At 70.7% G+C, this 57,671-nt stretch carries 49 protein-coding genes (2 of these 49 cut by a window edge); 21 read left to right on the top strand and 28 right to left on the bottom strand.

Features of this window, described 5'->3' with window-relative positions; translation table 11 throughout:
• Together FHS29_RS25220 and FHS29_RS25215 are read right to left on the bottom strand one after the other, a co-directional pair.
• Positions 1-263: the 5' portion of a FixH family protein gene (locus tag FHS29_RS25220; protein WP_184694537.1), read on the bottom strand. The gene continues 247 nt to the left of window position 1, outside the view; the window shows 263 of its 510 coding nt (coding positions 1-263); it begins with the start codon at positions 261-263; its stop codon lies beyond the left edge, outside the window.
• Positions 260-4,852 (bottom strand): hypothetical protein, encoded by a 4,593-nt coding sequence (locus tag FHS29_RS25215; RefSeq protein ID WP_184694535.1) that lies wholly within the window; start codon positions 4,850-4,852, stop codon positions 260-262. The genes FHS29_RS25220 and FHS29_RS25215 overlap by 4 nt, the downstream gene beginning before the upstream one ends.
• Positions 4,853-5,754: 902 nt before the next feature.
• On the opposite strand from FHS29_RS25215, the gene FHS29_RS25210 reads away from it, so the two are divergent.
• Positions 5,755-6,978 (top strand): PP2C family protein-serine/threonine phosphatase, encoded by a 1,224-nt coding sequence (locus FHS29_RS25210; RefSeq protein WP_184694533.1) that lies wholly within the window; start codon positions 5,755-5,757, stop codon positions 6,976-6,978.
• A gap of 351 nt (positions 6,979-7,329) precedes the next feature.
• On the opposite strand, the gene FHS29_RS25205 is transcribed toward FHS29_RS25210, so the two are convergent.
• The gene (locus tag FHS29_RS25205; RefSeq protein ID WP_184694531.1) at positions 7,330-7,845 is read right to left on the bottom strand and encodes a TetR/AcrR family transcriptional regulator; all 516 of its coding nucleotides are present in this window, start codon (positions 7,843-7,845) and stop codon (positions 7,330-7,332) included.
• Between the two features lie 53 nt (positions 7,846-7,898).
• Here FHS29_RS25205 and FHS29_RS25200 point away from each other — a divergent pair, with 53 nt between their 5' ends.
• Positions 7,899-8,249 (top strand): VOC family protein, encoded by a 351-nt coding sequence (locus tag FHS29_RS25200; protein ID WP_184694529.1) that lies wholly within the window; start codon positions 7,899-7,901, stop codon positions 8,247-8,249.
• Between the two features lie 310 nt (positions 8,250-8,559).
• Here the strand turns inward: FHS29_RS25200 and FHS29_RS25195 are convergent, their stop codons facing one another.
• The 7 genes from FHS29_RS25195 to FHS29_RS25165 form a co-directional block, all read right to left on the bottom strand.
• Positions 8,560-8,922 carry a MafI2 family immunity protein gene (locus FHS29_RS25195; RefSeq protein ID WP_184694527.1) on the bottom strand — a complete coding sequence of 121 codons (363 nt, stop codon included), beginning with the start codon at positions 8,920-8,922 and terminating at the stop codon, positions 8,560-8,562.
• Positions 8,923-9,510: 588 nt separating this feature from the next.
• A complete protein-coding gene (locus tag FHS29_RS25190) occupies positions 9,511-12,129 on the bottom strand; it encodes a winged helix-turn-helix domain-containing protein (RefSeq protein ID WP_184694525.1) in 2,619 nt (872 codons plus the stop codon).
• A 315-nt stretch (positions 12,130-12,444) separates the two neighbouring features.
• The gene (locus FHS29_RS25185; protein WP_184694523.1) at positions 12,445-13,134 is read right to left on the bottom strand and encodes a MalT transcriptional regulator family protein; all 690 of its coding nucleotides are present in this window, start codon (positions 13,132-13,134) and stop codon (positions 12,445-12,447) included.
• Positions 13,125-13,346: a hypothetical protein gene (locus tag FHS29_RS25180; RefSeq protein WP_184694521.1), complete on the bottom strand. Its 222-nt coding sequence runs from the start codon at positions 13,344-13,346 to the stop codon at positions 13,125-13,127. The genes FHS29_RS25185 and FHS29_RS25180 overlap by 10 nt, the downstream gene beginning before the upstream one ends.
• A 46-nt stretch (positions 13,347-13,392) precedes the next feature.
• Positions 13,393-13,884, bottom strand: coding sequence for a DUF1269 domain-containing protein (locus FHS29_RS25175; protein ID WP_184694519.1), 492 nt, complete (start codon positions 13,882-13,884; stop codon positions 13,393-13,395).
• A gap of 58 nt (positions 13,885-13,942) precedes the next feature.
• A complete protein-coding gene (locus FHS29_RS25170) occupies positions 13,943-14,926 on the bottom strand; it encodes a hypothetical protein (RefSeq protein ID WP_184694517.1) in 984 nt (327 codons plus the stop codon).
• A complete protein-coding gene (locus FHS29_RS25165; RefSeq protein WP_184694515.1) occupies positions 14,923-15,906 on the bottom strand; it encodes a hypothetical protein in 984 nt (327 codons plus the stop codon). The genes FHS29_RS25170 and FHS29_RS25165 overlap by 4 nt, the downstream gene beginning before the upstream one ends.
• 450 nt (positions 15,907-16,356) lie before the next feature.
• On the opposite strand from FHS29_RS25165, the gene FHS29_RS25160 reads away from it, so the two are divergent.
• Positions 16,357-17,619 (top strand): MFS transporter, encoded by a 1,263-nt coding sequence (locus FHS29_RS25160; protein WP_246440836.1) that lies wholly within the window; start codon positions 16,357-16,359, stop codon positions 17,617-17,619.
• On the opposite strand, the gene FHS29_RS38285 is transcribed toward FHS29_RS25160, so the two are convergent.
• Genes FHS29_RS38285 through FHS29_RS25145 form a run of 3 tightly spaced genes read right to left on the bottom strand, consistent with a single transcriptional unit; the run spans position 17,595 to position 20,241 of the window.
• Positions 17,595-17,999 carry a potassium channel family protein gene (locus FHS29_RS38285; RefSeq protein WP_184694511.1) on the bottom strand — a complete coding sequence of 135 codons (405 nt, stop codon included), beginning with the start codon at positions 17,997-17,999 and terminating at the stop codon, positions 17,595-17,597. The genes FHS29_RS25160 and FHS29_RS38285 overlap by 25 nt on opposite strands.
• Positions 17,996-18,406 carry a DUF1269 domain-containing protein gene (locus tag FHS29_RS25150; RefSeq protein ID WP_184694509.1) on the bottom strand — a complete coding sequence of 137 codons (411 nt, stop codon included), beginning with the start codon at positions 18,404-18,406 and terminating at the stop codon, positions 17,996-17,998. The genes FHS29_RS38285 and FHS29_RS25150 overlap by 4 nt, the downstream gene beginning before the upstream one ends.
• Positions 18,394-20,241: a glycoside hydrolase family 15 protein gene (locus tag FHS29_RS25145; RefSeq protein WP_184694507.1), complete on the bottom strand. Its 1,848-nt coding sequence runs from the start codon at positions 20,239-20,241 to the stop codon at positions 18,394-18,396. Before FHS29_RS25145 ends, FHS29_RS25150 begins: the two co-directional genes overlap by 13 nt.
• A gap of 141 nt (positions 20,242-20,382) precedes the next feature.
• On the opposite strand from FHS29_RS25145, the gene FHS29_RS25140 reads away from it, so the two are divergent.
• The 4 genes from FHS29_RS25140 to FHS29_RS25125 are packed head-to-tail and all read left to right on the top strand — an operon-like array spanning position 20,383 to position 26,033.
• Positions 20,383-21,468 (top strand): AI-2E family transporter, encoded by a 1,086-nt coding sequence (locus FHS29_RS25140; RefSeq protein WP_184694505.1) that lies wholly within the window; start codon positions 20,383-20,385, stop codon positions 21,466-21,468.
• Positions 21,469-21,520: 52 nt separating this feature from the next.
• Positions 21,521-21,958, top strand: a complete 438-nt coding sequence (locus tag FHS29_RS25135; RefSeq protein ID WP_184694503.1) for a DUF7144 family membrane protein — start codon at positions 21,521-21,523, stop codon at positions 21,956-21,958.
• The gene (locus FHS29_RS25130; RefSeq protein ID WP_184694501.1) at positions 21,955-24,576 is read left to right on the top strand and encodes an MGH1-like glycoside hydrolase domain-containing protein; all 2,622 of its coding nucleotides are present in this window, start codon (positions 21,955-21,957) and stop codon (positions 24,574-24,576) included. Before FHS29_RS25135 ends, FHS29_RS25130 begins: the two co-directional genes overlap by 4 nt.
• Positions 24,573-26,033, top strand: a complete 1,461-nt coding sequence (locus FHS29_RS25125; protein ID WP_184694499.1) for an alpha-amylase family protein — start codon at positions 24,573-24,575, stop codon at positions 26,031-26,033. The genes FHS29_RS25130 and FHS29_RS25125 overlap by 4 nt, the downstream gene beginning before the upstream one ends.
• A gap of 14 nt (positions 26,034-26,047) precedes the next feature.
• Here FHS29_RS25125 and FHS29_RS25120 read toward each other — a convergent pair whose 3' ends face one another.
• Complete coding sequence (locus FHS29_RS25120) at positions 26,048-26,926, bottom strand: LysR family transcriptional regulator (protein WP_184694497.1); 879 nt, start codon at positions 26,924-26,926, stop codon at positions 26,048-26,050.
• Positions 26,927-27,036: 110 nt separating this feature from the next.
• Between FHS29_RS25120 and FHS29_RS25115 the strand changes: the two genes are divergently transcribed.
• Together FHS29_RS25115 and FHS29_RS25110 are read left to right on the top strand one after the other, a co-directional pair.
• Entirely contained in the window at positions 27,037-27,450 is a 414-nt protein-coding gene (locus FHS29_RS25115) for a hypothetical protein (RefSeq protein WP_184694495.1), read from the top strand.
• On the top strand, positions 27,447-29,021 hold the full coding sequence (locus FHS29_RS25110) for a multicopper oxidase family protein (RefSeq protein WP_184694494.1): 1,575 nt from the start codon (positions 27,447-27,449) through the stop codon (positions 29,019-29,021). The genes FHS29_RS25115 and FHS29_RS25110 overlap by 4 nt, the downstream gene beginning before the upstream one ends.
• A gap of 129 nt (positions 29,022-29,150) precedes the next feature.
• Here the strand turns inward: FHS29_RS25110 and FHS29_RS25105 are convergent, their stop codons facing one another.
• On the bottom strand, positions 29,151-29,591 hold the full coding sequence (locus FHS29_RS25105) for a YybH family protein (protein WP_184694492.1): 441 nt from the start codon (positions 29,589-29,591) through the stop codon (positions 29,151-29,153).
• Positions 29,592-29,916: 325 nt separating this feature from the next.
• Between FHS29_RS25105 and sigJ the strand changes: the two genes are divergently transcribed.
• Both sigJ and FHS29_RS25095 read left to right on the top strand, forming a co-directional pair.
• Positions 29,917-30,849: an RNA polymerase sigma factor SigJ gene (gene sigJ / locus FHS29_RS25100; RefSeq protein WP_184694490.1), complete on the top strand. Its 933-nt coding sequence runs from the start codon at positions 29,917-29,919 to the stop codon at positions 30,847-30,849.
• 316 nt (positions 30,850-31,165) lie between these two features.
• Entirely contained in the window at positions 31,166-31,432 is a 267-nt protein-coding gene (locus FHS29_RS25095; protein WP_184694488.1) for a hypothetical protein, read from the top strand.
• A gap of 119 nt (positions 31,433-31,551) precedes the next feature.
• On the opposite strand, the gene FHS29_RS25090 is transcribed toward FHS29_RS25095, so the two are convergent.
• From FHS29_RS25090 to FHS29_RS25065, 6 genes are all read right to left on the bottom strand, one after another.
• Positions 31,552-32,313, bottom strand: coding sequence for an ABC transporter permease (locus FHS29_RS25090; protein WP_184694486.1), 762 nt, complete (start codon positions 32,311-32,313; stop codon positions 31,552-31,554).
• Positions 32,310-33,128, bottom strand: a complete 819-nt coding sequence (locus FHS29_RS25085) for an ABC transporter ATP-binding protein (RefSeq protein ID WP_184694484.1) — start codon at positions 33,126-33,128, stop codon at positions 32,310-32,312. The genes FHS29_RS25090 and FHS29_RS25085 overlap by 4 nt, the downstream gene beginning before the upstream one ends.
• The gene (locus FHS29_RS25080) at positions 33,125-33,493 is read right to left on the bottom strand and encodes a DUF1048 domain-containing protein (protein ID WP_184694482.1); all 369 of its coding nucleotides are present in this window, start codon (positions 33,491-33,493) and stop codon (positions 33,125-33,127) included. The genes FHS29_RS25085 and FHS29_RS25080 overlap by 4 nt, the downstream gene beginning before the upstream one ends.
• Before the next feature lie 2 nt (positions 33,494-33,495).
• Complete coding sequence (locus FHS29_RS25075) at positions 33,496-33,825, bottom strand: PadR family transcriptional regulator (protein ID WP_184694849.1); 330 nt, start codon at positions 33,823-33,825, stop codon at positions 33,496-33,498.
• A gap of 197 nt (positions 33,826-34,022) precedes the next feature.
• Entirely contained in the window at positions 34,023-34,646 is a 624-nt protein-coding gene (locus FHS29_RS25070) for a hypothetical protein (RefSeq protein ID WP_184694480.1), read from the bottom strand.
• A gap of 71 nt (positions 34,647-34,717) precedes the next feature.
• The gene (locus FHS29_RS25065) at positions 34,718-35,014 is read right to left on the bottom strand and encodes a hypothetical protein (RefSeq protein ID WP_184694479.1); all 297 of its coding nucleotides are present in this window, start codon (positions 35,012-35,014) and stop codon (positions 34,718-34,720) included.
• 1,137 nt (positions 35,015-36,151) lie between these two features.
• On the opposite strand from FHS29_RS25065, the gene FHS29_RS25060 reads away from it, so the two are divergent.
• A complete protein-coding gene (locus FHS29_RS25060; RefSeq protein WP_184694477.1) occupies positions 36,152-37,378 on the top strand; it encodes a Fic family protein in 1,227 nt (408 codons plus the stop codon).
• Between the two features lie 196 nt (positions 37,379-37,574).
• Here the strand turns inward: FHS29_RS25060 and FHS29_RS25055 are convergent, their stop codons facing one another.
• From FHS29_RS25055 to FHS29_RS25030, 6 genes are all read right to left on the bottom strand, one after another.
• A complete protein-coding gene (locus FHS29_RS25055; RefSeq protein ID WP_184694475.1) occupies positions 37,575-38,624 on the bottom strand; it encodes a hypothetical protein in 1,050 nt (349 codons plus the stop codon).
• A 978-nt stretch (positions 38,625-39,602) separates the two neighbouring features.
• Entirely contained in the window at positions 39,603-40,085 is a 483-nt protein-coding gene (locus FHS29_RS25050; RefSeq protein WP_184694473.1) for a hypothetical protein, read from the bottom strand.
• Between the two features lie 128 nt (positions 40,086-40,213).
• Positions 40,214-41,551 carry an erythromycin esterase family protein gene (locus FHS29_RS25045; protein WP_184694471.1) on the bottom strand — a complete coding sequence of 446 codons (1,338 nt, stop codon included), beginning with the start codon at positions 41,549-41,551 and terminating at the stop codon, positions 40,214-40,216.
• Positions 41,552-41,570: 19 nt separating this feature from the next.
• Positions 41,571-43,415: an ABC transporter ATP-binding protein gene (locus FHS29_RS25040; protein ID WP_184694468.1), complete on the bottom strand. Its 1,845-nt coding sequence runs from the start codon at positions 43,413-43,415 to the stop codon at positions 41,571-41,573.
• Entirely contained in the window at positions 43,396-46,710 is a 3,315-nt protein-coding gene (locus FHS29_RS25035) for a lantibiotic dehydratase (RefSeq protein ID WP_184694466.1), read from the bottom strand. The genes FHS29_RS25040 and FHS29_RS25035 overlap by 20 nt, the downstream gene beginning before the upstream one ends.
• Positions 46,711-46,740: 30 nt before the next feature.
• Complete coding sequence (locus FHS29_RS25030; RefSeq protein WP_221456582.1) at positions 46,741-48,087, bottom strand: lanthionine synthetase C family protein; 1,347 nt, start codon at positions 48,085-48,087, stop codon at positions 46,741-46,743.
• A 28-nt stretch (positions 48,088-48,115) separates the two neighbouring features.
• On the opposite strand from FHS29_RS25030, the gene FHS29_RS25025 reads away from it, so the two are divergent.
• The 7 genes from FHS29_RS25025 (at position 48,116) to FHS29_RS24995 (ending at position 55,693) form a co-directional block, all read left to right on the top strand.
• Entirely contained in the window at positions 48,116-48,397 is a 282-nt protein-coding gene (locus tag FHS29_RS25025; RefSeq protein WP_184694463.1) for a hypothetical protein, read from the top strand.
• A 259-nt stretch (positions 48,398-48,656) separates the two neighbouring features.
• On the top strand, positions 48,657-48,947 hold the full coding sequence (locus FHS29_RS25020; protein ID WP_184694461.1) for a LuxR C-terminal-related transcriptional regulator: 291 nt from the start codon (positions 48,657-48,659) through the stop codon (positions 48,945-48,947).
• 335 nt (positions 48,948-49,282) lie between these two features.
• Positions 49,283-49,837, top strand: coding sequence for a hypothetical protein (locus FHS29_RS25015; RefSeq protein WP_184694459.1), 555 nt, complete (start codon positions 49,283-49,285; stop codon positions 49,835-49,837).
• Positions 49,838-49,952: 115 nt separating this feature from the next.
• Positions 49,953-50,396, top strand: coding sequence for a YbaB/EbfC family nucleoid-associated protein (locus FHS29_RS25010; protein ID WP_184694457.1), 444 nt, complete (start codon positions 49,953-49,955; stop codon positions 50,394-50,396).
• A 4-nt stretch (positions 50,397-50,400) separates the two neighbouring features.
• Entirely contained in the window at positions 50,401-50,706 is a 306-nt protein-coding gene (locus FHS29_RS25005) for a type VII secretion target (protein WP_184694455.1), read from the top strand.
• Positions 50,703-55,259 carry a DUF6531 domain-containing protein gene (locus FHS29_RS25000; RefSeq protein ID WP_184694453.1) on the top strand — a complete coding sequence of 1,519 codons (4,557 nt, stop codon included), beginning with the start codon at positions 50,703-50,705 and terminating at the stop codon, positions 55,257-55,259. The genes FHS29_RS25005 and FHS29_RS25000 overlap by 4 nt, the downstream gene beginning before the upstream one ends.
• Positions 55,260-55,261: 2 nt before the next feature.
• The gene (locus FHS29_RS24995; RefSeq protein WP_184694451.1) at positions 55,262-55,693 is read left to right on the top strand and encodes an SUKH-3 domain-containing protein; all 432 of its coding nucleotides are present in this window, start codon (positions 55,262-55,264) and stop codon (positions 55,691-55,693) included.
• A gap of 87 nt (positions 55,694-55,780) precedes the next feature.
• Here FHS29_RS24995 and FHS29_RS24990 read toward each other — a convergent pair whose 3' ends face one another.
• A complete protein-coding gene (locus FHS29_RS24990; protein ID WP_184694449.1) occupies positions 55,781-56,254 on the bottom strand; it encodes an ATP-binding protein in 474 nt (157 codons plus the stop codon).
• A 407-nt stretch (positions 56,255-56,661) separates the two neighbouring features.
• Between FHS29_RS24990 and FHS29_RS24985 the strand changes: the two genes are divergently transcribed.
• A complete protein-coding gene (locus FHS29_RS24985; RefSeq protein WP_184694447.1) occupies positions 56,662-57,375 on the top strand; it encodes an adenine nucleotide alpha hydrolase family protein in 714 nt (237 codons plus the stop codon).
• 125 nt (positions 57,376-57,500) lie between these two features.
• A protein-coding gene (locus tag FHS29_RS24980; RefSeq protein WP_246440797.1) for a S1 family peptidase crosses the window boundary here: on the top strand, positions 57,501-57,671 show its beginning. It continues 720 nt past the right edge of the window; only the first 171 of its 891 coding nucleotides appear in the window; its start codon is at positions 57,501-57,503; the stop codon falls past the right edge of the window.

Here is a 57,671-nt window from a genome sequence, read left to right as displayed (position 1 = left end):
CTCACCTGCGCCTCGATCGCCACCTTGAGGTTGCCCAGGTGCTCGGCGGTGATGTCGATCGACGCCTGGACCGGGCCGCCGGCCTGCTGCGTGGGCGTGGGTGTGCCCGCCGCCGCGAGCGGGGCCGTGGGCCGGGTCGCGACGAACGCCACCATGCCCAGCACCAAGGCCAGCGTGACCCCGATGCACAGTCCCAGCACCGCGCCCCGCCAGAACTGGCTCCGGTCCGTGCCGGCGGGCCGGCTGCCCCTGCCGCCGGTCACCGCGACCTCCGCCGCTCGACCACGGCCGACCGGTTGGGCATCCGGGCGTCGGGCAGCCTCGCCGGACCGCCCGGCACCGACGCGGGCCCCACCGGGTGGTCCGGCAGCGGGATCAGCCCGGCCTGCCGGGCCCCGTGCACCCGGAACAGGCCCCACTGCCCACCCGTCAGGTGTCGGGACAGGGTGTTGGACCGGTAGAGGTAGTCGCCCGGCACCGCACGACGTCCGCCCGCGCCGCCGATCACCGCCGGGTCGAGCACGACGTCGTAGACCACGCCGGGGTTGAACTGCCCCTGGTTGGCCGCCAGCTGGGACTGCGGGTCCAGGGGCGCGCGGCGCCAGAGGTGGCCGTGCAGGGCGAAACTCGTCGACCGGGAGTCGCCCACGGCCTGCGCCACCCGGAACACCGTCTTGTCGCCCGCGTACGCCTGGAACAGCGGCGTGGACGGGTCTCCGTGCACCGCGGAACTGAAGATCTCGGTGATGTTCCGGTTGTGGGCGAAGCGGTGCGACCACGGCTCGTTGCGGTAGTTGACGGAGAACTCCCCTTGGTCCTCCGGGTCGTCGGCCTCCCGGCCGGGTGTCGTGACCAGGTCGAAGTTGTCCGGCACCGGTTGCCCGTCGGACCGGAACAGCGACAGGTCGCTGTTGAGCAGCACGATGTTCTCCCGGAAGTCCGGCTGGGTCGGGTGCGTGATCACCGCCTGCGCGCCGCTGGTCAGCGGCTGCCCGGTGGCCGGGTGGAGGTAGGAGGACCCGGCCGGTTCGATGACCAGCGCCCCGTACAGCCCGTGGTGCAGGTGGTTCTGCACGTCCCCGCGGTCCTCCAGCAGCGCCATTCCGGTGAGGTCCTGCGGCAGGTACCACCGGTAGGTGAGCTGACCGCCGGGCGCCACCGTGCTGTCCGGGTTGCCGCCGATGTTGGACCCCGCCGACGCCTCGGCGTGGTCGACCAGCTGCGGACGCAGCGACACCCTGGCGCCCACCGGGAACGGCTGGAAGCCCGGCACGTTCGCCTCGTTGCGCGGCGGCTGGTCCAGGCACGCCGGGTAGGTCAGCACACCCTGCTTGAAGCCGAGCTGCCCCGGTTCGATCGCCTCGTGGCAGTGCGGTTGCATCTTCGCCGGGTCGAGCTGGTTCTTCAGCGTCACCTCGACGCAGTCGCCCGAGTTGCCGCGGATCACCAGCGGCTCGGCCGCCTTCGTGCCCGCGCGGATCGCGGGGACGTCCGCTTCGAGCGCGTACATCAGGCCGTTCGGGTCGTGGTCGCCCGCCTGGTTGTAGCGGATGTCGTGGTTGATCGCCGCCACCGTGAACTGCTTCACCGGCGCGGTCGACGGACAGGGGTCCGGGAAGTCGGCGAGAGCGGGCTTCGGTTGCTCGGCGGCGAGGCGTTGCGGGCACTCACCGCCCGGGTTGTCCGCCAGGGCGCGCAGGTTCCAGCCCGACTTGGGCGGTTTGCGGCAGCCGGACGCCTCCAGCGTGCCCCACGTGCCCAGGAACCAGTCGTCCGCTCCCGTGTAGTGGTACATGTACTCCCGGAACAGCGAGGGGTGCTGGTAGTCGGCGAGCACGTCGTTCAGCGGCACCTCCGCCTCGAACGACTCCAGCATCCCTATGTGCTGTGCCTGGACGACGTTCGACTCGGCGTCGCGCGGTTCGTGCTTCCACCGGAACCGGTCGAGGGTGAACCCGTGCGATTCCTCCTGGGAGAGCTGGAAGAGCCGGAACTTGACCAGGTCGCCCGCGTTCGCCCGCAGCCGTGGTGTGTAGGGCACCTGGTGCGCGCCGATGTCGAACAGGTTGGCCGGGTCGGAGCCGCGCCGGTGCTCGAACGGCTCCAGCCGGTAGTTGATGCCCATCACCCCCTGGTCGTCGGTGCTGGACGGGAACTTCGCCGGGAAGATCGGCACGCCCTCGGGGGTGACGAACTGGTCGTCGTTGGTCGAGTTCGGGTCGTTCGGCCGGAACATCGGCACGTGGTCCTCGACGAACATCGAGAAGTTGCGGTAGTCCCGGCCGTCGGTGGGGTTGCCCCGGTAGTCCGTGGTCGGTTGGCACTCCAGGTCGAAGACGGTACCCACCTTGGGCACGCCGATGGGGTCGGACGTCCTGGGGTAGCCCGCCGTGCAGCCGGGCGGGTGGATGCTCGCCCCGCCGAACAGGCCGTTGTCCTGGTGCACGTTGGGGAAGAAGTGGTCGTGGAACGAGTTGGTCGACGTGTTCTCGTGCACGAAGTTGCGGTAGGTGATGGTCTGGCCGGTGTCGGCGCCCTGGTCGTAGTTCCACCCGTTGGCCGCGCCGTCCGAGGACAGCACGTCGAACTGGACCATGTGCTGGTGCAGGCCGACCTCGTTGGTCACCTGCGCCCGGTCGAACACCGTGCCGCCGAACTGCTCCGGCAGCTCGTTGGTCAGGTTGTACACGACGCAGTCGCCGACGTTCAGGATGGGTGCGAACGGCTCGGGTTTCAGCCCGCTCAGCACCGCCTGTTTGTCCTCTTGCAACACGTACACCCGTGACTGCGGGTTCCGCCAGCCGAGGTCGGGGTGGTAGGGCTGGCTGATCTCCACGGCCGCGACGTCGAAGGTCTTCGTCGGCCGCCCGGCCGGGCACGGGTCCTGGAAGAACCCGCCGGCGACCTGTGCGTTCGGGTCGGCCGCCGCCTTCTCCAGCGCGGTGGGCGGGAACGTGCCCGCGGCGGACCGGCTGGACACGCCCAGCGGTGGCTTGGGGGCCTTGTAGCCGAACGCGCCCGGCACGAAGTGCGGGTAGCCCGGCGCGGCCGCGGCCGGGTTCGGCGGGTCCTGCCTGCCCGCCGCCGCGGGCTGGTAGTCGAAGTCCTCCAGCGGCAGCAGCGCCGGGATCGGCGTGCCGTCGGGGTTGGTGCGGGTGCCCGTCTCCCGCTTGTCCAGGGTGCGGTTGAGCCCCCACATGCCGGTGGCGAAGTGCGGGTACAGGTGGCAGTGGAAGATGATGTCGCCGAAGGTGGCCGGCTTGTCCAGGTGTCCCGAGCCGGCGCCGCCCTGGGCCACCAGCCCGTAGTGCGCGCCCGGCGAAACGGCCTGCACGTCCAGCAGGTTGGTGGTCGTGGTGCGGTGGGCCGGGTTGCTGACCGCGGCCAGGCCGCCCTCGTCCTTCGGGTCGAACGGCCAGCGGTTGACGTGCCAGTGGAAGGTGTGGGTCTCGAACTCGGCCGGGTGCAGCAGCCGGATCTGCATCGGCTCACCCCGGTAGTTGGCGAACACCAGGTCACCGCCGCCGGGATCGCCGTAGGCCCACGAGGACAGCGAGGTCTCCTCGCCGATGCAGGCCGCCGCGTCGAAGCCCTGCCCGCCGCGCACCGCGGCCGGGCAGTCGACCTCCTCGCGGTTGAACCCCGGCTCGGAGCGGTAGTTGAACGCGAACCACTCCAGCTTCACCGGCACCTCGTCGTTGACCAGCGCGTCGGCGTCCCCGCCGCCCAGCCCGGGCAGCGTGCCCTCGGTGAGCTTGGCCAGCTGCGCCGCGGTGGGCTCGACGCACTCGTTGCCGCCTTCGTCGTCCTCGGACCCGTTGCGGCACAAGCGGGTCAGGATGCCCGGCTCGGCCTCCACCTCGTCGTGCATGAACAGCACGTGCTCGCGGAAGTCGGGCAGGTTCGGCTGCTTGACGACCGCGCGGGTGCCGGACGACAGCGGACCGCCGGTGCGCTGGTCCACCCAGGTGGCGCCGGGCGGCTCGACCACGATGGCGCCGAACGCGCCGAACGAGTGCGAGCCGATGAAGCGCACCGAGCCGTCGTTGTCGACCGGGCGGGTCTGCTGGGACGAGAAGTCCGCGCCGTCCTTGAACTGGAACTCGCCCTCGGCCTGCGCGAACAGCCGGTAGGTCGTGCTCTGGCCGGGAGCGGCGGTGGAGTCGGGGTTGTTGCCGACCACCGTGCCGTCCGAACCGGTCACGTCGTAGTCCAGGCCGTCGAAGTGCATGGACGCGTGCGGCGCGGTGGCGGGGTCGAAGTCGTTGTCCGGCCGGGTCGCGGCGGGCGCGAACTCGCGCGGGTTCGGGGTGTGCGCGCCGGGTGCGCGCAGCGTCTCGCCCGGCAGCGTGAAGATCGAGGCGTCGCGGTTGAACGAGGGCGCCGGTTCGTTGAGCCGGTTGGTGAATCGGACCTCGACGCAGTCGCCCTGGTTCACCCGCACCGCCAGCGGTTCGATCAGGTCGTTCTCGTCGGCCCGTGACGGGTCGGCGGCGTTGGCGAAGTTCGCGCGGACGGTGGCGATGTTCTCGTCCAGCACGTACATGCGCCCCTCGGGCACCACGTCGCCGAAGCGGTTGAGGAAGATCGGGACGTTGATCAGCGACACGGCGAACGCCTTCGGCGTCTGGCCGGTCGCGCACGGGTTCCCGGGAGCCGCGGGCAACCGTTCCGCGGTCGCCTCACCCACCAGCCACATGGACACGCCGGCGGCGGCGACCCAGAGACCGACGGCCACGCCCAGCAGCGCTTTCAGCAGCGGGCGTGGCCGTCGTCTGACCCGGACGAGCATGACCAGCACGACGGCCAGTGTCACGACCACCGTGCTGAGATCCGTGAACGCAGCGTTCATCGAAGCCCCCTCATCATCCGTCAGCTCGCGGCATGGGTGATGGCCGGCACGACCGCCCGTCTATTCCTCGTGACGGGTAATTGCTTGGCGCGCCTGGTGATTCGGCTCGATCCCCCACGGATTGACGCTGACCCCCTAAGCCATGCTGGCCAGAATGTGAGGGATGTGTCAAGAACCAGGCGAGTGCGGAAGATCGGCGTGATCACGGCGCGCTCGACCGGCGGCGCGGGCGTCGAAACGCCCGTCTCGCACGAGGTCGCACGCGGACTCCTTCGGCCGGCGCAACACGCGATCACCGAGTTGGCCTATCGGCGCGGACTCCTCCCGCCCCGGTCCGCGCGATCTTACCGTCTACATTGGATTTATCCCGGTGAATGTATACTGATCGTGACAACTCTGCCTGTATTGGCCCTGCATCAAAGCCGACACGACACAGACGAAATGCGGGGCAACCGAATGGACCACGGACATCAGATCTGCAGGGACCACCCCTCGGCACCGCGCTCGAAGAACGGCTCCGCGCTTTGACCGTTCCTTGAAGAGGACAGACATACCGCTCGGCGGACCAGTGCCCCATTTCGGTGTGGCCCGACGTCGACGAGGCGGTAGCCGAAAGCGTGCCGCCGAGGTAGCAGCCCTGCTCCACCGTATGCACGCATGGTGTGAACGACCCGGCCTACCGCCCGAACTCCACCGGTACCTCGACCGACTTCCCGCGAGCACCGCCGTCTTCGCCCGAACAGGACAAAATCGGCGATGTTGCCGTGTTGCGGGACCTGGCCGACTCGACCCACCCTCGTTCGAGGTACCGTGGTTCGCTCGACGCCGGCTCACATGGCATCCGTCACGCGCTCGTGCTGTCCGCTCGGTGGAGATGATCAGGACGTGGACGGGGTTGGCGGATGAGTGATCCGGAGGGTTCGGGGATGCGGCTGCGGGTTCTGGAGGCGGTCACCGACAGCGCGCTGCGCGAACTCGACTTGGACAAGCTCTTCCAAGTGCTGCTGTGGCAGGTGCGCGACCTGTTCGCGGTGGACACGGCCACCGTCCTGCTGACCGACGCGGGCGGCGAGCACCTGGTCGCCAGGGCGGCTTCCGGCCTGGAGGAAGAGGTCTTCCAGGGCGTCCGGATACCGGTGGGCACCGGCTTCGCCGGGCGGGTGGCGCAACGCCGCGAACCGGTGCGGCTCTCCCACGTCGACGAGTCCACCGTGATCAACCCCCTGCTGTGGCAACGGGGCCTGCGAACCATGCTGGGCGTCCCGATGGTGGCCCAGGGCGAGCTGACCGGCGTGCTGCACGTCGGCAGCACCACGGCCCGCCGGTTCACCGACGAAGAGGCCGACCTGCTGCAACTGGTGGCCGACCGGCTGGCGATGGCGGCGCACGTGTACCGGTCGCGTGCCGAGCGGGCCGCCGCCGCCATGTTGCAGGACAGCCTCCTGCCCGGCCACCTGCCCACCGCCGAGGGCTGGGAGATGGCCGCCCGCTACGTCCCCGGCACCGACAGCGGTGTCGGCGGCGACTGGTACGACGTCCTCACCCTCCCCGACCACCGCATCGGCCTGGTCATCGGCGACGTGGTCGGCAACGGGCTGCCGGCCGCGATCGTCATGGGGCGCCTGCGCAGCGCGCTGCGCGCCTACGCCCTGGAGTTCCACGACCCGGCGGTGGTCCTCGGCAAGCTCGACCGCAAGGCCAGCCACTTCGAGAACAACACCATGGCCACCGTCGCCTACGCGGTCATCGACACGGCGACCTCCCGGATGGATCTCGCCCTGGCCGGCCACCTGCCACCCGTCCTCGCCGTGCCGGGGCGGGCGACCGTCTTCGTCGACGCCCCGGTCGGCCCGCCCATCGGCTACCACCTCGCCGAGACCGGCCGCCGGAGCGCCGGTGTCGACGTGCCACCCGGTGCGCTGGTCGCCCTGTACACCGACGGCCTGGTCGAACGCCGCACAGCGGACTTGGACAGCGGTCTGGAGATGCTCCGACAGGCGGCGGTCCCGGCGTCCCCGGAGGCGGCCTGCGCCCTGATCATGGCCGCCCTCGTCGGCCACGAACCCGCCGACGACGACATCGCCCTGCTGACCATCCGGCACAGCCCCGCACCCGACGGACCCTGACCCGACATCCACCGGCCCGCTTACTCGGTCGGGGAAGCAGTCGTCGAACAAAGACCTATTCGAAATTCGTCAAGTGGCGTACCTGAAGATGGAACTGCCTCAAAGAAGCATGAATGGTGACGGCGCATAAAAATCATCGGGGCCCGCGTCGCTGCCGTGGTCCTCGCCGTGGCGGCCAATTGCGGACCGGCACGCATTGCGTACCTTCATGCACGGCGTGGCCCGACGACTGTGACGAGTGGCAGACCGGCTACGCCTGAACGGCTCGCCATCTGATCGGACAGACGCCACGGCCACCTCCGCCGCTCCGACTGCCGCCGCGTATGTGGAAGCCCGCCCGTCGGCACGGGTCTATCTACCGGGATCGAGGACGTACACGAGGGACGCCCGGGCCGCCGACGAGGAAGTGCCTGTGGCGACGGCCAAGAGCGCGGCTCGCCAGGCCGCGGCCATGATGTCCGCGGCGGGCGCCTTGTGCTTCGTCAGCAACGGGCGCAGTGCGGCGGCAACCGGGTCCTCGCGCTCCACCGGCGGCTGCTCGCCCAGGATCCGGCACACCGTGAACCGGACGGCGGCGTCGAACGCCACCAGCAGGGCGGCGCGCACCGCGGGGTGCCCTCGGTCCCCGGCCGCCGCGGCGGCCCCCTCGATCCGCTCGACGATCCGCTTCTCCATGTCTTCGCGGACGGTCAGGTACAGGCCGAGCTTCGAGCCGAAGTGGTGGTACAGCGCACCGGTGGTGACGCTCGCCTTGCCGGCCAGGTCGACGACGTTGACGGCGTCGTAGCCGGTGAGTTCGAACTGGTGGACGGCCGCCTCGACGAGCCGGGCCTTGGCCGAGCCCGGGACGGGAACCCAATCGCGCATGGACCGATCATAACGGGTTGACGCTCAGGCGTAATCGCTTTACGGTCGTCCACATGAAACTGACGTTCCTGTACCAGCCAGTGAAGGACCTCAAGGAGTCGGTCGCCTTCTACCGCGACACGCTCGGGTTCGACGAGTCCTGGCGGGAGGGCGAGTCGACCGCCGCGTTCAAGATCCCGGGCTCGGAGGTCGAGCTGATGCTCGACGTGCCGCCGGCCACCGGGCCGCGATGGGGGGCCGGCGGCTTCTACGCCGTCGACAGCGTGGACGCCTTCCGGCAGGCGCACCCGGAACTCGACTGGCAGGGCGAGATCGAGATGCCGGGCGGCAAGGGGGCGACCTTCCTGGACCCGACCGGCAACCCCGTCCACCTGTTCGACCAGAGCACCGCCGGACCCGAATAGCGGGAGCCACCGACCGACTGCTCGTCCTCAGCGAGCACGACCTCAGGTCAGTGCTGGAACCGCTACAACCACCGCCGGATCCGAACTCGACGGTCCAGCTCGCTACAGCCCGGCCACCCAGTCCCATAGCCGAGCCATGACTCGGTACGCCACCAACCCATCCCCGGTGGCCTGATCAACGAGTACGAACCCCAGCGGCGCAACGCAAGTAGGAGCCTGTGTATCGGCTTCTGGCATCCACAGGGGCACGTGAGCTACCACCGGTTCCCGCGCGAACTCCTGAACGGGCACCGATGCCCCGCCGGATGGCTCAACCGACGGGGCACTGGTTCGACCGCGGCTCTGTCGGCCCGGCCACTGTCTGACACTTCGACCAGTAGATCATCCGTCCGTAGGAAGCAAGCCTCTTCGGATCCGGTCTGCCCAGGCGGACACGGTACTCGATCAAGGGGTGGTCGTAGTCGTCGAGAAGGGCATCGAGTTCGAAGGTGGCGTCGTCTGCGTCTTCGTCGATCTCGTCCGTGAGGCGGTCGGCCCAGAACGTCAGCTCCACGCGCTGCGCCTCGACCAGAACCGCCACAGCGGTCACATCCGAGGAAATCCGACGCATCAACACCTGAACCGTACTCAGGACGATGTCGTTCTCCCGCTTCAGAGCCTCCGGATCGAGCATCTCACGTCCCTACCGCGTTGGAGTCCAACGAAAGCACGCTCACCCTGAGCCTACCTTGATCACAAGACGTGGGTGTGAGCATCGAGCGATGCGACTCGAGTAGCCGTCACCCTTCAAGCTCCGGGTGGTCAGCGCCACGCACCCCAGGTTCGAACCATGTACCCTTGGAGGCTCCACGGGGTGTGGTCCCGCAAGCCTCACACCAAGGGAACTTGGCCACGGACACTCGCCATCGATCCTGGCGAGGTGGGCGCAAGTCAGTGCAGCGCCTCGCAAGACCCCGAGCCGCGCAGCCGGATCGTCACACCCGCCACGACCTGTGACCACTACAGCTCGAACTGGGCGACCTCGGGGTCGGTCGTCGACGACGAACAGGAGCGTCGCGTCTTGAGCACGCGGCCGGCGGGTCAAGTCGACCACCGCGGCGGCATCCGTTCACCCGGGAGTCGGCTCGGCCATCGACGGTTCGTGCTCTGCCTGGACCCCTCGCCGGGAACGCCGTCACGGGCGGCGGCCCGCCGGGGTCCGGGGCGAACACGTCGCGCAAAGCTTCCTCCGATCGGGATCGGTCACGCACATCGTGAACGATCAGATGAGGCCGCGTTGGCGGGCCACGACCACGGCGTCCCTGCGTTGGCTCACGCCGAGTTTGCGGTAGATGCCGCGTAAGTGAGTCTTCACCGTGTTGACGGACACGAACATCGAGTCGGCGATCTCCTCGGCCGTGCGCATCGACGGCAGTTCCACCAGCAGTGCGCGTTCGCGGGTGGTCAGGCCCTCGGGTTGGCCGGTGGACGCGGTCGGGACGGTGGTCATCACCGCGGTGGCGAAGCGGTCCAGCCTGCCGAAGCGGCCGGCGCCCCGGGCCAGGAGGTCACGGACCGGTTTGCCCGCGTTGTAGAACGGGCGCAACGCGCGCAGCGGTTCGGCCGCCGCCAGGGCCTTGCGCAGGGCGTCGTGTGCCTGCTGGGCGTTGCCCTCGCGGGCCAGCAGGGTCGACTCCAGGACCCAGGCGTCCACCATGGTGCCGGGCACCACGGCGTCGGAACGCCCGCGCAGCAACGGCTCCAGCAGTTTGCGCACCTGCGCCCCGCGCCCGCGATGGGCCAGCAGGACGGCTTGGACCAGGGCGTGTTCGGCGGACGGACCGATCAGCGACTCGACGTACCCGGCCAGATCCGCCGCCCACTGCTCCTCCCCCACCCGCAACGCCATGCGCTGCGCCGTGGGCGCGACCTCGGCGACCACGTGCGGGGCGACGTGGCAGTCGGCGAACCCCCGCCACTGCTTCCACAGCGTCGCCACCACCGCGTGCGGGTCGTCCGCCCGGTCGAACGAGGTGATCGCGTGGACCGCGGCCACGGTCAGCTCCAGCGTCCGGTCCGCCGCGTCGGGCAGGGCGGCCATGGCGCGGGCGGCCATGGCGCGGGCCGTGGCGTCGTCCAGGCACCGGTGCGCCTGGACGGCGAGCACGGCGTAGACGACCGCGCACGCCGGCCGGTCTTCCCAGCCGTGCGCGGCGACCACGTCGAGCGCCCGGTCGGTCCGGTGGACCACCCCCTGCGCGTCGCCCCGCGCCGAGGCCACGGCGGCCAGGTGGGCCAGGCACTCCAGGGTGGCGTGGTCGAAGCCGCCGCGCACAGCGGCGTCCAGCGCGTGCCCCAGGTCCTGTTCGGCCTCGTCGAGCCGGCCCGACCACAGGTGCGCGATGCCGCGTTCCCGCCGCGCCAGCACGTCGACGGCGGCATCGCCGGTGCGGCCCGCCTGGGTCGCGGACAGCGCCCGCACCGCCCCCGCCAGGTCGCCGTGGAAACGCGCGCGGTGCAGTCGCACGGCGGCGTGCAGCGCGCGGCTGCGATCCGAGGTCAACGCACCCTCGCCGACGTGCCCGAGCAGCCAGTCCGCAGCGGTCACGTCACCCGCGTCCAGCGCGGCCACCGCGCCCACCAGCGCGACGAGGGGCCGCTCGGCCAGCGGCTGCTCCGCCGCGGTCAGCAGTTCGTGCAGTCGGGGACCGTTGCCGCACAGCACTTCCACCAGGCCGTGCCGGCCCACCAGGTCCGCGGTCAGGTCGGGCCGCTCCCCGTGCACCGCGTGCCCGAGCGCGACCAGCGGACGGCCGTGGTCGCGGTGCCACGTCGCCGCCGCCAGGTGCAGGCGGGGGCGGTCACGGGGCCGGGTGCGGTCGAGTTCGGCGGACAGGTGGTCGCGCAGCAGCGGGTGGTACCGGAACCAGCCCTCAGCGCTGTCCACAGTGGACACCAGGGCGTGGGTGCGGCGCAACTCCTGGAGCAGTCGGCCCGCCTCGGGCTCCTCGGCCACGGCGGCGGCCAGGTCCGCCGACACCTCCTCGCACACGCTGGTCGCCACGAGCAGTCGCCGCACCCGCTCGCCGTGCGCGGCCAGCACCTCCTCGGTGAGGTATTCGGCGACGGCCGGCAGCGCGCCGCTGAAGGCGCTCGGGCAACCCGTCAGCGCCGCCAGCCGGAGCCCTGCCGTCCAACCCTCGGTGCGACGCAGGACGTGGTCGACGTCCCGCGCGTCGAGTCTCATGTCGTGGTGGGCGAAGAGCTCCTCGGCCTCCTCGCGGGTGAACGCGAGGTCCCGCTCCCCCACCACTCGCAGCCTGCCCTCCAGACGCAGCCGCGACAGCCTCAGCGGCGGTACGTGTTGCCCCGCCAGCACCAGCCGCAGCGGACCGGGCGTGTGCCGCACGAGCAGTTCCAAGCCCTGCAACGCGGTCCGGTCGTCCAGCAGTTGCACGTCGTCCACGACCAGGTGCACCGGGGAGGGCAGGTGGTCCAGCGCGGCGATGAACAGGGCGGGGAAGTCCGGTTCGGTCGGCGGCGGGAGGTCGGGCAGCTCGTCCGGCCCGATCGCGTCCACCAGCGCCTCCCGCACCGCCGACCACAGGTAGGGGGAGGTGTTGTCGTGGGCGTCGAGGGTCAACCACGCCACGCGCGCGGTCTCGTGCCGTCGCGCCCACATGGCCAGCGCGGTCGTCTTGCCCGCGCCGGCCGGGCCCGTCACCACGGTGACCGGCGGCGCGGCGGTGGTCGCGGCGGTGTGCCGGTCGAGCAGTGCGGCGAGCCGGTGCCGGTGCACCATCGGCGCCTCGGCGAGCGGGACGCGCAGCTTCGGCGGCGGCACCGGGTGCCCGGGATCTCGCTCCGGGCCGGTCTCCGCTGGATCGTGCCGCTCCAACATTCTCTTTCGCCCTTCTGTTCTTCCGGCGGTTGCTCCGGTGCGCCCGGGTCGCCGGGCCGCTTCGTGGGCGGGCCACCGGTTGGTCGGGCGGCGGTGGTACGAATGATCATCGGCGCTGCGACACCAGGCGCTCCTCACCCTCAGCGGGTGACGAACGCGGTTCCGGCACTGGCGATACCCCGAAGTGGCGAATGGGGTCACGCGTCGCACGCGATCGCCCGCACGGCGGCGTCCGAACGGGTTCCTCCGCCGGCGGAGTGCACCGCGCGGCGGTCCGAAGCGGACTGCCGCATCGACCGAATCTTGTGATGCACATCACGCCACTGTGGTCGGTCGCGCGGCCGGTGCGCCCCGACCGGTCAGCGACGTGGCGGCCAGGCGCAGCCCGGCGGCGAGCCCGGAGGTCCGGTGCCGCAGCACGGCGAGGTCCTCGGGGGACAGCGCCACGCCGTGCGCCCGCAGCAACTCCGCCGCCTCGTCCTCGGTGAAGGCGAGGTCGGCCACGTCGATCTCGTGGGACCTGCCGCGGGCCCGCAACCACGGGCGCAGCGGCTGCGGCGTGCGCCCGGCGAGGACCAGCCGCAGCGACGGGTGGCGCGCCAGCGTCGCCAGCAGCCGCGCAGCCGGCCGTCCGGCCAGGACGTCGGCGTTGTCCAGCACCAGGCACAGCGGCGACACCGGCGCGGCGGTCCGCCGGGGCCGCGGCACCAATCGCGCCAGCGGCGACCCGTCGACGGCGACCACCGCGTCGTGGACGGCCTCGCTCAGCGCCGCGGGCCGGCCGTGCCGCTCGGTGAGCGGGATGACGACGACCAGCGGCGCGGTCCGGTCGCCGCGGGCCGCGCGGTCGGCGCACCGCGCGGCCCAGCTCGACACCAGGGTGGTCTTGCCCGCCCCGGTCGGCGCGTGCACGAGCGCCACCGGGGCGGGCCGGTCGCCATGGCCCGACACCCGGTCCAGGACGGCGAACAGCCGCTCCCGCGCGAGCACACCGGTCAGGGACATGACTCCCCCGACACCGGGACGGCCGGTTCCGCGAACGCGGCGGCCAGCCGCACCACCGCGCGCGGCACGGCGGCGAGCAGCACCGCCGCCACCACCACGACGCTCTCCGCGCTACAGGGCAGCCGACCCGCGCGCCGCTCCAGTACGAGCGGCACCAATGCGATCACGACGCACAACAGGGCGAGGCGGCGGCCTTTCTGCCGACGTCCCATCCGGACACCTCCACGGAAAGCCGACGTGGTCACGCCGGGACGGGCGTCAGTCGTCGGCGAAGACCTCGCGCAGCGCCTGTTCCTGCGCGGGCGAGAGGTTGGTGAACAGCAGCTCGGGCTGGTCGGGACCGGCGAACGCTTCCTTCACCTTGTCCAGCACGGCGTCGGAGGTGAGCACGAACAGCGCCGACGTGCCGGGTGTGACCCGCTCGCGGATCTCGCGGATGAGGTCGTCGTCGATGCCGATGTCGGCCAGCCCGCCGCCCGCCGCGCCCGCGGCGGCGCCGACCGCCGCGCCGACCATGGGCGCCAGGAACAGCAGGCCCACGAGCATGCCCCAGAACGCGCCGGTCAACGCGCCGCGCCCGACGAGGCTGTGCAGCTGGCGCAGCTTCGGCTTCTTCCGGTTCTCCGGCCAGGACACGACGGCCGCGTCGTGCACGGAGATCAGCCGGCCCTTAGCCAGCGTCTCCAGGGTTCGCGCGGCCTGGTCGGCCCCGTCCGCGGAGTGGAACTTCCAGATGGTCAGAGTGGCCATGTCAGCATCCGTTCTCTTGTGGGACTGCCAGTTCAGCGGCAGCGAGTGGTCCGGCGCCTCACCCGGCGGAGGCGATCGGCGCGCGGGGCGCTGGGCGGGTGGACGGGCCGGGTCCGGACAGATCAGGGGCAGGCAGATCAAGGGTGGACAGATCGGACTCGGACAGATCGGACTCCGGCAGATCGCGCGCCGACGGGTCGGACACGGACAGGTCGTGCGCCGGCAGATCGGACACGGACAGATGAGGTGCGGGCAGCTCAGGTGCGGGCGGGACCTGCGCCGGAGCGAGCGTCAGCACCGAGTCGACCCGGGTGAGCACCTCGGCGGCGGCGCGCAGTCCGGCGGCGACCCGGTCGCGGTGTCCGGTCAGGACGGCGACCCGCCGCCGCGCCTCGCGCACGATCCGCTCGGCCTCGGCGCGGGCCGCGTCCTCCTGCCGGGCCAGCGCCCGCAGCGCTTCGGCCCGCCGGACCGACATGGCCAGCTCGAAGTCCTCCACGACCCGACGCCGGGTGCGGGCCGCGCGGTCGTCCAGCTCCCGCCGACGGCGTTCGGCCTCACGGCTGAGCGCGGCGACCTCGGCCCGTGCCCGGTCCAGCAGCGCGCGGTGCTCGGTCTCGGCGTGCCGGCGATGCGCTTCCAGTTGCGCGATCAGCGCCTCGTGCCGGCGGCGGCGGGACGCCTCGGCGCGGCGCTCGACGACCCACGCCCGCTCGGCCGCCGCACGGGCGCGCGCGGCGATTTCGCCCGCCTCCTCCTGCGCCAGCCGCACGACGTCCCACGCGCGTTCCTCCGCGCCGCCGATGTCCAGCGGTGACCGGCAGACCCGGTCCAGCCGCGCGCGCAGCACGCGGTTCTCGCGCCGCTGGGCCTCCAGCCGGGCCGCCAGCAGGCCCGCGCAGCGCAGCGCGGCGTCCCGGTCCGCGGTCAGCAGCCGGACGTCGGCCTCCGCCTCGTCCACGTACCGGCGCACCTGGTCGCGGCGGTACCCGCGCCAGGACACGTCGAACGCGATCCTCAACGGCACCAGCTCGTCGGTCACGACCGCACCACCGCGAGCGGGAACCGGCACAGGGCGCCGATGCCGCCCGCCGGCACGCCGGGCACACCGGGACGCAGCACGCGCACCGGCACGTCGCCCAGGAGAGCGGCGCGCACGGCCACGTCGATGGCCGGCCCCGACCGCCGCGCCCACGGCGCGGAGCGCTTCCCGTCCAGCACGTGCCGGGTCGTCGCGCCGAACCAGGCGGTGGCCGGGTCCGGGGACGCGATGTCCACCAGCAGTTCCCGCACCCGCCCGCGCGCCAGGGCGTCGAGGGTCGCCTCGACCCCTTCCACGGCGTGACCGGGCTTCCCGGACCGCTCGTCGAAGTCGGCGAGGCTCTGCGCCGCCCACAGCCGCGCCGTGGACCGCGCCACCTCCGCGAGCCGGTCACGGCCCGTGTCCCGGACCCGGCGCACCGTGGCGACGGGGGCGAACTCCGCGCGCAGCGACTCGGCCACCCGCTCCTCGCCGTAGACCACGACCAGCCGCGCCGGGAAGCGGGCGAGGGACTCCCGGCACACCTCGACCACGGCCCGCGGCCGGCACCACACGGACTCCCGCACGCCGGTCTCCAGCCCACCTGGCGTGGTGGCTACCTCGACACTGGCGTGCCGCGCGTCGACCACCACGCAGGACGGCCGTTCCTGCGCCCACGCCATGAGGGGCAGCACGTGGGCGGGCGCGCCGAACCGGACGGCGTCCGGGCCGCGACGGCCGGGCGTGGCGTACGCCGCCGGCACGTGGCCGCCGTCGGCGAACACCACCGTGGGCGTCTCCGGCTCATCGGAGGCGGCCACCAGGAAGTCCAGGACGGTCGCTTCGTCCGCGCCGTCGGCCAGCAGCGCGTCGACCAGCCGCTCCAGGCGGGCCGGCCAGCTCGAGCCCGTTGGACTGCCGATGTAGACGGAGGCGATCGGGTGCAGCGGCCTGACTACGTCGACCAGGCGGTGCGGGCCGAGCAGGACGGGTGTGCGCACAGGCTTCTCCTCGCTCCGGAGGGGGTGTGGGGATCCGGTGGCGCCGGACCGTCGCGCGCGGTGTCGCGGACAGCGCCCCGACCGCTGAGTCCGCCACCGCGCGTTCCGCGACGACCGGACCGGCGCCACCGGCACGGGACGAGGTCGGGGACCGCGAAAACCCCCGAGGTCCTCATCCCGCGACACCAGCGTCACGGCGGGGTGCGTGGTGCGGCGACACCCGTCGCGGGTGAACGGCCACGCAGCCCCACCCCTGGCGGGTGAGCCGGCGGGAACCGTCCCGGTGCGACCGTCGGTCCCGGCCGGGCGCTCACCGCGGCCGGCGACGGATCACGGGTGGGCGGACGCGTGCCGCCACATCACCCGGAGAGGGTGAACGTGCGACAGAAAAAGGGAATGGTGGCGCCGTTGGCGCTCGCGCAGTTCATCGCGAGCTTCGCCGCGACGACCATGACGGTGTCGATCAGCGCCATCGCCGACGACCTTCACACTTCTGTGTCCGATGTTCAAGCGATGATCACGTTGTTCACACTCACGATGGCGGCCCTTATGGTGCCCGGCAGCAAGCTGACCGACGTGTGGGGGCGCAAGAGGTGCTTCGTCGCGGGCCTGGTGGTCTACGGGACGGGCGCGCTGCTGGCCTCCCTCGCGCCCACGCCGTGGCTGCTGCTGGCGGGCTACTCCGTGCTGGAGGGCGTGGGGTCGGCGCTGATGATCCCGCCCATCTACATCATGGTGACGGTCGCGTTCGCCGACGTGGCCGACCGGGCCCGGTCCTTCGCCGCCGTCAGCGCGGCGGGCGGGTTGGGCGCGGCGGCCGGGCCGCTCCTGGGCGGGTTGCTGACCAGTGCGTTCGGGTGGCGGGCGGCGTTCCTGCTGCAGGTCGTGGTGGTGGCGGCGATCCTGGTGGCCGCCCGCCGGCTGCCCGATCCCGGCCCACCGCCGCGGTCGGGCCGGTTCGACGTGCCGGGCGCGGTCCTGTCGGCGGTGGCGATGTTCCTGGTGGTGCTGGGCGTGTTGCGCTCGGCGTGGGCGGTGGTCGGGCTCGGCGTCCTGGTGCTGGGGTGGTTCGGGTGGCACATCAGCCGCCGCGCGGACCCGCTGTGCCCGCCCGCGCTGTTCCGGGACCGCGGCACGGTCCTCGGGCTGGCCACGCAGCTGGTGCAGTGGCTGGTGCTGCAGGGCGCGTTCATCGTCCTGTCGGTCTACGCCCAGCAGGTGCGCGGCCTGGACGCGGTGCGCAGCGGCCTGGTGCTGGCGCCCGCCACCGCCGGGGTGCTCGCCGCCGCGGCGGTCGCGGAACGCTTGGCGCGCAGGCACCCCCAGCGGTGGATCGTCCGCGCCGGGTTCGCGGTGACGGTCGTGGGCGTGGCCCTGCTGGTGTGGCCGGTGCACCACGGCTCCGGGTTCCTCGCGTTCCTGCCCGGGATGCTGCTGCTCGGGGCCGGCGTCGGCACGATGCTCACCGCGTCGGTGACGCTGGTGCAGTCGGCGTGGCCGGCCCCGGCGCAGGGCGCGGTGTCCGGGGTGTCCCGGTCCGTGTCGAACCTCGGGTCCTCGCTGGGCACGGCGCTGGCCGGGTCGGCGGTCGCGTCGACCGCCGCCGGTGGCGGGCCGTTCGCCGCGGCCCTGGCCGTGCTCGGCGGGTTCGCGGTGGTCGGGTTCGGCGTCGCGGTCCTGCTGCCCCGTCAGTCCGCGCCGCCGCCGACCTGACGGCGACGGGTCCGCACCGCGTGCACCACCAGCCGGGCCACGCCACCGACCAGCAGGACGTCCCCGCACATCTGCGCCGTGACCACCATCCTCGCGGAGGTGGTCACGGGCGCGATGTCGCCGAACCCGACCGTGGCGAACACGGTGACGGCGAGGTAGACCGCATCGGCGAAGTCCAACGGCTCGGTGAACGCCGAACGGTCCACTGTGGACATGAGGTGGTAGCAGCCGGCGAACACCAGCACGAACACGCCCGCCACGAGCACCAGCGCCTGGATGCCCCGCCGCACCGGGTGGTCGGACCGGCCGATCCCGCGCAGCTGCCAGACGATCACCAGCAGGACCACCGCGACGCCCGCCGCCACGACCACCCCGGTCACGGGTACCGGGCCCCCGCCGCGGACAGCACGTCGAGCACGTCCGCCCCGTCGCTCAGCAGCGCCAGCACCGAGGAGCCCCGCGTGACGTGCCGCCGGCACCCCACGACGGTGTCGTCGGCCAGACCCGGCCGGGTCAGGCACGCGACGAGCAGCCCGACTCCCGCGCCCACCGCCGCGCCCAGCACGGGCGACGACAACGGCAACCCGCTGACCAGGCCCCAGAACGCGCCGCCGAGCACCGCGTCGCCGACGACCCGGCCGGGTCGCCGCACCTCCGGCAGGGCGCGGTCCTCGGGCCACGACACGACCGCCGCGTCCCACATCGGCACCTGGCGGTCGTGCAGCAGGTGCAACGCGTCCTCCGCCCCGTCCGGCGAGGCGAACCACCACACCGTCACCACGGCCACGTCGGCCCACCTCCCGCGATCAGCGCCCGGTCCAGCGCCACCGCGGCTTCCACCAGCGCCAGGTGCGTGAACGCCTGCGGGAAGTTGCCCAGTTGCGCCCCGTCGGGGCCCAACTCCTCCGCGTACAGGCCCACCTCGTTGGCGTGGGTGAGCGCCTTCTCGAACACCAGCCGGGCCTTGCCCGACTGTCCCGCGCGGGCCAGTTCGGCCACGTGGTCGAAGGTGCACAGGGAGAACGTGCCCTCGACCCCGGCCAGCCCGTCCGGTGACGCGGCCGGGTCGTAGCGCAGGACCTGGTCGTCCACCACGAGGTCGCGTTCGACGGCGGCGAGGGTGTCCAGCCACGCCGGGTCGTGCGGCGCGACGAACCCGACCCGGCCCAGGCGCAGCACCGAGGCGTCCAGCACGTCGGAGTCGTAGCGCTGCACGAACGCCCGCCGGCCCGGGTGCCAGCCCTCGCTCCACACCTGGTCGTGGATCGCGTCGCGGGCCGCGCGCCAGCGGTCCACGGGCGCGGGCAGCCCCTGCTCGTGCGCGATGCGCAGGCCCCGGTCGAAGGCCGCCCAGCTCATCACGCGGCCGTAGGTGGAGTCGTGCCGTCCGCCGCGGGTCTCCCAGATGCCCTCGTCGGGCTGGTCCCAGTTGCCCTCCAGCCAGTCCAGGACCCCGGACAGCGCCCGCCAACCCCGTCGGCTCACCCGCAGGCCGTGCCCGTGCGCGCGGTACAGGGCGTCGAACAGCTCGCCGTAGATGTCGAGTTGGAGTTGGTCGCCGGCGGCGTTGCCGATGCGCACCGGTCCAGAGCCCCGGTAGCCCTCCCAGTGGTCGAGCACCTGTTCGGGCACGTCCGGCGAACCGTCCACCCGGTACAGCACTTTCAGCGGCCCGTCGCCCTGCTCGTACCGGTCGGCCAGCCACCGCGCGAACGCACCCGCCTCCTCGGTGAAACCCAGGTCCAGCAAGGCCGACACGGCGAAGGAGGCGTCGCGGACCCACGTGTAGCGGTAGTCCCAGTTGCGTTCGCCGCCGATGCGCTCGGGCAGCGCGGCCGTGGGTGCGGCGACGATCGCGCCGGTCGGGGCGTAGGTCAGCAGCTTCAGCGTGATCGCCGACCGGTCCACGGCCTCGCGCCAACGGCCGCGGTAGGTCGAGTGGGACAGCCAGGTCTGCCAGAACCGGACCGTGTCCGCGAACGCCTGCTCCACCTCCGCCACCCGCACCGCCCTCGGGGGCCCGCCGAGGTTGGTCTCCAGCACGATCCCGCGCACCTGCCCCTCGGACAGGCGGATCACCCCGTGCAGGTCCTGCTCGACTAGTCGCACGTCGGCCCGGGGCTCTCCGGGTTCGCGCACGACGTGCATGACCAACGAGGTGTCGCGGTTCTCGAAGACCGCGCCGTCGCCGGTGACGATCGTCCGATGTGGACCGGTGCCGTACTCGAAGCGCGGTGCGACCTCCAGGGCGAAGTCGACCTGGCCGCGCACGCAGCGGACCATGCGCACCAGCCGCCGCCGGGTCGTCGCCATCGTCCCGGCGGGCGGCATGAAGTCGACCACCTCCCCCACCCCGCCGTCGGTGGTGAAGCGGGTGATCAGCACCGCGGTGTCGGGGAAGTACAGCTGCCGACCGAGCCTCCGGTCGCCGGCCGGGCCGATGCGGCAGTGGCCGCCCCGCTCGCGGTCGAGCAGGGAGGCGAACACGCTCGGCGAGTCGAAGCGGGGGACGCACCACCAGTCCACGGTGCCGTCCGCGGCCACCAGCGCCGCCGTCTGGAGATCACCGATCAGTCCGTGGGCCGCGATCGGCGGGTAGTCGTGCTGCTCTGCGTTGGGCATGGGCACGACGCTGGCCGTCGCGCGCCACCCCCGGCACCGCACGCGGCGGGTGAGGTGGCGCGGACCCTCGCCCGCCACGGGTGAAGAACCGCCCGGCGAACGGCTGTCACGGTGTCGCCGACCGCTGACGATGGAGGGCTGATGGCCGCAAGCGTTGTCGTACCGCAGGAAACGCGCGGGAAGGACGTGCTGCCCCGTGGGCTCGTGGTGCTGCTCGGGTGTGCGGCGGCGGTGGTCGTGGTGGCCGGACTGCGCGCCGCCGCGTGGCTGGTCACCCCCGCGCTGCTGGCGCTGGTGGTGGTCATCGCGGTGAGCCCCCTCCGGCGTGCGCTGCGCCGGCGAGGGGTGCCGGGGTGGGCGGAGACGACCGCCGTGGTGGCCGCCGTGTACGGGGTGGTGGTCCTGTTCGGCCTGACCGTCGTGGTGTCCGGGGCGAAGCTGGGCGAACTGCTGCCCGGCTACGTCGACCGGGGCCGGGAGCTGCTCGCGCGGGGTTCGGACGTGCTGGACCGGGTCGCGGGCGCGCCGGGACAGCTGCGCGCCTTGGTCGAGTCGGTGGACACCACGCGGGTCCTGTCCTCGTTGGCCGCGCTGCTCGGCGATGTCGCCGGGCTCGCGACGAACCTGGTGTTCCTGTTGGCGCTGCTGCTGTTCCTGAGCGTGGACGGGATGGACGCCCGGCTCGTCGAACTGTCCGCCGACCGACCCCGACTGGGTGACTCGCTGCGCGGGTTCGCCCACCGGACCCGCCGCTACCTCGTCGTCACCACGGTGTTCGGACTCGCCATCGCGGTGGTCGACACCGTGGCGCTGTGGGCGTTGGGCGTGCCGCTGGCCGTGTTCTGGGGGCTGTTGTCCTTCGTCACCAACTACATCCCCAACATCGGGTTCCTGCTCGGGCTCGCTCCGCCGGCGGTGCTCGCGCTGCTGGAGCACGGCCCGCGGCGGGCGCTGCTGGTCGGCGCGGTCTACCTGCTGGTGAACTTCGTGGGGCAGTCGCTGGTGCAGCCCAGGTTCGCGGGCGGCGCGGTCGGGCTGTCGACCACCGCCGCGTTCGTGGCCCTGGTGTTCTGGGGCTGGGTGCTGGGCCCGCTCGGGATGCTGCTGGCCGTGCCGGCGACCCTGCTCGTCGGCGCCGTGCTGGTCGACGTGGACCCGCGCGCCGCCTGGGTCGGCGCGCTCGTCCGCGCCCGTTCGCCCGCGCCGGGTGAGGAAACGAGGCGGTGAAACCGCCAGCGTGGTCGGCACAAGGGTGATCCACCGAGCGGGAGGAACCGACATGGCGCAGGAGACGCACCGCACCGCCCACGTGTGGGAGGACGAGCAGCCCAGGCCCAGCGCGTGGACGGGCTGGATCGGGTTCGCGGCCATCATGATGATGGTCATCGGGTCGTTCAACGTGATCGAGGGCATGGTCGCGCTGTTCGAAGACGAGTACTACGTGGCAGGGCCGGACAACGTCCTGGTGCTCGACCTCACCGGGTGGGGCTGGACGCACCTGGTCGTCGGCGTGGTGGTGGCCCTGGCCGGGGCGGCGCTGCTGACCGGGGCGGCGTGGGCGCGGGTCGCCGCCGTGGTGTTCGCGGCGGTCAACGCCGTGCTGCAGCTGGGTTTCGTGTCCGTGCAGCCGGTGTGGTCGACCATCGTGATCGCGCTGTGCGTGGTCGTGGTGTGGGCGGTCGTGGTGCACGGTGACGAAGTGGGTGGTCGCCGGTGACCGGGGCGGAGCGGCACCGGCTGGACGAGGCCGACGCGGGGGTTCCGTGGCGGCGCTGGGGGCCCTACCTGGCGGACCGGCAGTGGGGCACCGTGCGCGAGGCGCGGTTCGGGGACGACGTGTGGTCGTCGTTCACCCACGACCAGGCCCGCAGCCGCGCCTACCGGTGGGGCGAGGACGGGTTGGCGGGCATCAGCGACGACCGGCAGCGGCTGTGCCTGGCGCTCGCGCTGTGGAACGGCGCGGACCCGATCCTCAAGGAGCGGCTGTTCGGCCTCACCAACGCCGAGGGCAACCACGGCGAGGACGTCAAGGAGTGCTACTTCCACCTGGACGCCACCCCCACGGCCTCCTACCTCAAGATGCTCTACAAGTACCCGCAACGGGAGTTCCCCTACGGCGAGCTGGTCTCGGTCAACGCGTCCCGCGACCGCGACGACCCCGAGTACGAACTGCTCGACACCGGGGTCTTCGACGACAGCCGGTACTTCGACGTCGTCGTGGAGTACGCCAAGGCCGGGCCCGAGGACGTGCTGATGAAGGTCACCGCGCACAACCGCGGACCGGACCCGGCGCGCCTGCACGTGCTGCCGACCCTGTGGTTCCGGCACACCTGGTCGTGGGCCGGCGGGGAGGAGCAGCCGGTGCTCGTCGCGGCCGGCGGCTCGGTGCGCGCGGAGGGCGCCGGACTGGGCGCCCGGCGGCTGTCGGTCGACCCGCCCGCGTCCATCCTGGTCACCGGCAACGAAACCGACGACGAGAAGGTCTTCGGCTCGCCCAACGAGGCGCCGTTCGTCAAGGACGGCATCCACCGCGCGATCGTGCACGGCGACATGTCCGCGGTCGACCCGAGCGACATCGGCACCAAGGCGGCGGCGGTGTGCGTGCTCGACATCCCCGCGGGCGGCAGCGCCACCGTGCGCGTCCGGCTCGCCGACCGCACGGCCGCCGACCCGTTCGCCGACTTCGACACCGTGTTCGCCGCCCGCCGCGCCGAGGCCGACGAGTTCTACGCCGACGTGCTCGCGGGCGACCTCGCCGACGGCGAACGCGCGGTGGCGCGGCAGGCGCTGGCCGGGATGTTGTGGTCCCAGCAGTACTACGCCTTCGACGTGGAGCGCTGGCTCACCGAGCGCGGCGCCGACCCGCTGGGCCCGCCGACCTCGCCCCACCACGCCTGGCGGCACGTCGTCGCCGAGGACGTGATCTCCATGCCGGACGGGTGGGAGTACCCGTGGTTCGCCGCGTGGGACCTGGCGTTCCACGCGGTGGCGCTGGCCGTGGTGGATCCGGCGCTGGCCAAGCGCCAGCTGGACCTGTTGCTGGAGCGGCGGTTCCAGCACCCCAACGGCCAGGTGCCGGCGTACGAGTGGAACTTCGGGGACGTGAACCCGCCCCTGCACGCCTGGGCCGTGCTGTTCGTCTACGAGTACGAGAAAGCGTCGCGCGGCAAGGGGGACCGGGCGTTCCTCAAGCGGGCGTTCCCCAAGCTGCTGCGCGACTTCGGCTGGTGGCTCAACCGCAAGGACGCCGACGGCCGCAACGTCTTCCAGGGCGGGTTCCTGGGGCTGGACAACGTCGGCGTGTTCGACCGCAGCGCCCCGCTGCCCACCGGGGGCCACCTAGACCAGGCCGACGGCACGGCGTGGATGGCGCTGTCCTGCCAGAGCTTGACCGGGATCGCGCTGGAGCTGGCGACCGACGACCCGGCCTACCTCGAACAGGCGCAGGCGCTGCTGGAGAACTTCGCGTGGATCGCGGCGGCCGCCCGGCACGTCGGTCCGGACGGCGTGGGGCTGTGGCACGAGGAGGACGGGTTCTTCTACGACGTGCTGCGCCGGCCCGACGGCTCCGCCGCCCCGCTGAAGGTGCGGTCCGCGGTGGGCCTGGTGCCGCTGGCCGCGGCGACCGTCGTGGACGGCTCGGTGCGCGAGCGGTTCCCCGGCCTGGTGCGGGGCGCGGTGGAGTTCCTGGACCGGCACCCGGCGGTGAACGCGGCGATGTGGCGGCACGGCGAGCAGGCGCACGGCACCGGCCCGGTGCTGTTCGCCCTGTTCGACGAGGAGCGGTTGCGGCGCATCCTCTCCCGGGTGCTGGACGAGGACGAGTTCCTCAGCCCCTACGGCATCCGGTCGCTGTCGAAGTGGCACCGCGACAACCCCTACGTGTTCACCGTGGACGGTGAGGAGTACCGGGTGTCTTACCTGCCCGCCGAGTCCGACAGCGGCATGTTCGGCGGCAACTCCAACTGGCGGGGACCGGTGTGGTTCCCGGTCAACGCGATGCTGGTGCGCGGACTGCTGAACCTGCACCGGCACTTCGGCGACGGGTTCCGCGTCGAGTGCCCGACCGGGTCCGGCCGGTGGCTGAACCTGCGCGAGGTGGCCGAGGAGATCTCCGCCCGGCTGGTGCGGCTGTTCCTGCCCGGCGAAGGCGGCCGGCCCGCCAACGGTGGCCACCCGCTGCTGCGCGACGACCCGCACTGGCGGGACCTGGTGCTGTTCCACGAGTACTTCGACGGCGACACCGGCGCGGGCTTGGGCGCCAGTCACCAGACCGGGTGGACCGGCATCGTCGCGTTGCTGCCGCTGCTGTTCCGCGGGACGGCGGCCCGATGACGCCGCCGACGCAACCGGTGGTGCACGAGGTGAACACCGCCGTGTGGCTCACCGACCTCTCGCGCGAGTTCGGGCGGCCGGTGACACTGGGCGACGTGCCCGGCTCGGCGTGGGACGCCGTGGCGCGGCCGGGAATCGACGCGGTGTGGCTGATGGGCGTGTGGGAGCGCAGCGCCGCCGGGCTCGCGCTGGTCGACGCCGGCACACGGCACTCGTTCCGGGAGGCGCTGCCGGACCTGCGGGTGGACGACGTGATCGGCTCGCCGTACTGCGTGCGCCGCTACGAGGTGGACGATCGGTTCGGCGGACGGTCCGGCCTGGTGAAGGCCCGAAGCGCCCTGGCCCGCCGGGGTGTGCTGCTGGTGCTGGACTACGTGCCCAACCACGTCGCGCCGGACCACCCGTGGATCACCGAACGCGCGGAACTGTTCGTGCGCGGCGACGACCACGACGTCGTCGACTCCCCGGAGGCGTGGCTGGCCCTGGACGGCCGGGTCGTGGCCAGGGGCCGTGACCCGTACTTCCCACCGTGGCCGGACGTGGCGCAGTTGGACGCGTACGCCCCCGCACTGCGCGACGCCACGGCGCGGACGCTGTCGGGCATCGCCGAGCAGTGCGACGCGATCCGCTGCGACATGGCGATGCTGCCGACCAACGACGTCTTCCACCGCACGTGGGCGGGCCGCACCGGCCCACCGCCACCGGTCGACTTCTGGCCGGACGTGCTCGCCGGGTTCCGCACCCGCCACCCGGACACGCTGATGATCGCCGAGGCGTACTGGGACATGGAATGGGCGCTGCACCAACAGGGCTTCGACCTCTGCTACGACAAGCGCCTCTACGACCGGGTCGTGGACCTCGACCCGGCGGGTATCCGGGACCACCTGCGCGCCGACCTCGCCTTCCAGTCCCGCCTGCTGCGCTTCCTGGAGAACCACGACGAGCCGAGGGTGGCGTCGCGCGTACCGCGTGAGGCCGTCCCCGCGGCGGCCGTGGTCCTGGCCACCCTGCCCGGCGCGACCCTGTGGCACGAGGGCCAGTTCGAGGGCAGGTGGACCCGCCCACCGGTGTTCCTGAACCGCGCCCCCGACGAACCGGCCGACCCGGACCTGGCGGCCTGGCACCACCGCCTGCTGGCCCTCGCGCCCGAGGTGCGGACCGGGGCGTGGCGGCTGCTGGAGGTGGGCGGCTGGCCCGACAACCGGACCTGCGAGAACGTCCTGGCCTGGTCGTGGACCGCTCCGGACGCGCGCCACCTGGTCGTGGTCAACCTCTCCCCCGTGCCGTCCCAGGGCCGCGTGGCCGTGCCGTGGACCGACCTGGCGGGCAGCTCCCTCGGCTTCCGGGATCCGTTGCGGGACGAGACCTTCTACCGCGACGGGGACGAGCTGTCGGCCCGGGGCCTGTACGTCGCCCTGCCGCCGTGGGGATATCACCTGCTGGTCGCCACCGACTGACCCGCGGGCCGGCGCTACAGGGAGCGGAAGTAGTCGCGCGCGAAGTCGGTCAGTCGCCGCGCCGCGGCGGACAGGTAGGTGTCCTTGCGCCAGACCAGGGTGAGGCTGCGGTGGCAGTCCGGGACGTCGAGTCGCAACCAGGCGGCGGGGGCGTGGGTGATGGTGCGGCGGGAGAACTCCGGCACCAGCCCGACGCCGAGGCCCGCGCCGATCAGGTCGCCGGTGGCGCCGGGTTCGTCGCTCTCGCACGTGTACTGGGGTCGCAGGCCGGCCTCGGCGAACAGCCGGTCGCACAGCTCGCGCGGCCAGTACCCGGGCCTGGTGGTGACGAACCGCTCGTCCGCGAGCTCTTCCAGCCGCACGCGCTCCCGCCCGGCGAGCCGGTGCCCCGGCGGCACGGCGAGCAGCACCTCCTCGCGCAACAGCTCCAGCGTCCGCAGGTCCGGACCGGACAGCGGCTGGGAGGCGAAGCAGAGGTCGACCTCGCCGATGCGCAGCTGTTCCGCCATGGTCGCGGCGGAGGACTGGTAGAGCCGGGTGTTGACGCCGGGGTGCCCGGCGCGGAACTCGGTGAGCAGGCCGGTGAGCGTGAGCAGGGTTTCCGCGGCGACGGCGACGCTGCCGCGGTCGAGACCGGCCGAGTCGGCCAGCTCCCGGCGGGCGTCGTCGAGTTCGCGCAGGACCCGATCGACGCGGCGGAGGAACCGGGCGCCGAACCGGTTGAGCCGCAGCCCGCGCCCGACCCGGTCGAACAGCGGCACGCCGAGGTCGGCCTCCAGCCGGGCGATCGCGCGGCTGAGCGACGGCTGGGCGACGCGGAGTTCCGCGGCGGCCTGGCTGAGGTGCTCACGGCGGGCGACCGCTTGGAAGTAGCGGAGCTGCAGCAGGTCCATCTTTCATAGCCTCAACGTCATGAATGAATGCCGATTCTGGTCTTGGACAGCATAGGACGCCGTCCATAACGTCGATCACCGACGACGGGTCGACCGAGGAGGGGCATGTGATGGCCGGAGTGATCGACGCCGGGGCGAAAGCGCCGCCGCGGCTGCGCGGCCGGGCGGTGCTGGGGGTGGTGCGCGGGTTCGTCACGGTGCACGCCGTCGCGATCTTCGCCCAGCCGGTGTTGGCCGGCCGCTACCTGATCGGCGACTACGACATGCTGGCGCTGCACGCGTCGGGGGCGGACCTGGTCTCCTACCTCGCGTTGGCCCAGTTGGTGCCGGCGGCGCTGCTCTGGCGACGCGGTGGCCCGCGCTGGCCGTTCTGGGCGAGCGTGCTGTCGGTGCTGGGCGTGACCGGCCAGTACTTCGCCGGACTGGCCGGGGCGCTCGACCTGCACGTCCCGCTCGGTGTCGTGCTCGTGGCCCTGGCGTGGATCATGCTGTTCGGGATCTGGCGGACCGGAGCACGGCGATGAGCGGGCTGTCCCGGCGCCGGTTCCTCGGCCTGACCGGCGGCGCGGGCGCACTGGTGGCCGCCGGGCTCGCCGGGCCGCAGCTGTTCCGACCCGCCGCGGCCACCGGGGAGCTGCTCACCAGCCAGGTGCCGCTGCCCGCGCCCTTCCGGGTGCCGCTGCCGGTCCCGGCGGTGCTGGCGCCGGTCGCGCGCGACGCGGACGCCGACCGGTACGAGATCGTCCAGCGGCAGGCCACGGTGGAGATCCTGCCGGGACTGCGCACGCCGATCTGGGGCTACCAGGGCACTTTTCCCGGGCCGACCATCGAGTCCCGCAGCGGCCGGACGGCGGTCGTCCGGCACCGCAACGAACTCCCGGTGCCCACCGTCGTGCACCTGCACGGTGGCCGCACCCCGCCGGAGTCCGACGGCTATGCCACCGACCTGGTGCTGCCGGCCGACGCCGCGTACCCGACGCACTCGCACAGCGGCCACGCGAGCATGCACGACCCGGCCGCGGTGATCACCCGAGGCGAGCGCGAATACGTGTACCCGTTGCGGCAGAGAGCGTCCACGCTCTGGTACCACGACCACCGGATGGACTTCACCGGACCGGCCGTCTACCGCGGCCTGGCCGGGTTCCACCTCGTCCGGGACGACGAGGAGGACGCGTTGCCGCTCCCGCACGGCGAGCGGGAACTGCCGTTGCTGATCACCGACCGGGCGTTCGCCGCGGACGGTTCGCTGCGCTACCCGTCCATCGACCCGTCCCTGACCACCGTGCCCGGCGTCGAGGAGGCCTACCTCGAAGGAGTGCTCGGCGACGTGATCCTGGTCAACGGCGCGCCCTGGCCGGTGGCCGAGGTGTCCGCGACCAGGCACCGGCTGCGGGTGCTCAACGGGTCCAACGCCCGCCGCTACGACCTCGCGCTCGACCCGCCACCACCCGATGGCCGGTCGTTCACGCAGATCGGCTCGGACCAGGGCCTGCTCGACGTGCCGCGCGGGCACGAGCACGTGCCGATCGCCCCGGCCGAACGGTACGACCTGGTCGTCGACTTCGGCGCCTACCCGGTCGGCACCGAGGTCACCCTGGTCAACCGGCTCGGCACCGGCAGCACCGCGCGGGTGATGCGGTTCCGCGTCGCCCGACGCGGCGCGGAGGACAGCCACGTCCCGGACCGGCTCGGCGAACTCGAACCGCTCGACCGCGCGCAGGCGGCCGTGACGAGGGAGTTCTCCTTCCGCGGCGGACTGGTCGGCGACCGGCACGGCTGGGCGATCGACGGCCGGCCGTACTCGCCGACCCGGATCGACGCCCGACCCCGGCTCGGGGACGTGGAGATCTGGCGCTTCGTGGCGGACCTGCACCACCCGATCCACCTGCACCTGGTGCACTTCCACGTGCTGTCCCGCGGTGGACGCGAGCCCGGACCGCACGACGCCGGCCGCAAGGACACCGTCGACCTGCGCCCCGGCGAGGCGGTGGAGGTGATCGCCCGGTTCGACGGCTACCGCGGCCGGTACATGTTCCACTGCCACAACAGCGAGCACGAGGACATGGGCATGATGGCCAACTTCGAGACGGTCTGAGACGTGACGCGAGGCCGCCGACGCCTCGGCGCCGACGGGCGCGGCCTTCGACGCCCGGACTCCCTCCGCTGCCCCGGGTCGGACGGATCGCGGAACGTCCGACCCGGGGCGGCTTTCCCGGTTGACCGGTCAGGCCGGCTGGTCCTTCTCCGAGGCGAACCACACTCGCAGGCTGGTCGGGTCGATCGGAATCGAGACGTGTTCGTGCACGATCGACCAGCTGCCGTTCGACCGTCGGAGGCAGACCGTCTCCCGTACCCAGATCGACTGCCGGAGCCCGCCCCTGCGCTCCCCCGAGTCCAGGTGGAGCATGTTCGCGAACGCCACGTCTCCGCTCACCACGACGGTCGACTCGTGCGTTTCCAGGCTGACGGGGCCTTCGTAGCCGTCGAACCACCGCACGAAGTTGCGGCGGACCTCTCCGGTTCCGGTGAACCGGAGAGGGGGAACGACGTCGTAGTAGACGATGTCGGCGGAGTAGAACGACATGAGTCGGTCGATGTCCTTCGACTGCTGCGCATCGGCGCGGCTCTCCAACAACGCCCTGACCTCGGACTCGCTCGAACCCATCGCATCCTCCGTGCAAGATCGTGATCGCAACCGGCTTTCCCGGCGACGGCCCTGTGGTGGTTCCGGTAATCCGACGACGCAGCCCTCGAAAACGTGAGGCGCCGCGGCGGACTCGTCGGTGCTCGATGCCGGATCAGGCGGCACGGCTGCCCGGGTTGCCCGGGTTGCCTTGGTTGGCGAACATCCACCGCCTGCCGAACGGTGTGTCGGCGGTGCGGCGGAACAACCCTTCGGTCAGTGGACGGGCGACGCGCCGACCTCACACTCCGGTGCGCTGTGTCGTCGGGTTGTCGAGGACAGATCCGAGCAAGGGAGCCACGACACCATGACCACCCCGTCCGAGCCGGCAGGCGGCGATCCCGCTCCTGGCCTGAGCGAGATCGTGAGCGAGCGGCGTCGACTGGTCAACCTCGCCTACCGGCTGCTGGGTTCCCTGGCCGAAGCGGAGGACGTCGTCCAGGAGACCTACGCCCGCTGGTACGCCATGTCCCGGCAGCAGCAGGCAGCCATCGCGTCCCCCGGCGGCTGGCTGACCAGGGTCGCCGGCCGCATCTGCCTCGACCTGCTCCGCTCGGCGCGCGTCCGGCGCGAGAGCTACGTGGGTACGTGGATCCCCGAACCGCTGCCCGGCCGCACCGAGTGGGGCAACGGGCGGTCCAACGGCGCGCCGGCCGATCCGGCCGACCGCATCACGCTCGACGAATCGGTCAACATGGCGTTCCTCGTCGTGCTCGAGTCGATGACCCCGGCCGAGCGCGTCGCGTTCGTCCTGCACGACGTCTTCCGCTACCCCTTCGCCGAGGTGGCCGACATCGTCGGCCGCACCCCGGCAGCCTGCCGCCAACTGGCCACCTCCGCCCGCCGACGCATCCGGGCCGCGCAAGCCCCCACGCCACCGACTGCCCTTCAGGCCCGCATCGTCCGGGACTTCAAGCGGGCGTGGGAAGCCAAGGACGTCAACGCCCTCATCGGCCTGCTCGACCCCGCCGCCACCGCTGTCGGTGACGGCGGTGGAGTCGTCACAGCCCTGCCCCACCCGATCGAAGGTGCCGAGCAGATCGCACGCTTCCTGACCGGTCGGATCCCTGCCCGTCAGCCGGCGATCCGGGAGTGCACGGTGAACGGCCGGCCCGGTCTGGTGGCACAACTGGACGACGTCATCATGTCGGTGTACGCGTTCGAGGTCGTGGGCGACCGGATCAAGCGCATCTGGGCCGTGCTCAACCCCGACAAGCTCCGGCCGTGGATGACGGGCTGAGCTGGGCGACAGCCGTCGCCCGTCCCCGACGGCACGCGCCTCTACATCGCCCACAACACCGCCGGACCCGGCTGTGTCCTTGATGACATGACGACCATCACCGATATCCCCGCACAGTCAAAAGAACTCCGCAGTACGCGGCGACCACCGATCTGGGAACCCCAGTCATCCTTTCGTGTGACGCACTGCGAAGGGTGACCGCACTCCGGCGGGCTTGCGCCATCGGTGTCGGGCCAAACGGGGCCTTTCGCCTCTCATCGCGCACCGGCGCCCCCGGCAGGATTGCCCGATGCCGCCCTCGAAAGGACCGAACAGCATGTCCGGAACCGGCAAGCACAACGCCGTCAGCGTCGCCCGGTACCTCGACTCCGTGGTCGAAGTGCTCCGCTCCGCGGGGATCGCCGTGGTAGAGGTGGACATCGACCTCGTAGCCGCCGCGCCGGTCCGCGCGCAGCTCGTCACCAGTGCGGGGCGAGTGCTGCGGTGGCGGGAGGACCTGGGCTGGAGCACGGGCGCACGGGTGGCCGAACCTGTGTCACACCCGAGCGAGGTCGCCCGGCTCGCCATCCTGTCGGACGAATGACCCGATGGGTCAGGGCGTCACCACGGACACCCCGGCCCGGCCGGGAGCACGCGCGCCTGTTCTCCGATAAGGCTTGTCGCTGATCGGTCGTGGACGGACAGGCGGCCGGCTCCTGCCCGCTAGGAGATCTTGCGCCGGTAGGTGATCGTGGCGAAGGTGTAGGCCACGGCGAGGAGGCCGACGCACCAGGCGAGGGCGATCCAGATGTCGGTGCCGACCGGCTGCTGGGTGAACAGGGCGCGGATGGCGTTGACGATGGAGGTCACCGGCTGGTGCTCGGCGAAGGCGCGCACCGGGCCGGGCATGGTGCCGGTGGGCACGAACGCCGAGCTGAGGAACGGCAGGAAGATGAGCGGGTAGGAGAACGCGCTCGCGCCGTCCGGCGACTTCGCGGTGAGACCGGGGATGACGGCCAGCCACGTCAGCGCCAGGGTGAACAGGATGAGGATGCCGGCGACCGCGAGCCACGCCGGCAGTCCCGCCGAGGAGCGGAAACCCATGAGGAGTGCGACGAGCACGACGACCACGAGCGAGATCAGGTTGGCGACCAGCGAGGTCACGACGTGCGCCCACAGCACGGCCGACCGCGCGATCGGCATGGACTGGAACCGCTCGAAGATGCCGCCCTTCATGTCCAGGAAGAGCCGGAACGCGGTGTAGGAGATACCCGACGCGACCGTGATGAGCAGGATCCCGGGCAGCAGGTACTGCACGTACGAATCCGACCCCGTGTCGATCGCGCCGCCGAACACGTAGACGAACATCAGCATCATGCCGATCGGCATGATCGCGGTCGTGATGATGGTGTCCATGCTGCGGGTGATGTGACGCAGCGAACGTCCCAGAAGGACGGTGGTGTCACCGAGGAAGTGCTTGCTCATCTTGAATCCTCACTCGTGCGGGCCGGCTTCGCGGCCGTCGCCTGGGTGCTGTCGGCGCCGACGAGCGCGAGGAAGACGTCCTCCAGGGTCGGCTGCTTCTCCACGTACTCGACCTCGGCGGGCGGGAGCAGTCGCTTGAGCTCGGCGAGGGTGCCGTCCACGATGATCCGTCCCTCGTGCAGGATCGCGATCCGGTCGGCGAGTTGTTCGGCTTCGTCCAGGTACTGCGTGGTGAGCAGCACCGTGGTGCCCTGGTCGGCGAGTTCCTTGACGGCCCGCCACACTTCGATGCGCCCCTGGGGGTCGAGCCCGGTGGTCGGCTCGTCCAGGAAGATGATCGGCGGGTTCCCGACGAGGCTCATCGCGATGTCGAGCCGGCGGCGCATTCCGCCGGAGTACGTCGACACCTTGCGCGCGCCCGCGTCGGTCAGCGAGAAGCGGTCGAGCAGGTCGTCCGCGATCCGGCCCGGGTTCTCGAGGTGTCGCAGGCGGGCGACGAGCACGAGGTTCTCCCGTCCGCTCAGGATCTCGTCGACGGCGGCGAACTGTCCGGTGAGGCTGATGGATTCCCGTACTTCCGCGGCCTGCGTGGCGACGTCGAAGCCGTTGACGCCGACGGTCCCCGCGTCGGCTTTGAGCAACGTGGACAGGATCTTCACGGCCGTGGTCTTGCCGGCCCCGTTCGAGCCGAGCAGGGCGAGGATGCTGCCGCGCGCCACGTCGAAGTCCACACCGCGCAGCACCTCCAGCGCCTTGTAGGACTTCTTCAGGCCCCGCACGCGGATGGCGGGTTCGGTGGTCGGTCGGGTCGTCACGACGAGGTCTCCCCGGATTCTTGTTCGGCCTTCTTGATGGCGTTGGTCAGTCGAGCCCGCTCCCGGGTGACCCAGCCGCCCTTCGAGTAGTTCTGCAGGAACGCCTCGACGAACTCCACGGGGTCTTCCCCGACGATCTCGCGGATGGGCGTCGCGTCCGCCGCGGCCCGTTCGAACAGGTCGGCCAGGTCCTCGTACATCGAGGCCGCGCTGTCGCCGTCGGCGGCCCCGAAGAACATGAGGTACCGCTCCAGGGCGTCGACCGCCGTCCGATAGTTCTCGGGAAGCGCCCGTGTGCGGGCCTTGTACGCCCGCCAGCGCCGCTTGTCGCCGATCACCTTCGACGCCAGGTCTGCGATGTTCATGATCACTTACCCCCTTCGCGGAGCTTGTCCAGTCGTTCCGTGAGGAAGCTCCAGGTCCTCCAGAACTCTTCGAGGTGATCGCGTCCCCGGGCGTTGAGGGAGTACACCTTGCGGGGCGGCCCCTTCTCCGACGGAACCTTCGCCACGTCGACCAGGCCGCGCTGCTCGACCCTGATGAGCAGGGCGTAGACGGTGCCCTCGGCGATGTCGGAGAAACCCTGCTCGCGCAGCCACGCGGTGATCTCGTAGCCGTACGCGGACCGACCGGACAGGATCGCCAGGACGATCCCCTCCAGCACGCCTTTGAGCATTTCCGTCACCTGCTTGCCCATGCAGACCACCACCTTCGAGCTACTCACTGTTGCTGAGTACCGGTACCTAGTAAAGCTGAGTAGCGGCGGACGCGCAAGCCTCGCGAGCCGCGGGACCTGATCACCGCGACCAGGATCAGCCGACGTCCTGACGCCGCGCAGTCATCGCCCTGACACCGCCCCTGACACGGCCGGGACGCGGCGACCTGCGCCCAGCGTCAGTCGTAGCTCCGGACAACAGCCCTGATGAAGATGAGCGTGCCTACGGCAACCGATCCGGCGAAACCGCCGACCACCCACGCGCGGATCGCGTCGGGCACCAGGATCAGCACTCCCCCAAGGGCTACGAGCACCAACGAGAGGACGAGGCCGAGGGTCAACAAGAGCCGGTTCGCCCGTCTGGTCCGCTCATCGCTCGCCAGCACGTAGTGCACGAGGTAGACGAGGGGCGTGTTGTTGGTTCTGCGCACGTGCGTCAACTTCCCCATGTTGACGACGATGTCCTGCCTGTCGTGATTGGTACGCGGCGCGGTGTCGCCCAGTGGTTCGGCCGTGGAGGCTCTCACCTCTCTCGTGAAGTCCACGTCTTCCGAGTTTTCTTGTGCGGCCACCCCGCCGGGAACATGCCGCCGCTTCAGGTCACTGAGTCGGTCCATGACGATGTCCGCGTGCATCGGCGAGAGGTTGCACGCCCTCAGGAACGCGATCACCTGGTCAGGTTTGTTCGGCAACGCCGAGCGCTTGGCGTCGACGAGTGCGTAGGCTTGACTGCGCGGGATACCCGCCTTCACCGCGATCTGCCCACAGCTCAGCCCGGCTTCCCGTCGGATGCGGTCGAGCATGGAGCGGAACTCCGTCGCGGATTCGGCCCTCAGCATGGATTGCTGTACGGCCAGGTACTTCCCAGTGGTCACTACCGCGGCCCTGCCGGCTCACCCACGATTACAGACGTCGTCAGCTCAGGTGCGGCGGTTGCCGGAGTCCCGCTGAGCGCGGTCAACAACGTGACCGCGCGGCGCACGCCGCTCGGCGCGGAGAGCACCACGGCGAACAAACCGAGGGTCGCCGCCGAGGTCGCGACCGCCACCGGAACCGAGTAGTGCTCGTAGTGCGACAGGTACCAGGCAGCGGCGAACGCCAGGCAGAGCACCGGGACGTCAGCCCAGGCGAACCGGCCGCACGGTCGGTCGCGATCGTGGGGGGTGTACACGCGTAGCCCTTTCACGTAGACCAACCAGGCCTCCCACGACGAGGCGAGAGCACTGGAGGCTTCATTCGGTAGCGGTTGAGCTTTCGACCGGGATGCCACCTAGCGGCTGGAGACCGCCGACCATGACCTCTATCGGGTGACGAGCCGGATTCGACCACAACGGGCATGTGCTGACCAGAGGCGGGATCACGACATGTGTCCATCGGGACAGCAGGGTGTCCACGCGAGCGAAAGCCCCGGACGGCGACGCGCCGTCCGGGGCTTCGTGTTGCTGACGGAACCCGTCTCCAGCGGGAACCGCCGAAACCCCGCGCTCAACCGCTACCAACGGAAGGGCCAGGGTGCGCGATCGAGGTGAATCGACCCCCGCAGGAAGCCATCATAGGATCAACGCATGTGGCCCACCTCACACATAGATGGATGGGCGGAAAACATCTGCTGAGCTGCGCTATTCCACGTCAATAAGACGCAAGAGGTGTCTATGGACATGCCCTGACACCCACATGGACATCAACCCGCCGACCCGGACTGAAAGGTCGTCTTCAGAGGCCCGACAGGAGTGGGCGGATCGTTCGCACCGGAGACGCACGGTGGCCGCGCGAAGTCCTGCCCCGTTGGCCTGCCTAGCGCACCTCGGACTGGAGGCTTCCGAAGGCTCCGTGTCCGGACCGACGTCCCACCGACATCCAGGGAGCCGATCCGCAACGTGGCCCACTCGACCACTGACCACGCACACTCGGTCCGAACGGGTCACCCCACAACGGCGGGCGCATCGCGGTAGCCCAGGTGGGAAAGCGAGCTGCCTACGCATCCGAGCCGTTACCGTGGCCGTGTTGAGCTGCGGAAGCCGCTGAACACGGCGCTCGAACGGGTGAATTTCCTCCTACGACACACCCGGTGTACCGGCAGGGCCGCAAAGACTTCCGGTGACACGGGGATGACACCCCGGAGGCCCGCTGTCCGCATTATTGCGATTTATTCGAGTCTTGTTCAGGGCTGACGTGCACGAACACGAGTTCGGTCACGCCACCCGGTCGTGCACGCGCGTATGCACGCGCACCCGGACCGACGAGTTGATCTTGACGTAGCCAAATTGACCACTTGCAGTGTTGTGGTCGGTTGCTCCACGCTGCAGCTATGGGTGTTACGCCAGTGCCTTACGGCGAGTGGGTCGAGCGGTCGGAGACCGGCGATTCGCCCGAGTGGATGCGGGGGATGCGGGCGTACGTGCCGCATCCCCTGCCGTCCGATTTTATTCTGCCCACCGAGACCCACCGCGTGCAGGCGATGGCTGAGCACACCCTGGGCGAACTGAACGAAAGAACTCGCGGCCTTCCCGATCACGCGATGTTCGAGTTGTCCACGCGGTTGCGGGAGGTGCAGAGCGCGGCGGAGATGGCCGGCACGAGCGCGGACTTCTCCGAGGCTTGGATGACCAGCCTGTTGTTGACGCGCGCGGCCGAAGGGGTCGGCGAGCCCGAGGAGGTGTTGTTGGAACGCGCTCCGATGGGTCGGTTGTTGCAGGCCGTCGAGCACGGCGCAGCCCGATTGGCGCAGGGAGGACCCTTCGACGCCGAGCTGATCCGCCAGGTCGGCGAGAAGCTGACCGGCGGCGATCCCGACATGGCCGAGTCCGGGCTGCGCACCGGTCAGAGTTGGCTGGCCAGCCGCAAGGGCGGGCAGCCGCGCATCCTGACCGTCCCACCGGGCGCGCGGCTGCACAGCGCCCTCGCGCAGTGGTCGGCCTGGATCGACGCTCCGCATTCCCTGCCTCGGGTCGGCAAGATCTCGCTGGGGCACCTGCACTTGGTGCTGTTGGACCCCTATCCGGGTGCCGGGCCCTACCTGACCAGCATCTACGACGCCTCGGCGATGGTCCGCACGGGATTGCTGCGTGATCACGTACTGGCGCTGTCGACCTGGTTGGACGAGCACGAGCAGGAGTACCACGCACGCATCCGTGCGGTGGTCGACGGCGGCCCGATCGAGGACTGGATCTTATTCTTCGCGGGAGCGGTGCGCGCCCAGGCCTCGGCGCAGTTGTTGTTGATCGACCAGCTCAACGCGCTGCGTCAGAGCTTGCTGGAACAAGCGAAAGGCTCGCCCACGGTGCAGCGGGTGGTGAGCGGGTTGATCACCGCTCCGGTCACGAGCAACCGCGCGCTGGAGACGATCTACGGCATGGCCAACCGCACCGCGACCCAGGTCACCCGCCACTTGGTGCAGGTCGGGATCCTGGAGATCGTCGACGGCAAGTCGTACAACAAGGTGTTCGTGTGCCAGCCGGTGCTGGACCTGTACGCGCTGCAGGTTCCCGCGGCCCCGTCGTCCGACAGGCACGCCTTCTTCCCTCCCGCGAACTGATCCCATCTCCCGAAAGCAGCAAGCTCACCATGTCCCCACGTGCGTGCCCGAATCCCCACTGCCGCCAGCCGCACCGCGGCCGGCACCGCCGCCTCAAGACGCCGCACCAGCCAGGACGCCGCGTGGCGCCGGCGGTGCTCAAGCCGCTGATCACTCTGATCCAGATCGCTCTGGCACTGGCGAGTTTATGGCGCGACTAGCCGATTCCACGCCCAGGCAGAGGCGCGTGCTCGGGATGGGCCAGCAGCGAACGGATGCGTTGGGCGGCCTGGTCATCGTGATCGACCAGCAGCCGTAACGCACCGCTGAACTGCCTTTTGGCCGTGCCCACGGCACCCAGGCGCCAGAAGGCCCGCCCGAGGGTCTCCAACAGTGAGGCGAGGTCGGAGGGTGGGACGTCGGACAGGTCGTCGACTGCGCGCGCCGCGTCACGCAACTGCTCGGTGGCGTTGCGGGGTCGTCCGACGACGATGAGGGCGACGCCGCGGGCGACCTGGGTGCGCACCAGGCCGAATCGGTCGTCGATGCCCTGGTACAACGACCGCAGGCGCTGGTAGCAATCCAGCTCGCGGTTACCGCGTCGGTCCGCGCGGTAGATCTCCGCCCGCCGCCACAAGGTGTCGATCATGCCCGCGGTGTCACCGAGTTCCTTCCACACCGTCCACTCGCGAACCCCGTGGGCATTGGCGGTGACGAAATCCCCCGAGGCGGCGAACCAGCGAGCGCTCAACCGCAACAGTCCCGCCAAGCGGCGGGGTTGCCGGTCGTCGATCGCGGCGCGCGTGCCCGCGTCGGCCAGGCCCTCCGCCCACTGCCGTGACACGTCGGTCGGTGTGCAAGTCCACAGGTGTGCCGCCAGGACCGTGGCCAGCAACCTCAGCCTGGCACGACCGGCGGCGCGCACGGCGGACAACGACAGCGTCAGGTGTCTGCGTATCCACGAGGTGGCCTGGGGCGGGTCGGCGAAACCGATCGGCGGCACAGCGGTCGCGGCGACGGTGTACTCGAACCCCTCCACCGTCCGGTCCAGCAGGGCGCAGACGGAGTCGAGGGTGACGAGGAGGTCCTCGCCGACACGACGTGTCACCAGCTCGGCGGACTCGTCCCAGGGCAGCGGCAGCGGAGGTGGCTCTGGGTGCCATGCGAACTCACCTCCGGCAATTCGCACCAGACCCGAGGCTGTCTCATTTCGTTGGGCCGCGAATTGATCGAACAGGTCGAGATCGAGAGCGGCACCGGCGGCCAAGGGGCGGGCCGGCAAGGAGTGCAGGTCCAGAACTTGGAAACAGCGGAGCAGCTCGACGTCGTCCGGAGGCCTGTTCCACACCCGATTCACCAGCGACAACTCCTCTATCGGCCCGGCTTCTCCCCTTCGTGAGCACACCCCTTCGCCTCTTCGCGCGATCGTTCCCCCTCGATCATGCAGGCTCTCGTGGACGAGCGGAGCCCTCGTCGCCCATTCAACGCAGTCCGGGCCGGATTCGGATGAGCCCCCCACGTCCGAAACAAGGCCCGCAAGTTCTTGCACACGTGATCAACGAAAGTCAACTGTTCGAGTGACACATCACGGGTAGTCCCCGGGCGCGGACAGTGCGGCACGATCCCCTCCTCATACCTGCCCCCACACCCGACCAGCGGCCATGATTACCAGGTCAACCCCGGTCGATGGCACTGCGCACATTCAATGCTCCATCACCCGCGTCCTCTATCGACGATGTCGTCGCAAACGTTTCCCGGACGCCCCGGGCGGAACCCGACTCAGGCCTGCGGCCCTGCCGTACCAGCGCTCCGATCGATGTTCGTCATGGGTCCTGGATACACGTCGATCTTTGCCGCCGGCCCAAACCGTCCACAATGGACCATCGGACAGTCGCAAGTCGGAGTGATCGCGGCTCGATCGGAGGTACTGCGGCGCTACACCGGCTGCGACTTACGCCGGCGCCGAAGATGAACCGGGCAGCGTATTGATCTCGTCCCCGAACACCGCCGTGCCCACCGGACATGAAGCGACACCCCGGCTTGTCGGCGAACTGATCACCAAAGCCGGTATCGACGTTCCTCGACAATAGCGCTCCGTGCGTCAAGCAGGATGCCGCTGGGCGATTGTCAGCGCGTCGCCAACGCGTGCACCCTCGCGATGCCCGCCTCGGTGCCCGGTTCAGGACGCGTGATGCGGCCTGCTCTCCCAGAGTCGGTGTGGTGACCTGGCGACTCCCCCAATGGGTCAGCGGCAGGCCACCCAGGTGTCGCCCTGCTTGACCAGCTTGATCGTGCGGTCCGGACCGAGCAGGGAGACCGGGATCGGGGCCTCCATCGCGTCGAGGCCCGAATGGGCCTCGGGCGACAAGTCGTCGGGCAACCCCTCCACCTCGACGTCGAGCAGACCGGTCGCCGCCGTGTCGGTCCGGTCCCGGACCTCCTTGGCGGTGAACCGGTAGCGGATGTCGGCCAGGCGGGGATCGAACTGCGCGGCCTCGGCCTGCTTCGCGGCGAAGGTCCGGGCTTCGCTCCAGCGCTCGGGGCAGACGAGCTTGCGCACCGCCTCGTCGTCCCGCGCGTCGGCAGCTTCGACAAGGGCCTTCAGAGCCGCCTCCGGCCCGCCCTCCGGCGTGTTCCCCGGTGTGTTCTCCGGTGCGTTCTCCGGGGTTCCTCCACAGGCGGAGAGCAGGAGCACGACGACAGCGGCGAGTGGTGCGCGGGGAGTCATCTGCCCGATGGTAGCGACGATCCGCACAACCACAGGTGGAAGATTCCGATCGCCTCCCACCTCCGGTTCTGGTAGGCGGAATCGTTCACCGCCAATGGAAGCAACGCCGCGCCGCGGCCGGGAACGCGTCACCGGTCGATGCCGGGCTCGCATGATCGCGCACGCGTCGTCCGCTCGACGAAAGCCAGTCCGTCGTACTCCTCGGCGAGCGTCACCGAACCGGTGACCTTCTTCATCATGGGCCAGAACCCGACAATCGCGCCGTAGGAACGCGTCGGTGCGGGCGTGGTCAGCCAGGCCATGACCGGTTCGCTGGACCGCGCCGCGCGGAAGTCGATCAGGTAGTCACCGATCCCCGGCCGTGCGAGCAGTGCTTCCGCGCTCCGCGGCACGGCGGGCTCCACGGTGAACTCGGCGAGGCCGGTATTCCCGGCGACCTCGGCCCGTGAGGCCTGGAACGACCCTTGGTTGAAGGTCAGCCCCAGTGCGTAGTAAGCGCTGCCGTACACGTCACTGAGGTGCGCCCCCATACTCGCGACGCCCCGGCTCACCGTGCTCCGCGCCACGTGACCGTTGTGCGCCCACACGACCACCCGTTCGCCGTCGCCTGTCAGCTCCCGCACGGCGTCGGCCAGGTACCGGTCCCGTACGGCGCACCCTTTCGCGCTCAGCAACGGATACGCCGCGATGTCCGCCGCGTTCGCCAGTTCCGTGGCACTCTCGACGACTTCGGACCAGTCTCGCACCGAGCTCGCCGCGACGAGTTCGGCACGGTCGGCCCGCAGGAACTCGACGGTGTCCCGGAGAACCCGGCTCGCGGTGTGGGCGCTCTCCGAACCGGCCACGGCCTTCCGCCGGAACACGCGGCGCACCGCCCCGGCGACGGACTCCCTGACGAGGCCACCGATGCTGGTCGAGGTGCCGCTCGTGGTCAACGTCCGGATCGCTGCGCGGAAAGGCCCCGTGCGTTGCGGGGCGACGGTGTCCAGGTACTTCGCGACCAGCTGTACCGCGACCGGGTCGATCCCCGAATCGATGCCGTGGAACCGCACCCGCCGGTCGGCGGGCACCGAGGCGTTGTACTCCCTGAGCCACTCGATCAGGGCGAGCACTTCGTAGGTGTCCCACGTCCAGTAACCCAGACCGGTCAACGCCGCCGAAGCGGTGCCCTCGCCGGACGCGATGTAGTCGTCGACGGCCCGGCAGGCGGACCTGCCCGCCTCGAAGGCCACCACCGTGAAGCCCAGTTCGCGCACCAGGAACCGGATCAGCCGGTGCTTGAGGGTGAAGAACTCCTTGCTGCCGTGCGTCGCCTCGCCCAGTCCGACGACCTGTACGCCCGCCAGCACCGTGGCGAATGGTGTCAGGTCCTCGGAACCACCCTCGGGCTCGAGGGTCCGGAGCACGATCGCGGACTCGGTGAGCCAGGACGAGACCGCGTCACGATCCACCCGGAGTTTCGCCATCGGCTCCCCTACGCCGTGCTCAATCCTGCAAGGACGCACAGTCGTCGACATCATACTGGTATCCCGCCGCCTGGAGCTGGAAAAGGTTGGCGTACATGCCGTTCCTCGCCATCAGCTCGGGGTGGCTGCCCTCCTCCAGCACCTTGCCGCGGTCGATCACCACGATGTGGTCGGCCACCCGGACCGTCGAGAACCGGTGTGCGATGAGCAGCGTGGTCGCGCGTCCGGCGATCTCCTTCAGCCTGCCGAAGACCTCCGCCTCCGTGGCCGCGTCGATGGACGCGGTCGGCTCGTCCAGCACCATGACCGGCGCGTCACGCAGGAACGCCCGGCTGAGCGCCACCTTCTGCCACTGCCCTCCGGACAGTTGACGCCCCTCCTCGAACCAGCGACCGAGCTGGGTGTCCAGTCCCTTCGGCAGTTGTTCGAGGAACGGCAAGGCGCCCGCCTGGCGCGCCGCCTCGGTGACCTTCGCCCGGTCGTCGCGCGCCGCGAGGTTGCCGAACCCGATGTTGTCCAGCGCGGACGCCTCGTACTGGATGAAGTCCTGGAAGATGACTCCGATGTTCTTCCGGAGGTCCTCGACGTCGTACTGCTCCACCGGGACGTCGTCGATCAGGATGCTGCCGCCGCCGCAGTCGTAGAACCGTGCGATCAGCTTCACGATTGTGGTCTTGCCGGCCCCGTTCGGACCAACCAATGCGACGCATTGTCCCGCCGGGAGGAACAGGTTCACCCGGTCGAGGACGACGTTGTCCGTTCCGGGGTAGGTGAACGACACCTCGCGGAACTCGATGCCCTTGCGCAAGGTCTTCGGGAACGGGCGCTTCCCGTCGGTGCCCGGTCCGCGCGCCGGCTTCTCCAGGAAGGAGAAGAGGTTGCCGAGGAACAGGTTGTGCTCGTACAGCTGGGCCACACTGCCGACGAGCGTCTGGATCGTGGTCTGCACCAGCGTCACGGCCATCACGTAGCCGGCGAACTGGCCGATCGTGCCACTGGACACCGTGACGTGCACCGCGAAGAGGATGGCGACGGCCGCGGTGGCGACGCTCAGCATGCCGAGTGCGGCAGTGGCGGCCGCCTGTCTGCCTTCCCACTTGCGGTCGATCAGGTAGAAGCGCTCCACCAGGTCGCGGAACTGGCCGACGAACAGGTGCCCGAGCGAGAACAGCCTCGTCTCCTTGTAGTTGCGGTCGGTCGTGACGAGGTACTGCAGGTAGTTCACCCGCCTGCGGTCCGTGGACCGGTCGTATTCGAGCTTCCAGATGATCCGGCTGAAGAAGATGTTGGCCGCCAGCGAAGGCAGCGGCGCCACCATGACCAGCAGGGCGATCCGGACGTCCCAGGAGATCAGGACGACGCTGACCGCGCTGAGCGACACCGCGCTGGACACCGTCGAGATCAGGTTGGTGAAGATCTGGTACGGGCGGTGCATGGACTCCCGGTTGGCGCGTTGCAGCTTGTCGTAGGTTCCGGCGTCCTCGAAGTCCTGGAGCGGCAGCTGGACCGACTTCTCCATGATCCGCAGCTGGATGCTGTTCGCCATCCGGTACCGCAGCAGCGTTTCCAGGTAGCCACGGGCGGCGGTCAGCAGTTGCGCGATCGCGGTGACCACCGCGATCGCCCCCGCCGCGAGCAGGGCCTGGTTCAGCGCCTGTGCCGAATCACGCCGGCTCACGGCATCGGCGACCGACTGCACGGCGTGCGTGGTCAGCGACACGTTGAGCGCGGGAACCAGCGCGACCACCAGCGTCGTCGCCAACACTCCGGACATCTGCGGCGGACTGACCCGCCACAGCAGTACCAGGGCACGCAGCCAGTGGTTCTGTTGCCGTGGCGCGTCTTCAGCGCTGTTCGCCGTCATCGTGCTCCCCCCAGCCCGGCCGACGGCGAATGGACCTGCGCGCCAGCGACCACAGTTCGTGGCAGAGCACCTCGCGCTCCCGCGCGATCCCCAGCAGGCGGTTGACCTGCATGTGCACCAGGCTGCCGAGGATCGTGTCCTCGCTGCCCGCCAGCAGGCCCTGTGCCGCCAGGCTCCGTGCCCGCTCACCGGCCGCCGCCACGGTCTCCCGTTGCCCGGCGAAGACTCGGCGGAGCTCGTCTTGGCAGCTCCGCGCGACCGGGTCCGGGTGCTCGTCCCATGGTTCGAGCAGATCGCACAGCGTCGACTGCACGGTCCGGAAGTGGGCACGGGTCTTCCCGGATACGTCGAGTTCGGCCCCCGGCCGGATCTCGTGCACCGGATCGCGTCCCCACGCCCGGCACAGTTCGTGCATCGCGAGCACGCACACGACTTCGGGTTCCAGACTCGCCTTGTGCCGGCGCAGGACGTCCAGCAGACCGATCGAGACCTCGCTGGAACGTTCGAACACGGACTCGGCCGTGTCGATCATCTCTCGGCCTCCGTAGCGCTCGATCTCCCGCTGGTAGCTGGTGAAAGCGAAATCGGCGGCCTGTCCGGCCTCGACCAGGCCGCGGGCCCACTCGGCGGTTCTCGCCAGCACGGCGAGCGAGTCGTGGTCCTGCCGTACGCGCAGCCTTATCCGCAGGTGCGGCTCCGGATCGCCGTAGCGGAGGTAGAACCACCGGTCCAACGAACCTTCCGCGCGCAGGGCCGCGATCAGCGAAGCCGCCGCGCCGGTCACGATGTCGTCCTGCTGCACGGTGGCGGCGTACAACTTGAGGTACACCCACTCGGATCCGATGTGCTTGCGCCGATCAGGCGTCACCGTCGCGGTGCCGCCCGGCAGCAGTCCCGGCGCGTCGCCTCCCCTCACGACCGGTGCCGCGCCGATGGCCGGCCGGCGGACGTCCGCGGCGCGCTTCGCCAGCAGCGGCACGACGACCTCGCATTGGTAGTGCTTGCCCTCGGTGTCGGTCAACCAGGCGTCCGAGAAGCCGGGGAGCATTTCGTGGAGCAGCACCCCGCTGCGGCGGTCGCTCCGCATCGCACGCCGGACCTCGTACCGGAGCTCGTCGACCGCGAGCGGGTGTTCGAGGTCGAGCAGCAGGCGGTTGTCCATCCACACCAGGTAGACATAGCGGGGCACGTTCCACTCGCGCCGCCATTGACGCACCATCCCGAAGAACTCGTTGTCGTCAGGCAGGTCGGCGTCCTTCGCCAAGCCGGGCAGCGAACTCGCGCCGAGCCGCCACTGCGCCGGGTGCAGCACGACGCGGCCCCTGGTCACCCTGGGCAGGTACGGCGCGGCGCCGACGACTCCCCAGTCGAAACTGGGCAGCAGCGCGAAGAGGTCCTGGGACAGTTCCAGCAGCAGACGGCAGACGTTCGGCGCCCCGATGTGCCCGAGCATGTGGCTCTGGGTGATGTACAGCTCCTTGCCCAGCCGTCGTGAACGCAGGTAGAAGCGGTCCACAGTCGCCCCGACGTGGATGTCGCCGAGCGGAATCCGCTGCTCTTCCGGTACCGAGGGCGCGGTGTTGACACATACTTCATGACGGCGCAGGGGCGGGTGCACGGTCACGTTGCCGCTGCGGCCGAACGGGGTGAGGTAGCTGAGTTCGGCGAACACCACGTCGGGTAGCAGCCGCTCCTCGGCGCGGGTGAACTCCACGAGCTTCGCGAGCGACTCCGGGCCGAACAGGTCGAAGAACCTGCCGAACGTGCGTCCGCCGTCGGTCGTCGACCCGGAGCACAGGACCATGCGCCAGTCGCCGCGATCCAGCGCGGCCCGCGACTCCGCGGCCAGCTGCATGTACAGGTCGAGCGAAGGCCGTGCGGCGACGTGGCCTCCCGGCGAGTCGTGCGCCGTGAGCGTGGCGAGCCTTTCGTCGGTGAGTTCCACCGCGTCGTCGCCTCGGTAGAGGGCCCGCGAGGCGAACGCGGACAACACCATGTCCCGGTGCGAGTGGTCCTCCTCCGGGATGACGGGCAACGGGTAGGACCGCGCCGGCGACAGGTAGGTCGCCGGCGCGTCCAGACCGGCCTCGGGGCTGAGCAGCTCCAGCACCGGTACCTCGGCCCCGATGCCGTACCGTTCAAGGAAAGCGTTGTGGTACTCCACGATGTGCTGAGGCCGCCCGGGGGAGGCCCCGAGCCTGGTCAGCGTCCGCACCGCGTCCTCGGCGGTCCGTGCGACGTCCTCGGACAACCTGCGGTCCACCATCGCCAGTCCGGTGTCCAGCTGGTAGGTGTCGCCGTCGTAGCCCGGTGTCAGCGCACGTTGCTGCCGCGAGAGTTCGTCCAGACCGACGCCGCCATCGCAACCACGCCCTTCGTCGACCGTGGTGGTCAGCGTGCGCAGCCGCCGCAGCTCGTCCTGCACCGCCGCGCAGCCCGGCAGGCCGTCCAGTTTCTCGACGAGGTCCAGCTCCGGCAGCGAAACCGTCAAGGACGGCCGGAGATCGCTGGTCACCACGTGCACGTCCCAGAGCTGGCCGAGCATCGTGCGCACCTGTTCCTCGGTCGCACCGGGCATCTCGTCCCGCACGGCGGCGACGACGTCGGCGTAGCCGGTACCGGGCAGCTGGGCCGCGCGCAGCGCGACGCGCACCGGTTCGGTGACCCGGAACGCGATCGAGCGGTTGTCGGACTGCCCGTGCACGTCGGCGAACGGCAGCACCGCCCGGTTGCCGACCTGGTACAGCAACGGGTTGACGGCGACGCGGAGTTCGTCCCGGCGCGCTCCGTCCTCCTCGATCGCCTTGATCAGGGCGAGCAACCAGGCCAGATCGGCTCGTGTCCGCGTCTCGGCGACCGGGTCGGTGGCCAGCGTGGCCGCGGTCGTCGCGGCGAACTCACCCATCCCCACCGCGGCGAAGAGCCCGTACGGCGTCGGTCTGGTGGCCATCCGGGTGAGGTAGCGGAGCAGGGAGGCGTATACCCGGCCGGGCTTCCTGGCGTTTCCCGACTCCAGTTTGGCCAGGCCCGTCACCAGGCTCGGGCTGGCGACCCGGAGTGCCTGTGCCACCCGCGGCCGGGCCGCGATCTCACGCAACCGCTTCCTGCCCTCGTCACGCAGTCGGTCGAGATCCGCGTCGTCATGTTCCCGCGCCGGCTGGTCCGCGCCCGCCGTCGACATCATGTCCAGGTACTCCCCCGAGGGCAGTGTCGGTACGCGAAGCAGGTAGAACCCGGCGGCGCGGTAGCCGGCCCGCTCGTCCGCCAAAGACTCGTCCCGTGACGGTTCGCTCATGATCTGTGCGTTCCCTCTCTGCGATGTGGGTCAGCTGATGAGCAGGGCGCGTTCCCATCCCGAGCCGATCGGCGCGGTCGCGGACCACAACGCGAGCGCGACACCCGCCGATCCGCTCAGCAGTGCCGGGCTGTCGAGGAGGACGCCCGGCTGTTCGAGTTCCTGCACACCGAGCGGCAAAGCGGGGTCGCAGTGTGCGAGCACCTGTTCGAGCAGCAGTCCCAGCGCGTCCCGCGCGAGCGCGCTCCCGGTCTGCCTGGCGAACAACGCGCAGATGGCCAGCACTCCGGCGCCGCCGTGGCACAGGGTGGCGGAAGGGAACCGGCTGTTCGCGTCCAACCGGCGGAGGAAGCCCTCGAAGGCGTCGACCGCGGCCGCGCGCAGGCCGTCGTCACCGAGAGCGGCGCCGGCCTTGAGCAGGGCGCAGGTGACGCCGGGAGTGCCGTAGCACCAGGTCCAGGCGGCCGGGGGGCGCCGGGCCGGGTCTTCCTCGCCGTCTTCGGTCAGCCCGACCCCGGTCGGCCAGTGCGGACCGTCGGGCTCCGCGAGCGCGAATTCGACGACGTACTCGGCGATGTGCCGGATCGTCTCCGGCAGCCGCTCGTGCCGGAAGCCTGCCAGCGCCGCACACGACAGCGCCGCCAGGGGGCCGGGGATCCCGTGCGAGAGGCCGAGATTGACGTACCCGTGGGGGAAGTCCTCGTGGTATTCGTCGAGCGGCGGGTAGTTGGCCGGTGGGATGAACCACGGCTCTCGCCCGGTCGTGCTCGTCGGCGTGCACAGCCAGACGAGGTCGTCCACCAGGCTGCCCACCGCCTGCTCCACCAGCGGATCCGAGCGCCAGTCCGTGCAGAGCTGGGCGAGGATGCCGGCTTTGCCGTTGATCAGGTCGTAGTCGGCGTCCGTGACTCCGTTGTCGCCGCGCGGGCTCGGCGTCGCCAGCACCTGCGTCGCCAGCTGAACGGACAGCTTGTGCAGCGTCGGCCGGTAACGAGGGTCGTCCACGGCGCATTCGGAAAAGGCGAACGCCAGCCCCGCGGTGCCCGAGGCCATGCTGCACTGTGCCAGCGGAACTTCATGGGTGTGGCGCGCGGCGGCGGCGAGCTGTTCGTAGGCGAGAGCGCGCCAGTAGTCGGCTTCGGCGGGCAGTGCGCGAGCCGCGTTCTGGAAGGCGACCGCGGTCCCGGCGGGCCCCACGAACAGCGAGGCACCGCCCCACTCGAACGGGTACTTGGCGTCGCGGTCGCAACGGGCCACGGCCTCGGCGACCAGCCCGGGGTCGGCCAGTCTCCGCACGAGCAGCTCCGCGCACCCGCGAGCACGATCGGTCAGCGAGAGATCGTCCACCATCGTTTCGGACGAGGGCACAGCGGGCACCGATTCACTCCCTGTGTCGTACGGCGAGATGGAACGCGGTGTGCGGCCCTCCGGACCGCACACCGCGAGCTCGATCGATCAGGCGCAGGCGATCGGGCACTGCGTGATGCAGCTGACCCGCGAACAGCACGCGGTACGACCGGTGCAGATCCTCGTGCACGGAATGCTGCACGGGATCGTCGGGAAGGCCAGGTCCGCGCCATCGCCGGGATTCGCGACCTGGATTTCAAGATCGAACGGGTTCTCCGAGTTCATCGCACTTTCCTCTCGACAGTGCCCCACCGCCCAATGGGCGCAGGAACTGGAATAGGCGATCGTCCCCGCCACCGGACGGGCGGAAGCCGATCGAAGCCGCGAATCAAGCGCTTCGCACCACGCCGGTCGATCGTCGCACCGGGAAGAACGGCCGGACATCGTCGATCGCGACGGTTTTTTGGGTCGATCGATCGGGTGATCAAGTTGACGCCGCTTGCACACCGCGTTTCTTTACCATTCAAGGGTGGTGGGCTCCGTCACCCTGTGATAATCTGCGGCGCTCCGGGGAAGCAGCCGTTTTACGGGGGAGCTGCATGAATAAAGTCGATGCCGCCGCGCCGCAAATCTGGTCGGCAGCGCTGCACAAAGTCGATCTACTCACCCGCCGGGAAACCGACGTGTTCGCCCTGCTCAGCGAAGGCATGAGCAATAGGGAGTTGGCAGACCGGTTGTACATCTCGGAGCGAACCGTCCGAGGTCATCTGATCCAGATCATCACCAAACTGGAGCTCGACTCGCGCCTACGAGCCTGCATCGCGTCCTACGTCTGGCACACCCGGCGCGATGACGGTCGGGACAAGCACGAGACACGACGTTCGTCGTAGTAGCACCTCAACGGTGCACAAGGAGTCCTCTCCAACCTGCCGGCGCGGGCTGCGGTTCTGATGGAGACGTGGCGGAGCTCCTGGTAGATGACTTCTCGACCGAGAGCAAGGGCATCTCCAGGAGCTTCGTGCGCTCGTCCACCTCCTGGCCGACCTCGCCCCGGCGCCGGCCGACGCGGCGCGAGTCGCCTCGCGCAAGGCCTGCCTCATCCTCGACGGCACCCTGCTCCGTAGCGCCGCGACCTTGTCGCAGGGCCCTTTCGGTTCAGTAGCAGGACATCGTGCGAGACTGCTGCGCAGTGAACGCCACCGAAGAGCCGCACACCACGAGAGACATGTCGATGGTTCCCGAGGATCTCGCCATTTGGCGCCGCAGGCAGGCTGCGGGCAAGCCGAACCCCTGGTCGGAATCCCTGCGCCTGCTCGCCGACGACGAGCGGCCGGCGGCGCTCGACACCGGCTACTTGACCGCCGAGGACCTCGCGAATCCCGACATCGCCGCCAACGTCCGGGCGATCGGGGAAACGGCCGCGCTGATCACGTGGGTCGCCGAAGACGAGGACGAGGGCCGGGCGTTCGGCTACTGGCGGGGTCCGGACGACCTTCCGCTCGCCGCGGCACCCGTCGTCAGCCTCGACAACGAGGGCCAGTTCCAACTCCTCCGGGGCGCCAACCTCAGCGAAGCCCTGAGCGACGAGTACGGCCAGTGGACCGACGACGGCTATCCCGGCCTGGTTGCGCAGTGCCGTTCCCGGGGCGTGACGATCAGCGCCGACGACCCCGCCGAGCTCCCGGAGCCGACGGTGTCACCGACCCCGGCGGAGCACCACGTCGCTCGCTACCGCGAGTTGCTCGCGGGCAGTGGAAGCGGGGCTCAGCCGGCTGGCTGACGGGTTCGGGCCAAGCGGTTGGGCCGAACCGGTCAACTTGGGAGCGAATCGGCACGGAGCGTCGTCCAAGGCGCAGTAGCTTGGCTCGATCCGTACGTCACCGGAGGGGGAGCCGATGACCGATCCGCTGGCCGACGTGCAGCGCCTGGTGGACGACTGGGAGCGCGACGCGGAGGAGAAGGCCGCCCGGTACGAGTCGATGCGGCAGGAGGTCGAGCGGATCTCCATCACCGCGTCCGCCGCTGGTGGCGCGGTGAGCGTGACCGTCGGCCCGAACGGCATCCCCAGTGCGGTGACCATGACCGACGGGGTGAGCCGGTTGCGCCCGGAGCAGATCGCCGCGGCCGTGATGGAGGCGATGGGCAAGGCGCAGGCCGGCTATCCGGCCGAGCTGGCGCGGATCGTCGGGGAGACGGTGGGCCAGACCCCGACGGGGCAGCACATCGTGGCCGTGGCCGAGCGGAACTTCCCCCAGCCGGAGCCGGACGCCCGGCCCCCGGCCCCGCCCCGCCGGCCCGATGACGACGGCGACTTCACCGACGAGAACTACCTGAGGTGACGCGATGACGGGGTATGAGGCCGTTACCGGGGAGATCGGGGCGTTGGCCGGGCGAGTGGAGGGTCTGGCCGACCGGTTGCGCACGGCGGCGGACGCGGCGCGGACGGTGGCGATGAACGACTCCGCCTACGGCGTGGTGTGCCGGCCGTTCGCGATGCTGCTCCAGCCGTTCGAGGACATGGGCGTGGAGGCGTTGGTCAAGGCGGCGGAGACGGTGTCGGACAACGCGGCGAAGCTGCGCGAGACCTCCCGCGCCTACGACGCCCAGGAGTCGGGTGAGTCGGCGCGCTTCGACGGGATGAACACGTGAACAACCCCCTGGTCGCGACGGCGAAGAGCGACACGACGGCGGTCACCGGCATCGGCATCGCCGAGTCGGCCGACGACCTGGCGCAGGGGATCTCCGACGGCAGTTGGGTCGCGGCCGGCCTCGGCGGCATCGGCGTCGGCCTGGAAGTGCTGTCGATGGTCATCGACCCCATCGGCACCGTCGCCTCCTATGGCGTGTCCTGGCTGATCGAGCACGTGCAGCCGCTCAAGGAGGCGCTGGACTGGTTCGCCGGCGACCCGCCGGTCATCCGCTCCTTCAGCGAGACCTGGTCCAACGTCGCCGCCGAGGTCGGCCGCATCGCCGGGGAACTGGGACAGCAGGACGCGCCCGGCTGGCGAGGGGCGGCCGCCGACAGCTACCGCGGACACGCGGCCCAGACCGCCGACGCCATCGCCGGCGCCGGTTCGCTGGCCGAGGGCGTCGGAGCCGGTGTGATGATCATGGGCGAGGTCGTCGCCGCCGTCCGCGAACTCATCCGCGACCTCGTCGCCGAAGTCGTCGGCAAACTCATCACCTGGGCACTGGAAGCCGTCGCCACACTGGGCCTGGCCACCCCGCTCATCGTCGCCCAGGCCACCTCGACCATCGCCAAGGTCTGCAACCGCATCGCCGACATGGTCCGCAAACTCGTCAAGACCATCGGCAACGTCACCCCACGCATCCGCAAAGTCCTCGACAAGCTCGGCGAGATCATGGAAAAGCTGGGCAAACTCGGCCGTCGCGCCGACAGCCCCGGCAGCCCTGGTGTCACCAGCCCGTCGAGTGCACCGAGCACACCCGACGCACCCACCGTGAAAGGCCCCGACGGCACCACCAGCCCGTCCGGCGCAACCACCCCGTCAGGCACGGCCTCCTCCGGTACCACCAGCCCTTCCAGCACGACCACCCCGGCAGGCACGACCACCCCGGCAGGCACGACCACCCCGTCGGGTGCGACCACACCATCCAGCACCTCCACCCCGGACAGCACGCCCTCGACGTCGCAGCCCCGTTCACCAGGCGACACGACGAAACCCTCGTCCACCGAAGCGCCCGGCAAGCCCGGCACCAACCGCCCGGCCAAACCCGAGGACACCAGCACACCGGCCAACCAGCGCCGATGCGAGAACGACCCGGTGGACGTCGCGACCGGTGAGGTCGTGCTGGCCGAAACCGACGTCTCACTGCCAGGAGTGCTGCCGCTGGTCCTGCGCCGCGTCCACGTGTCCTCGTACCGCGCCGGCCGCCTCTTCGGCCCGTCGTGGGCGAGCACCCTGGACCAGCGCGTCGAGTCCGACGACCAGGGTGTCGTGCTCGTCACCGAAGACGGCATGCTGCTGGTCTACCCGGTGCCGCCGGCGACGGGTGTGGTTCTGCCGCAGTGCGGTCCACAGTGGACGTTGCAGCGCACCGCTGACGGGTACGCGGTCGACCAGGTCGGCCGCCTCCTCCACTTCCGCGACGGTCTGCTCGCGGAGATCAGCGACTACAACGGCAACCGGATCACCGTGGACCGGGATCCGTCGGGTGTGCCGACCGCCGTCCGGCACTCGGGCGGCTACCACGTCGACGTCCTCACGGAAGATGGCCACGTCACCGGTTACGTCCTGGGCAACGGCGACGCCCCGATCCAGTTGCCCAGCTTCCACTACACAGCTGGTGGTCGTCTCGCCGCAGTCGCCAACAGCAGTGGACGTCAGCTTCTACTGGACTACGACGACGCGGGCCGCATCACCCGCTGGACCGACCGGAACGGTCACTGGTACACGTACGAGTACGACGGTCGAGGCAGGTGCATCGCCAACCGGGGTTCAGGCGGCTACCTGGACGGCCGGTTCGAGTACGACGAGTCGAACCGCACGACCAAGTTCACCGACGCGCTCGGCAACACCACCTCCTACCACTTCGACGCGGCGCACAACGTCGTCGCGGAGACCGATCCGCTCGGTAACACCACGAGCAGCCAGTGGGACGCCCGGCGCCGCTTGGTCGCCCGCACGGACCCGGTCGGGCAGACCACCCGGTACCACTACGACGACAACGGCTACCCGGTCGAGGTGATCCGCGCCGACGGGGTGCGGACCACCGCCGAGAACAACGAGTTCGGCCTACCCGTCACGGTCAGCCAGCCCGACGGCGGCATGTGGCGCATGGAGTACGACGCACGCGGCAACATGACCGCCGAGACCGACCCGACCGGCGCGCGCACTTCGTACGAATACGACGACAAGGGCGCGCTCGTCGCCGTCATGGACGCGCTGGGACGCGCCGCCCGCTTCCAGACGAACGGCGCGGGCATGGTCATCACCGCGGTCGACGCGGAGGGCGCGACCACCCGCACGACCCGCGACGCGTTCGGTCGGGTCGTCGAACAGACCGACCCGACCGGCGCGCGTACCCGGACCGCGTGGACGGTCGAGGGCCGGTTGAGCCGCCGCACCCTGTCCGACGGCGCGGAGGAACGCCGCGGCTACGACAGCGAGGGCAACCTGGTCGAGCACATCGACCCCGCCGGCAACGTCACCAGGTTCGAGTACACCGCCTTCGACCTGCCGATCGCCCGCACCGACCCGGACGGGACCAGGCTGGTGTTCGCCTACGACACCGTGCTCCGGCTGACCTCGGTCACCAACCAGCTGGGCGCGACTTGGCGGTACACCTACGATCCGGCGGGCAGGCTCGCCGGCGAGCAGGACTTCACCGGTCGGGCGCTCACCTACCGGCACGATCCGGCCGGCAGGTTGGTCGAACGCGTCAACGGCGTCGGCGAGTCGACCACGTACGTCCGTGACGTGCTCGGCAAAGTCGTCGAGGAGCACACCCCGGAGGGCGCTACGACCTACCGGTACGACGCGGTGGGCAATGTGGTCCACGCCCGCAACCGGCACACCGAGCTGTTCTACGAGCGCGACGCTCGAGGCCGCGTCGTCGCGGAGACGTCCGGCGGGGCGACGGTCCGGTCGGAGTACGACCTCGTCGGCCGGAAGGTCCGGCGGATCACGCCCACCGGCGTGGAGAGCGCGTGGGATTACGACGGCCGTGACCGGCCGGTGCTGTTGCGCACGGCAGGCCGGGAAATCTCGTTCGCACACGACACCACGGGGCGTGAAGTCGAACGGCGCATCGGCGCGACGACTCTCGCGCAGGTGTGGGACGACGTGGGTCGGCTGCGCGTCCAGACCGTCTCACACGGCCCGGGAACGGGCTCCCGGCTGGTACAGCACCGCGCCTACCACTACCAGCCGGACGGCTCGGTGACCGCGATCAACGACCTGCTGCACGGCGACCGGGACATCGAGGTGAACCGCGCCGGGCGGGTCACGGCGGTGCGAGCGGCGACCTGGTCGGAGCACTACACCTACGACGCAGCCGGCAACCTGACACAGCCCGGCCCAGGACCGGACGGCTCCATGCGGTCTGCGTCGCCCGCGGTGTCCGACAGCTACGATCGACAAGGACGCCTGGTGGTGCGCCGCCGGAAGCGGTTGTCCGCCAAACCGGACGTGTGGCGCTACACCTGGGACAGCCAGGACCGCCTGGTCGGCGTGACCACACCGGGCGGCACGGTCTGGAGCTATCGGTACGACCCGTTCGGCAGGCGGATCGACAAGCGGCGACACGGCCCCGACGGCGTATCGGTGGTCGAGCGAATCCGATTCCACTGGGACGGTTTCGTGGTCGCGGAGCAGGTCGCGGAGTCCGCCGACACGCCCACCCGGTGCACAGTGTGGGATTGGGAGCCGTCTCGGTTCAGCCCGGTGACGCAGGTGGAGCGCATCCAGCCGGCCGACCGGTCCCAGGAATGGGTGGACGAGCAGTTCTACGCCATCGTCACCGACCTGGTCGGCACGCCGAGCGAGCTGCTCGACGACCAAGGCACACCGGTGTGGTGGTCGCGGAACACGATCTGGGGCGCGGCGACGCACGACCGCCACAGCGGCGCGTACTGCCCGTTCCGCTTACCCGGGCAATACCACGACCCCGAAAGCGGCCTGAACTACAACTACCACCGCCACTACGACCCTGAAACCGGCCGGTACGCCTCGGTCGACCCGCTCGGCCTCGCACCCGGCCCCAACCCGTACGCCTACGCGGCGAACCCGCACCGGTCGGTCGACCCGCTGGGCCTCGCGCCGGACTGCGACCGCGCCTTGGCAGCGGCCCGGGAACGCGCGGACACCGAGCAGAACCGGCCGGGCGCCAACAAGCACACCCGCCCCACCAGCGCGGCGGGCTTGGCCGTGCCGGGCCACGACAACACATTCGGCGGTGCGAGCGTCAGGGGCGGCGGTGACCACAACCTCCACCCCGACATCCAGGCCGCCTACGACCGCGTGCCCGAGTCGCAACGCGCACCGGGCAACCAGCACGGCCGCTGCGGTGAACCGGAGGCGCTGTCCAATGCCGTGCGGGCCGGTGTCGACCCACGCGGCGGCACCATGGCGGCCGTCGACGTGCGCGCACCGGGCAATCCGAAGCACGGGGTGCCCAAGCCGCCGTGCTCGTCGTGCCAACATGTACTCGACCAACTCGGCATAACGGTGGTGACCTAGCGGTGGAACGACGGTGGTCGGAGGAGACGGACCAGGTGCTGCGCGCGGCCGGCTGGCACCCGGGACGCGAGGTGCCCACCGCCGCGTGGGAGTCACTGCTCCGGGAACGCGGCGGCTTCGAGATCCACGACGCCGCGCGCCGATTCCTCGCCGAGTTCGGCGGTTTGGCCGTACCGGCCAGGGGGCCGGGGGTGACCAGCGCCAAGGTCGCCTTCACCCTGGATCCGTCGGCCGCCGAGTGGGACGACGAGATCTTCGACGTCCTGAGCGAGGAAGCCGGCGCCTACCTCTACCCCTTGGGCGAGGCCGACCACCGCAACGCCTACCTCGGCATGGCACCCGACGGCTCCGTCTACATCGGCATGGACACCGCCACTCCCCTCTCCGGGTCCGGTGATGGTGCCCTGGAGAAGCTGGTGGAGGGCCGGGCCTGACCCCGTGCCTGCCGAGGAACGGTTACTCCCGACGAATCACTCCATGAACGGTCCTCGACACGGATGACGTCGCCTAAGGGTGATTGCTCAGGGCATGGGGATGCGGCCCCAGACGACCTTCCGGTCACCTTCCTGGCGCACGCCCCAGTCGTTGCAGATCGTCCGGACCATCTTCATGCCGTTGCCCCGGTCGGGACTGATGCTGGAGAACCCGACGACCGGGACGCGGTCCGGGGTGGCGTCCCGGGCCTCCACGACGAGTTCAGGCCCGCGGTCCGGGTGGATCTCGCGCCGCAGCAGCAGGTGCCGGGGATCGTCCGCGTGGTCGCAGGCATTGGACGCCAGCTCCGTCGCCACCAGCCGCACGTCGTGGACGAAGTCCTCCTCGTGCCGGCGCAGCGCCTCGCCGATGCGCTCGCGCACCGAAGCGAGGTTGTCACAGTGCAACGAGATCTCGATCTCCACCTGGCCGGTGGTCCGACCCTCGTCGGCGTGGCCATCCGCGCCACGCTCGTCGTTCGCGATCGTCGTCGCTTCGTGCGACCCGATCGCGGTGTCCACCCCCGGAAGGGCTCGCGGCGAGGAATCATCAGAGGCGGCATGGGCGTCGTTCACCAGACCGGGTTGCCCGAAACCTTTTCCACCTATACACCGTTAAGCCATTCGGCCTAAGATCGATGCGGGTGTGTCCCAGGAACGGGTCCACGCGACCACGACACGGACCAACGCCGCCGCCGCCGTTCGAAGTATGAGGTGAACGTCCCGCCAAGCAGGTTCCGCACTGTTCCGCCATCGGACGGTGACGACCGTCACCCTCCGCCGATAGGGTCACATGGCTTGCAGGACAGCACCGGTGGTCGCCAACCGAGACCGCCTCGACCAGGTTTCCACGAAGTCCGACCCTCATGAGGTATCGGAGGCATGCCACGATCACCACACCGCCTCAGGTCGCGCGTGTCGTCCTGGGAATGTCGTGCGAGTTCGACGACCTCGATGCCGCATCGTGGGTGACGGCGTACGTGAAGCAACGCGGCGACGGCTCCGCAGTGCTGCGACGGCCCCCGCCTGCCGACAGCACCACACCTGAGCCGACCGCACGCCCAGGAGCGGACTCGCCGCAGCTCGACGTCGACAGCTCCACCACCGCACGCGCACTGGTGATCGAGTCGTTCACCGCAGACCTGATCGTGACGAGTTCCCGAACCGCGGCGGACAGGACCCTCGCGTTGGCCGTGGCCGCCTCGGCGCGGTGTCCGGTCGTCGCCGTTCCGTCCGGTGCGACATGGCGCGACGACCTGCCCACGTCGGTGGGAACCACCGGCGACCACCTGTCCAAGGCAACGTTGCGGTCCGCGTTCGCCCTGGCCCGAGTGTTGGGCACCGGTGTCCGCGCGATCTGCTGCACGCACGAGCCGCCCATCGCCCGAGGGCAGTCCACCTCGACCGCACGTGCCGCCGCGGCCGCGGTCGCCGAGTGCGCCCGGCGGTACCCCGACGTGCCGGTCGACACGAGGGTGGCCCGATCCCACCCGGTCACCGGGCTCATCCGCCACGCCAGACTGGCCGCCCTGCTGGTCATCGGCTGCACCCCCACCACCGACGAGTCCACGAGCCGCCGCCTGCTGGACCGCTGCCCGACCCCGATCGCGCTGGTCGGACCCCACGTCACCCGGACCCGCTAGTCGGCCGGCTGCGGCATCGCCCCGGCCGCGAGGGGGCCAATGTCCGCCGGCCTCAACCAGGTCGTAGCGCGAGCGCTACCACCCGGCGTGGTGCCGTCCCCACCGTGAGCCGGCGGGTTGGCCTGATGGTCCATGACCTGGCGGACGGCGATGCTGGACGCGATCGATCCGAAGTCCTCCAGCGAAGGAAAAGTATGTCGAAAGTGGATTCCGTGCGCCGCAACCTGGTTCGTGCCGCCAGTGTCGCACTGGTAGGAGCTTTCTGTGCGATCGCGGTGCCCGGTAGCGCCGATGCC

Origin of the sequence: Saccharothrix tamanrassetensis, assembly GCF_014203665.1 — a bacterium.
GTDB lineage: Bacteria > Actinomycetota > Actinomycetes > Mycobacteriales > Pseudonocardiaceae > Actinosynnema > Actinosynnema tamanrassetense.
Note: the sequence above shows the minus strand (reverse complement) of the source record. Positions and strands in the feature narration are given on the sequence as shown.

Coding starts and splice junctions, on each gene's coding strand:
- FHS29_RS25175 (WP_184694519.1), bottom strand. CDS start 13,884: ATGGCCACTCTGACCATCTGGAAGTTCCACTCCGCGGACGGGGCCGAC.
- FHS29_RS25045 (WP_184694471.1), bottom strand. CDS start 41,551: ATGGCGAAACTCCGGGTGGATCGTGACGCGGTCTCGTCCTGGCTCACC.
- FHS29_RS25125 (WP_184694499.1), top strand. CDS start 24,573: ATGACGCCGCCGACGCAACCGGTGGTGCACGAGGTGAACACCGCCGTG.
- FHS29_RS25090 (WP_184694486.1), bottom strand. CDS start 32,313: ATGAGCAAGCACTTCCTCGGTGACACCACCGTCCTTCTGGGACGTTCG.
- FHS29_RS25135 (WP_184694503.1), top strand. CDS start 21,521: ATGGCGCAGGAGACGCACCGCACCGCCCACGTGTGGGAGGACGAGCAG.
- FHS29_RS25120 (WP_184694497.1), bottom strand. CDS start 26,926: ATGGACCTGCTGCAGCTCCGCTACTTCCAAGCGGTCGCCCGCCGTGAG.
- FHS29_RS25075 (WP_184694849.1), bottom strand. CDS start 33,825: ATGGGCAAGCAGGTGACGGAAATGCTCAAAGGCGTGCTGGAGGGGATC.
- FHS29_RS25145 (WP_184694507.1), bottom strand. CDS start 20,241: ATGCCCAACGCAGAGCAGCACGACTACCCGCCGATCGCGGCCCACGGA.
- FHS29_RS25010 (WP_184694457.1), top strand. CDS start 49,953: ATGACCGATCCGCTGGCCGACGTGCAGCGCCTGGTGGACGACTGGGAG.
- FHS29_RS25035 (WP_184694466.1), bottom strand. CDS start 46,710: ATGAGCGAACCGTCACGGGACGAGTCTTTGGCGGACGAGCGGGCCGGC.
- FHS29_RS25050 (WP_184694473.1), bottom strand. CDS start 40,085: ATGACTCCCCGCGCACCACTCGCCGCTGTCGTCGTGCTCCTGCTCTCC.
- sigJ (WP_184694490.1), top strand. CDS start 29,917: ATGACCACCCCGTCCGAGCCGGCAGGCGGCGATCCCGCTCCTGGCCTG.
- FHS29_RS25095 (WP_184694488.1), top strand. CDS start 31,166: ATGTCCGGAACCGGCAAGCACAACGCCGTCAGCGTCGCCCGGTACCTC.
- FHS29_RS25140 (WP_184694505.1), top strand. CDS start 20,383: ATGGCCGCAAGCGTTGTCGTACCGCAGGAAACGCGCGGGAAGGACGTG.
- FHS29_RS25040 (WP_184694468.1), bottom strand. CDS start 43,415: ATGACGGCGAACAGCGCTGAAGACGCGCCACGGCAACAGAACCACTGG.
- FHS29_RS25005 (WP_184694455.1), top strand. CDS start 50,401: ATGACGGGGTATGAGGCCGTTACCGGGGAGATCGGGGCGTTGGCCGGG.
- FHS29_RS25105 (WP_184694492.1), bottom strand. CDS start 29,591: ATGGGTTCGAGCGAGTCCGAGGTCAGGGCGTTGTTGGAGAGCCGCGCC.
- FHS29_RS25060 (WP_184694477.1), top strand. CDS start 36,152: ATGGGTGTTACGCCAGTGCCTTACGGCGAGTGGGTCGAGCGGTCGGAG.
- FHS29_RS25110 (WP_184694494.1), top strand. CDS start 27,447: ATGAGCGGGCTGTCCCGGCGCCGGTTCCTCGGCCTGACCGGCGGCGCG.
- FHS29_RS25205 (WP_184694531.1), bottom strand. CDS start 7,845: ATGCGCGATTGGGTTCCCGTCCCGGGCTCGGCCAAGGCCCGGCTCGTC.
- FHS29_RS25195 (WP_184694527.1), bottom strand. CDS start 8,922: ATGCTCGATCCGGAGGCTCTGAAGCGGGAGAACGACATCGTCCTGAGT.
- FHS29_RS25025 (WP_184694463.1), top strand. CDS start 48,116: ATGGAACGCGGTGTGCGGCCCTCCGGACCGCACACCGCGAGCTCGATC.
- FHS29_RS25160 (WP_246440836.1), top strand. CDS start 16,357: ATGACGGTGTCGATCAGCGCCATCGCCGACGACCTTCACACTTCTGTG.
- FHS29_RS25080 (WP_184694482.1), bottom strand. CDS start 33,493: ATGAACATCGCAGACCTGGCGTCGAAGGTGATCGGCGACAAGCGGCGC.
- FHS29_RS25020 (WP_184694461.1), top strand. CDS start 48,657: ATGAATAAAGTCGATGCCGCCGCGCCGCAAATCTGGTCGGCAGCGCTG.
- FHS29_RS25215 (WP_184694535.1), bottom strand. CDS start 4,852: ATGAACGCTGCGTTCACGGATCTCAGCACGGTGGTCGTGACACTGGCC.
- FHS29_RS25115 (WP_184694495.1), top strand. CDS start 27,037: ATGGCCGGAGTGATCGACGCCGGGGCGAAAGCGCCGCCGCGGCTGCGC.
- FHS29_RS25190 (WP_184694525.1), bottom strand. CDS start 12,129: ATGTTGGAGCGGCACGATCCAGCGGAGACCGGCCCGGAGCGAGATCCC.
- FHS29_RS25180 (WP_184694521.1), bottom strand. CDS start 13,346: ATGGGACGTCGGCAGAAAGGCCGCCGCCTCGCCCTGTTGTGCGTCGTG.
- FHS29_RS25070 (WP_184694480.1), bottom strand. CDS start 34,646: ATGCTCGACCGCATCCGACGGGAAGCCGGGCTGAGCTGTGGGCAGATC.
- FHS29_RS25015 (WP_184694459.1), top strand. CDS start 49,283: ATGTCGATGGTTCCCGAGGATCTCGCCATTTGGCGCCGCAGGCAGGCT.
- FHS29_RS24985 (WP_184694447.1), top strand. CDS start 56,662: ATGTCGTGCGAGTTCGACGACCTCGATGCCGCATCGTGGGTGACGGCG.
- FHS29_RS25185 (WP_184694523.1), bottom strand. CDS start 13,134: ATGTCCCTGACCGGTGTGCTCGCGCGGGAGCGGCTGTTCGCCGTCCTG.
- FHS29_RS25210 (WP_184694533.1), top strand. CDS start 5,755: ATGAGTGATCCGGAGGGTTCGGGGATGCGGCTGCGGGTTCTGGAGGCG.
- FHS29_RS25200 (WP_184694529.1), top strand. CDS start 7,899: ATGAAACTGACGTTCCTGTACCAGCCAGTGAAGGACCTCAAGGAGTCG.